Consider the following 56,276-nt stretch of genomic DNA (forward strand, 5'->3'; position numbering starts at 1 on the left):
TTGACGAGTTGGTTTAGGCCAATCAGAGTCGGACGCCCAGTCACCTGTGCGGCGTTCTTGCCCAGGAGTCGGCTGACCTGCTCCAGGAGCGTGGACTTCCCTGACCCATGCGAGCCCGTGACCAGCATGTGCGGTCGACGGCGCAGCGCGGTTGCGAGCAGGCTGCTGCCAATCCAGCCGAGGACCATCTCGGCTCCGGCCGGAACACTCCAGTTGTACGACCGGAACACTGTCAGCAGGCGATCTACATCGTCTTGCGTTGCTAGCGCCGTGTCAGGACCATATCCGAGTGAGGCAGCGTCGGGATACACGTAGTCCCCACGGATTCCGTGTTGGAGCACCGTACCGTCATGGCGCCAAAGGGCATCCCCGTTGACGATCAGGCCACCGTCCTCATCGAGCCAGGTCCCTGCCCCACGCTCGGCACTAGGTCGGAATTTCCCGGCGGCCTGGCAGGAGGCGAGGATGTAGGTCCCGACCATGGCTGTTGAGCTACCGCGGCGCCCACCCTGTTTGTCCTTCGATTCAAGGAAAGCGCTGCAGGCGTCGAACCATTCGGTGCCCAACTGCATACGCAGATTCACCTCGGAAAGGTCCCGGGGGCGCAGGTGGACGACGCATTTCTGCAAGTCGGAAAACACCACAGCCGCGTTTCTGTGGAAGCCCAGAGCCGTGAAGCCGTCACTGGGTTCGTCCAACGGGACATCGTCTACGTCGTAATCGTGAAAGTGGTCGTCGACCAGTTTGAGATTTGTTTTCATGAAAAAGCTCCTACCTCCCGCCGCGTCTACGCGCCAGGATGAAATTTGAAAAATGGGTGAGCACGCCCCGCCATACTTGGTGGGGGCGCAAATGAATGAGGCGAAGAAGCCCATAGCCAAGCGTCGTGACCATGAGCAAAGTGATCGGCCGAGCTTGACGAGCAAGGCGCGGCCGAAAGACATCGGCGATATGCCGATGTGTTTAAAGCGGAAGAGAATTGAAATTGTTAAGGAGCATTGCTGTCGCAGCGCGATGGCGCGACCAAGATCAAATCCGGCGTTGCGCCAGATCGAAGCAATGCTCCTTGACGGACCCTAGAGGGAGAGGGTCTGAGGTCAGCGAAAAGGTACTGACCCAGGATGTTTCGCAGTCAAAAACTGCGAAATGAGCCGCGATTATAAGCAATAACTATTGAAACGTCAAGCATCCTCGCGTGCGCGAATGAGCCGGACTTTGCCGCGCCCCTGCTGCCAAGGCTTCGCAGGAACCTGCGGAAACCTCACCCCCATGAAGTAGTCGACAAGAATCTCAAACGGCACATCCGAGCCGTAGCCGTCAGTGACCGTGCCATCGCCTGATGTGTGGCCCAGAAACCGCTGCAGGTACTTTGTCGGCATCCTCGCCTGCTCCAGCAGGTCTTTCATCGTATGCCTGAACGAATACATCACCTTGCGTTCGTCCTTGACCCCCAGGGCCCGCAGGTACCGCCCAAAGAACTTCGAGAAGGCGCCAGACAGCTTCCCGTGCCAGTCCTTCTGCAGGGTGGGGAACAACACCGTATGCCCCTGCCCTCGAAGCCAGTCGACATATCGCAGCAAACCAAGGTCGATCAGCTGTTGCGCGACCGGAACTCGCCGGATTGAGTGACCATTTTTCAACGTGCGCCTGTGGCCTTTGGGGACTTCCTCGAACAGGTCCAAATCCTCACCGGATGGGCGATCAATGAGGTCGAGGTACCAGCCATGCTCAGGGTCCTGTTTGATGTCCTGGATCGACAAGCCTGCGACTTCCTCGGGGCGCGCGCCCGTGTAAAACATCAGGATCGGAATCCAATAGCTGGCCTCCCCAGACTGTCCGCTGGACCGTCGATGGTCGGTGAACACTTCCGAGCCAAAGATGGTTCTCAGGTCGTCCTGGTCAAACGGCAGGCGGCGCTTCTTGCGCTTCTGTACTGAGCTCTCTTTGAAGCCCAAGGTATCTTGGGCCGGGTTCTCCGCCAGCATGTGGCGCCCCACCGCAATCTTGTAGATGGCCTTGATTTTGGAGAGCCGCTCGTTGATCGTGTCGACGGCCAGACCACGCCCCCGCATGTCCTGTGCAAATGCCGTCATGTCCTCCGCGGTCACCTCTGCGGGGGACTTGCATTCCTGGCAGGCCACACGCTGGCCCTTGAACCGTTGCAGATCACGCCAAGGAGTCTGTGACGCAATCGCCGTCGAGCGAGGCCGATCCGGGACGAAATCACGCCAAGCCGCAAAGACCTCGTCCCATCCAGGGAGGGCCTTGCCCTCGCCGGCAGGTTTTCGTGGCTCCTGCGGCCCATTTCGGGCCTCCGCCGGCCCTTGAGCCTTGAGCTGAGCACCTGGCAGCTGACCAATGACGACGGAGGGAACCACCGAAGGCACCATCTGGTTACCCAGTTCAGACGTCGGACGGAGCGCGCTATACGCCTCAAGACAGGACAAAACTTGGTCGACCCCAAGCCGCTTGATGTGCTCATCCAGCCTGGACAGGAATTCACCACTCCATGAGCCGCGGTCGCCGCCCAGCGTAGACGCGCCCCCTGTGGGGGCCTGATTGGCAATGGCGTGAAACACCGCAACCGCGTCACCACCCGCTCTCTCGTTGGAGACCTCGGAGGCCCCCAACTGACGGGCGTACAGGTCTGCCTGCCGATCTGCGATTTGTTGACGGACTCGCTCGAACTCGGTATCAAGCTTCGCTCGATGCGACCGAGCCAGAATCTTTGCCGCTTTCAGGTCTGTAGTGCCCAGACTCAGCGTGACATGAGTGCAGTGAGTTGGGTACGCTGGACGAACGGATTTTGGGATGCGAACACGAAGGTACTTCGTGCCGTGCTTGCCGCGTTCGTAGATGGATTCGGTGATGGACTTCATGGTGGTTGTTACACAGCTCTGTGTGACAGGCTGTGTGACAACTTCTCAGTCCCCGAAAGCAAAAAGTGCTTGATTCCTAAGGAAATCAAGCACTTGGCGATGGAAAATTATTTGATGGGGTGGCTGATGGGACTCGAACCCACGACAACAGGAATCACAATCCTGGACTCTACCAACTGAGCTACAGCCACCGCAAGAGCGAGATTATAGCCCGATCGAATCGGGCCCCAAAGGCTCAGCGTGCGGCGGTCTTCACGGCTGCAGGCTCGGGCACCAGGATGCGCGCCTTGAAACGCTCCTTGAGCGATTCGACATAGGCTTCGTTCTCGGCCGAAGCCCACCACTGGCTGTATTGCTGAACTTCCTGGGCCAGTTGCTGCGGATTGCGGGCGTCGCGCGGCAGGATCTTTTCCACCTTCACGACGGCATAGCCCTCTTCGCCCAGGCTGACGCCAGCCCAGGCCGGCAAGGCCTTGGGATCGGTGCTCAGCGCAGCGGTCAGCACAGGCTGCACCAGGCCTTGCGGGTTCTCGCGCGAAACCACCACCGGAGCGGCCAGACCGGTATCGGCGCCACCGCCGCCCTTCCAGGCCTGCAAGCGCTTCTCGCCCTCTTCCCGAGCCAGTTGGGTGGCGCGCTGGGCCACCAGGCGTTCGCGCACCTGTTCGCGCACCTCGGCCAGCGGCAGCGTGCGAGCGGGCATGTGCTGCACCACGCGGGCCGCAGCCAGTTGACCCGAACCCGTTTCAATGGCTTCGGTGTTGCGTTTCTTGTCGATGGCATCGGCCGAAAACAGCGCGCCGAGCAGGCGGTCACTGGCCAGCGGGCCTGTGGCGCCCGGCAGCGGCTGGCGCTGCACGCCCTTGGCGGATCGAATCTCGAGCTTGAGCCGTTCAGCGGCAGGTTTGAGGCTGTCCGCCTGCTCGTACACGAGGTTGCTGAAAGTTTCCGCGGCTTCGGAGAACTGCTTCTGAGCCTGTTGCTGTTTCAGCTGCGTTTCGATTTCAGCGCGCATCGACTCGAAGCTGCGCTGAGGCGGCGCCTTGATGTCGGTGAGCTGGATGATGTGGAAACCCACTTCGGTCTCCACCAGGTCAGAGATGGCGCCTTTTGATAGCTGAAACACCGCATCGGCGAAGGGCTTGATCATGTCCGCGCGGCCAAAGAACCCGAGGTCGCCACCGTTGGCGGACGAGTTGGTGTCTTGCGAGTCGGCCTTGGCCACTTCGGCAAAGGTGGCTGGCGCCTTGCGCACTTTCTCCAGCAGGGCCGTGGCCCGTTGACGCACGGCCTCTTTCTGCTCAGCGGTGGCGCCAGCAGGAACGGTGAGCAGAATCTGGCTTGCACGGCGCTCTTCGGTGCCCGAGAGGCGCCCGGCGTTCTGGTCGTAGTAGGCCCGCAGGTCCGCTTCGTTGAGGGACGCGGATTTCTGCAGGGCGGCGGCGTCGAGCACGAGGTATTCGATGTCGGCCTGTTCCGGTGCCTGGAACATGGCGGGGTTTGCGCTGTAGAAGGCTTCGATCTCGGCATCGGTGGGTTTCACCTGCGAGGCGAAATCGCGAGCGGCAAAACGGGCCACGCGGACCTCACGGCGCTCAAAGAAGGCATCGAGCGACACGCGGGCCTGCGCAAGCGGTGTAAAGCCCGAGGCCAGAATGCCCATCGACACCTGGCGCTGCGAAAGATCGGCGCGCACGCTGGCCTCGAAGGCTTCGGGTGTGAGGCCTTGGCGAGAGAGCAGTTGGCGGTAGGCTTCCACGTCGAGCGTGCCATCGGGACGGCGCAACGTGGCTATGGTTTCGTTTTGCTGGAGCTCGCGTGCCAGCCGCTCGTTGCTGGTGTAGAGGTTGAGCTTGCTGGCTGCAGCGCCCAGCAGGCGCTCGCGAACGAGGCGCTCAAGCGTGGCGTAGCGGGCACCTTCGCTGTCGAGCAGGGCCGCGTCGATCGTGGGCATGGCCTGCCGCAGGCGTTGCGACTCCTGCTGATGCGCCATGTCCCACTCGGCCTTGGTGATGTCCTTGCCGTCCACCGTGGCCACGGCGGTGCCACCTTCGTTGAAGCGGGTGTATCCCTCGATGCCGAACAACACGAAGGAGGGAATGATCAGGATCAACAGGAAGCCCATGAGGTACTTCTTGTGATTGCGGATGGAATCAAACATGCCTTGAACCCTGCTACTTCAATAACCAGCCTCGATCAACGGAGCCGGCGGAGACAACAAAAAAGGCGAACCCGGGTTCGCCTTTTCGATGGTGGTGGGTGCTGACGGGGTCGAACCGCCGACCTACGCCTTGTAAGGGCGCCGCTCTACCGACTGAGCTAAGCACCCCACCGGAGAACCGGTGACGGTTTTCAGTTCAGCGCATCCTTGAGTGCCTTGCCCGGGCGGAACTTGGGCACCTTGGCGGCCTTGATTTTAATCTCGGCGCCGGTGCGGGGGTTGCGGCCTTTGCGCGCGGGACGTTTGGTCACGGCAAAAGAACCAAACCCGACGAGCGACACCGTGCCGCCCTTCTTCAACGTGGTGCGGATGGCGGTGATGGTGGAGTCCAGCGCACGCGTTGCAGCAGCCTTGGAAATGTCGGCGTGCTTGGCGATGTGTTCGACGAGTTCTGTTTTGTTCACAAATAGCCCCTCTTGAAATGGAAAGAATGTTTCGTGATGACGGTTTTTTCCGGAGACGGCGGTCGGGCCGCGGGGAAAAAAACCTGGTCGCTTTGAACCGCAGGACGTTGCCAGAACCATGGCAAACGCTGGGTGATTAGACCCACTGGGCACGACCCCTGTCAATACGTTGAGGGGTCGATTCCAGCCTAGGCGGCGCAAGAGGCGAGATTCTAGACGCTTTCAACTCTCCCCCATTCTCAGGCTACAAAATGTCGCAATCGCGACGCCAGATGGCGGGCCACCGGTCACGAAGCGATGGCCCGCGCAATCGCTCGGCCGACATCGGTGGTCCCTGCTGTGCCGCCCAGGTCGGCGGTGCGTGGCGCCCCGCTGCCGGGCTGCAGCACCGACTCGATGGCGCGCATGACGGCGTCGTGCGCGTCGCGATGCCCGAGGAAGTCGAGCATCATCGCACCGCACCAGATCTGCCCGATGGGGTTGGCAATGCCCCGGCCCGCAATATCCGGCGCCGATCCGTGCACCGGCTCGAACAGCGAGGGATGCTGGCGGCTGGGGTTGAGGTTGGCGCTGGGGGCGATGCCGATGGTGCCGGTGCAGGCCGGCCCGAGGTCGCTCAGGATGTCGCCAAACAGGTTGCTGCCCACGACCACGTCGAAGAAATCGGGCCGCTGCACGAAGTGGGCGGTGAGGATGTCGATGTGGAACTTGTCGACCTTCACGTCGGGGTAGTCCTTGGCCATCTCGGCCACGCGCTCGTCCCAGTAGGGCATGGTGATGGCGATGCCATTGGATTTGGTCGCGCTGGTCAGGTGTTTCTTCGGGCGCGAACGCGCCATCTCGAAGGCGTACCGCAACACGCGGTCAACCCCCACGCGCGACATCACGGTTTCCTGGATGACGATCTCGCGCTCGGTACCGGCGTACATGCGCCCACCCACGCTGGAGTACTCGCCCTCGGTGTTTTCGCGCACGATCACCATGTCGATCTCGCCGGGCTCACGCGCACTGCCGTCGCGCCGCACCACTGGCGCCGTCACGCCCGGCATCAGCTTGGCGGGGCGGATGTTGACGTACTGGTCGAACTCGCGTCTGAACAGCAGCAACGAGCCCCAGAGCGAGATGTGGTCAGGCACCTTGTCGGGCCAACCCACGGCACCAAAATAGATCGCGTCGTGTCCGCCGATCTGGTCTTTCCAGTCGTCGGGCAGCATCTTGCCGTGGCGCTCGAAATAGTCGCAACTGGAAAAATCGAAGTGATCGAATTGCAGGCCGATGCCGAACCGGGAGGCAACGGCTTCCAGCACGCGAATGCCTTCGGGCATCACTTCGGTTCCGATGCCGTCTCCTGCGATGACGGCGATGCGGTGTTGGCTCATGGGGGCTCCTTGGTGTCGGTCAATGAGGGGATCAGCGCGCCGGGCGCACCACCAGCGCCACGCCAAAAGCGGTGAGCGCCGTACCCAGGAGCGTGGCGGCCGTGATGGGCTCGGCAAACAGCATCCATGCGATCAGTGCGGTGCAGGGCGGCACCAGGTACATGAGGCTGGTGACCGAGGCCGCTGCCCCGCGCTGGATCAGCATGTACAGCAAGGAACTGCCCCCGAGCGTGAGGCCCAGCACAGACCAGGCCATGGCGCCGATGAGCTCACCGTTCCAGTCCATGGTCTCGGCTTCCAGCAGCGTCAGGGGCAGCGTGACCAGCAGCGCCGCGAGCAGTTGCACCGCGTTGGCGGTGCGCACGTCGCAGGCCGCCACGAATCGTTTCTGGTACAGGGTGCCGACGGTGATGGCGAACAGGGCCATCACGGCAAACGACAGGTTGAGCCAGTTGGCCTGATCGCCCGGGCCACCCGCGCCGAACTTTCGTGAGACCACCAGCACCAGCCCTGCGAAACCAAGCACCAGACCGAGCCACTGGCGCTTGCTCACCTTCGATCCGGTGCCCGACAGCCAGATCGCGGTAAGCACCGGCTGAAGGCCGACGATGAGCGCCGACAGCCCGGAACCCATGCCCGCCTTCACGGCCGCCCACACGCCGCCCAGGTAGCCGGCGTGCATGAGCACCCCCGTGACGGCCAGGTGGAACCACTGGGCGCGGGTGTTCGGCCATTTGACTCCAGCGAGAAATATCCAGGGCAGGAAACACAGGATGGAGAGCGCGTAGCGGACCGCGAGGAATTTCATGGGCGGTGCATGGGGCATGCCGTAGCGCGCCACAATGAAGCCGGTGCTCCAGATCAGCACGAACACCCAGGGCATCGTACGCAGCCAGGCGTTGTCTTGCGCGGGTGCGTTCATGGCCGTGTTCTCAACGGGACTTGGCGCGGATTTCCGGGATGGCTTTCTGCAGGTAGTACACCATCGACCAGACCGTCAACACGGCCGAGATCCAGATCAGCCAGGTGCCCCAGAGCTGGGTGTCGATCAAGCCGAACAGCGTGCCGTGGTACAGCAGGAAGGGGATCGCCACCATCTGCACCGTGGTCTTGACCTTGCCGATCATGTGCACGGCCACGCTCTTGGTGGCGCCGATGATGGCCATCCACTCGCGCAGCGAAGAAATGGCGATCTCGCGGCCGATGATGATGAGCGCAACGAACACGTCGGCCCGGTCCAGGTGCACCAGCACCAGCAGGCTGGCGCACACCAGGAATTTGTCGGCAACGGGATCAAGAAAGGCGCCAAAGGCCGAGGTCTGGTTGAGCTTGCGGGCCAAATACCCGTCGGCCCAGTCGGTCAGGGCGAACACGATGAACATCGCCGTGGCCACCAGGTTCTGACGTGCGGGACTCATGTCTTCCAGGTAGAACACCCCCACGATCAACGGGATGGCCACGATGCGGGCCCAGGTGAGCAGGGTGGGGAGATTGAAAAACATAGTGGTGTCGATTATGAACTTGGCTCCGCCCCCAGGCCCTAGTGCAGGGCACGGTAGATGGTGTCGGCCAGTTCACTGGATATGCCTTCCACTGTGCAGAGGTCTTCCACGCTCGCCCCCGCCACGCCGCGCACGCCGCCAAAGCGCTGCAGCAGCCGGGCTCGCTTCTTCGGTCCCACGCCAGGGATGTCCTCGAGTCGGCTGCCCCCGGTGCGCACCTTGGCGCGCTGGGCTCGCATGCCCGTGATGGCGAAGCGGTGAGCTTCGTCGCGGATCTGCGCCACCAGCATCAGGGCGGCGGAGTCGTGACCCAGGTAGACCTTCTCGCGGCCGTCGGCAAACACGAGCTCTTCCAGCCCCACTTTGCGGCCTTCACCCTTTTCCACGCCGACGATGAGGGAGAGGTCCAGTCCGAGCTGTTCGAACACCTCGCGCGCCATGCTCACCTGGCCCTTGCCGCCGTCGATGAGCACAAGGTCGGGCATGCGGGGGCCGGCGATGGATTCGGCGGTAGGTTCCATGGCCAGGGCTTCGACAGGCTCAGCCGGAACGGCGGCGCTGGGCTCTTCATCCACAGGAAGCACGGGGAGGGGCGCGTCTTCGGCGCGCATTGCTTCGGCAATGCGGCCGTACCGCCGCAAAAGCACCTGCCGCATGGCGGCGTAGTCATCCCCGGGTGTGATGCCTTCGATCTTGTACCGGCGGTACTGGCTGTTCTGCATCTTGTGGCCTTCGAACACCACACAGGATGCCTGCGTGGATTCCCCGGCCGTGTGCGAGATGTCGAAGCACTCGATGCGCAGGGTGTCGAGCTGGTCGTCCGGCAGGTGCAGCGCATCGGCCAGCGCTCGGGTGCGGGCCTGCTGGCTGCCTTCCTCCGCGAGCAGGCGGGCGAGTGCGATATCGGCGTTCTTCTGCGCCATCTCCAGCCAGATGCGGCGGTGTTCGCGCGGCTGGTGCACGGCATGGACCCGTGCACCGGTCTGCTCGGTGAGCGCATCCAGCAGGGACTTGCCCACGGGATGGCTGGTGACCAGCGTGTGCGGCATGGCCACGCCCAGGTAATGCTGGGCAATGAAGGCTTCGAGCACTTGTACCGTCACGCGCTCGACGGGATCATCCTGCGCGGGTGCGTCGTCGGAGATGGCGTGGTCGATGGCCGTGGCATCTTCCACGTGGGCGGGGAAATACGGCCGGTCGCCCAGGTGGCGGCCGCCACGGATCATGGCCAGGTTCACGCAGGCGCGCCCCCCCTGCACTTTCACGGCCAGCACGTCCACGTCCTTGTCGGAGACGTTGTCCACCGCCTGCTGGTGCAGCACGCGTGAGAGTGCACTGATCTGGTTGCGCAGTTCGGCCGCCTGTTCGAACTCGAGCTTGTCCGCGTGCGCCAGCATGCGCTGCTCCAATGTGTCGAGCACGGCCTGCGTCTCGCCGCGCAGGAAACGCTCGGCGTCCCGCACGTCCTGCGCATAGATTTCGCTGTCGATCAGGTCCACGCAAGGACCGCTGCAGCGCTTGATCTGATAGAGCAGGCAGGGTCGCGTGCGGTTGGCGAACACGGTGTCTTCGCAGGTGCGCAGGCGAAACACCTTCTGCAGCAACGTGATGGACTCCTTCACGGCCCATGCGCTGGGGTAGGGACCGTAGTAGCTGTGGCGCCGGTCCACCACCCCCCGGTAGTACGCCATGCGAGGAAACGCCTGCGCGGGCGACGGCGCTCTGGCCAGGGGTTTGTCGCGCGTGCCGGTGATCTTGAGGTAGGGATAGCTCTTGTCGTCCCGAAACAGGATGTTGAACCGCGGATTGAGCGTCTTGATGAGGTTGTTCTCGAGCAGCAGCGCCTCGGCTTCGGAGCGCACCACCGTGGTCTCCATGCGCACGATCTTGCCCACCATGTGACCAATGCGCGTGCCGTCATGGTTCTTCTGGAAGTAGCTCGCCACGCGCTTCTTCAGGTTGCGCGCCTTGCCCACGTAAAGCAACTGGCCCTGGGCGTCGAAATAGCGGTACACGCCGGGAAGCGCCGGCAACGCGGACACCTCGCTGAGCAGTTGATCGGAATGCGCGTCGGACATGGGCGCGTATTGTGCGCGGCCTTGAAAGCCTTGCCCTGACAATGGCAACCATGCGCTGGGACATTTTCTGCAAGGTGATCGACAACTTCGGTGACGTGGGCGTCTGCTGGCGGCTCGCAGCCCAACTGGCGCATCGGGGCGAGCAGGTGCGCCTCTGGCTCGACGATCCGCAGGCGCTGGGCTGGATGGCGCCGGGCGCGCTGCAAGGTGAAATACCGGGTATCGAGGTGCTGCGCTGGACCTCACCGCTGCCATCGGGCTTGCTGGAGCGCCTTGCGCCGGCGGAGGTCTGGGTCGAGGCATTCGGCTGCGACCCACCGCGCGAATGCGTCGAAGCGCTCGGCCACCAGACGGCGCGTGGCAGGCGTGCGCCCGTGTGGATCAACCTCGAATACCTGAGCGCGGAGCCCTATGTGGAGCGCTCTCACCGCCTGCCCTCCCCGATCATGAGCGGCCCGGCCAAGGGACTAGCGAAATGGTTCTTCTACCCCGGCTTCAGCGAACGCACGGGCGGCCTGCTGCGCGAGGACGATCTGCTGGTGAACCAGACCGCCTTCGATGCCTCGGCATGGCTGGGGCGCCGGTCCATCGCGCCCCAAGCAGACCGGCTGCGGGTGAGCCTGTTCTGCTACGAGCCTGCCGCGCTGCAATCCGTGCTGCAACAGGCCGGCCAGGCCGCCGCACCGAGCGACTGGCTGGTGACGCCCGGGCGGGCCTGGCAGGCGGTGCGAGCGCTGCCCGGCTCCATTGGTCCGGCCTGCCACCTGCACGCCGTGCCCCATCTGACGCAACACGAATTCGACCACCTGCTCTGGGCCTGCGACCTGAATTTCGTGCGGGGCGAGGACTCGCTGGTGCGCGCGCTGTGGGCGGGTCGGCCGTTGGTGTGGCAGATCTATCCCCAGCACGACAACGCCCACCACGCCAAGCTGGCGGCGTTCCTCGACTGGCTGCAGGCCCCCGATTCGCTGCGCGACTTCCACCACGCCTGGAACGGCATCGGCGCCACTGCCGCCGTGTGGCCCGACCGCCCGACCCTGGCGCTCTGGCAGGACTGTGTGGGCCGGGCGCGCCAGCGGCTGCTGGCCCAGGCAGACCTGGCCAGCCAGCTCATCCGCTTCGTGCTGGAAAAGCGATAAAATTCGAGGCTTTGTGGAAAACCGGTCGGGTGCGCAGCCCACGCCGGAACACGCGGCCCAACCGTTGGAACCCCTATGAAAATCGCTCAAGAACTCCGCGCCGGCAACGTCATCATGCACGGCAAGGACCCGATGATCGTCCTCAAGACCGAATACAGCCGTGGCGGCCGTGGTGCCGCCACCGTGCGCCTCAAGCTCAAGGCCCTGCTCAACAACATGGCCACTGAAGTCGTCTGCAAGGCCGACGACAAGATGGACCAGATCATCCTGGACAAGAAGGAGTGCACCTACTCCTATTTCGCCGACCCCATGTACGTGTGCATGGACGCCGACTACAACCAGTACGAGGTGGAAGCCGAGAACATGGGCGATGCGCTGAACTACCTCGAAGACGGCATGACCGTGGAAGTGGTGTTCTACGACGGCAAGGCCATCTCGGTCGAACTGCCCACCAGCGTGGAACGCGAAATCACCTGGACCGAGCCGGCCGTCAAGGGCGATACCTCGGGCAAGGTGCTCAAGCCCGCCAAGATCGCCACCGGATTCGAAGTGTCCGTGCCGCTGTTCGTGGCACAGGGCGACCGCATCGAAATCGACACGCGCACGGGCGAGTACCGCAAGCGCGTTTGAAGGCGCGCAGACCGCGTCATTGACTTGAAGAGGCTCCAGCAGGAGCCTCTTTCGTTTGATCACCCCCCATCCCACGCCACACCTGCCCATGGACCTGGTTTCCCGCATTGCGGACGTCATCATCCCGGTCTTCCTGGTCGTGGCCATCGGCTACGGCTATGGGCGCCGGGCCCAACCCGATCTATCGACCTTCAACCGCATCGCGCTCGATGTGCTCGCGCCCATGCTGATGTATTCGGTGATGGCGTCCAAAGCCTTCGTCATCACCGATCACCTTCCCCTGTTGCTGGGTGGCGCGGTGGTGATTCTGGGTGGCGGGCTGCTGGCCTGGCCGCTGGCGCGCGCCTTCGGCGTGCAGCCACGCACGCTGGTGCCGGTGGTGATGTTCAACAACTGCGGCAACATCGGCCTGCCCCTGGCCCTGCTGGCCTTTGGTGCCGATCAATTCGGGGCAGCGGTGGCCCTGTTTGCCGTGAGCAACCTGCTGCATTTTTCGGTGGGCGCACGCATCACCAGCCGGCTTGCCCGCACCCGCGATCTCATGGCCAGTCCGCTCATGGTCGCCACGCTGCTGGGGCTGGCCAGCGCCTTGACCGGTGTGCGGCCACCCGATGTGGTGCTCTCGGGGCTCAAGTTGCTGGGCGATGCCATCATCCCCATGATGCTGTTCGCACTCGGCGTTCGACTGACCTCACTCACCCGCCAGGGCCTGGCCATGGGCATGCTCGGTGCGCTGGCTCGTCCCATCCTTGGCCTGGCCATCGGGCTGCCACTGGCCTGGGCATTGGAGCTCGAAGGGGTGGCTCGAGCGCAACTGCTGCTGTTCGCTGCGTTGCCGCCCGCCGTGATGCAGTTCATGCTGGCCGAGCGCTACCACCAGGAACCCGAGAAGGTCGGTGCCATGATCATGCTGGGCAACGCCCTGGCGGTGGTCTTCGTCCCGGTCGCATTGGCACTGGGTCTATAGGGCCTGCCATAGGGCCTGTTCACACACACAAGGAACTTCACATGGAAGCCACTCAAGACCTCAACGAACGGCGCCTGGCCGATGCCTGGGCGGAGCTGCAGGCCCATTCCAACGAAGGCAATGCGCTGCAGGCCGACGCCTACCGACTGGCGTTTGCCGATCCCGAATTCCTGCTGCGCCGCGAAACGCGCGGTATCCGCTTCCAACTCGAGATGCTCAAACCCGATCTGGCGCAGCGCGATCTGGGCATTGAAAACACGGTGGTGGTCTTTGGCAGCGCCCGGTTCCAGGAGGCCGGCGACGCGCGCGAGTTGCTTGCCAAGGCAGAGGCCACCGGGAACGAACATGCCATCCGCGTGGCGCAGGCCATGGTGCGCAACGCCCACTACTACGACCAGGCGCGCGAGTTCGCACGCACCGTCGCCCGCTACAGCAAGCAGTGCCCTCAGGCCGATCAGCTCTTCATCTGCACCGGGGGTGGCCCCGGCATCATGGAAGCCGCCAGCCGGGGTGCGCACGACGAGGGGGCACTCAACGTCGGCCTGAACATCGCGCTGCCTCACGAGCAGTCGGCCAATCCCTACGTCTCACCCGAGCTCAGTTTCAAGTTCCACTATTTCGCGCTGCGCAAGATGCACTTCATGATGCGCGCCAAGGCCCTGGTCGCGTTCCCCGGTGGCTTTGGCACGCTCGACGAGCTGTTCGAGGTGATCACGCTCGTGCAATGCAGGAAGTCCAAGCCAGTGCCGATCGTGCTGTTCGGCAGCGACTACTGGAAGCGCCTGATCAATCTGGATGTGCTGGTGGAAGAAGGCACGATCTCGCCCGAGGATCTGGATCTGTTCAAGTACGTGGACGACCCGAAGAGTGCGTGGGACCACATCGTGCATTTTTACGATTTGAAGGCCTGATCGCGCCAGCCCTTCGACAAGCTCAGGGCGAACGGTCGTTGGGGCGTACACGGGCTGCAACCGCCGTTCGGGCTGAACCTGTCGAAGCCCCAACCGCCGTTCGGGCTGAGTTAACCCGCCGTTCGGGCTGAGCCTGTCGAAGCCCCAACCGCCGTTCGGGCTGAGCCTGTCGAAGCCCTGCTAAGGCTGTGTCCAGCCGCCACCCAAGGCTTTGTACAAGGCCACCTGACTCTGCTGTTGCGCCAGTCGGGTCTGCGCCAGCGCCTGCTGGGTGGCGAACAGCGAGCGTTGCGCGTCGAGCACATCCAGGTAGTTCGCCACGCCGTTGCGGTAGCGCAGCTCAGCCAGGCGGAAACGATCGGCCTCGGCGGTCGCCTGCACCTGTTGAGCGGCCAATTGATCCCCGAGTGTGGCGTTGCCCGCCAGCGCATCGGCCACTTCGCGGAACGCCGTCTGGATCGCCTTCTCGTACTGAGCCACCGCGATCTCACGCCCTGCCCTGGCTGAATCGAGGTTGGCGCGGTTGCGCCCGGCGTCGAAGATCGGCAACAGCGCCTGCGGCGCCAGCGTGAAGCCCCAGGAGCCATCCTTGAACAGACCCGAGAGGTCGGTACTGGCCGTGCCCGCGCTGGCGGTGAGCGAAATGCGTGGGAAAAAGGCGGCGCGCGCCGCACCGATGTTGGCGTTGGCCGCGATCAACTGCTGCTCGGCCTGGCGAATGTCTGCGCGGCGCGTCAGCAGGTCTGAAGGCAAGCCCGCCGGCACGTCGCGCAACATCGACGCACCCATGGCGGGCGAGGCCGGCACCGCAACACTGCCCTCACCTGCTGCGGCTGCAGGAGCGGCATTGGGCAGAAGGTTGGCCGGCGGCGTCTGCCCCACCAGCAGGGTCAGGGCGTTCACGTCGAGCGCACGCAGGCGCCGCTGCTGGGCCAGTGCCACCCGGGCGGATGCGCTCAGCGACTCGGCCTGGCGCAGATCCAGCGCCGAGGACGCGCCGTTGTCGAAACGCAGCTTGCTCAGGCGCAGCGAGTCCTCGCGCGTAGCCAGCGTGCGCTGCGTCAGAGCCAGCAGTTCTTCGTTGGCCTGCAGGCTCAGCCAGGTGTTGGCCACCGCGGCGACCAGGCTGGTCTGGGCGGCGCGCTGTGCCTCTTCACTGGCCAGGTACTGCGCGAGCGCTGCTTCCTTCAGGCTGGCAATGCGGCCGAAGAAATCAATCTCCCAACTGCTGAGCGCCAGACCCACGCTGTAGACGCTGCTGATGCCACCGCCGCCATCGGCGGCGGGCTGACGGTTGCCGCTGGCGGCCAGGTTGATCGTGGGGAACTGGTCGGCGCTGCGAATCTGGTATTGCGCGCGCACTTGCTCGATGTTGAGCGTGGCCACGCGCAGGTCGCGGTTGTTGGACAGAGACATTGCAATGAGCTCGCGCAGCCGCGCATCACCCACGAAATCGCTCCAGGCGATGTCGGCTGCCGGCGTGGCGCTGGCTGGCGCCGCGGGCGTGGCCACCGGCCACTCGGGCGCCACCGGCATCGCGGGGCGCTCGTAGGTCGGCATCATCGAGCAACCCGCCAGCACAGCGGCGGCCACCAGCGTGATCGCGGTGCGCGTCGGGGAGAGGTGCGTCTGAAACATTGGCTTAGGCTCCATGTCCATGGTGTCGGGCCTGCTCGGCATCGTGCAGCTGCTGGCGCTTGCTGCCCTTGAAGAGGGTTCGGACCACAACGAAGAAGATGGGAACAAACACCACCGCCAGCACGGTGCCGGTGATCATGCCGCCGATCACGCCGGTGCCGATGGCGCGCTGGCTGGCCGAGCCCGCGCCCGAGGCAATTGCCAGCGGCAGCACGCCCAGCGTGAACGCCATCGAGGTCATGACGATGGGGCGGAACCGGATATGTGCCGCGCCCAGCGCGGCTTCGATCACGCTCTTGCCCTGGGCCTGCAGGTCCTTGGCGAACTCGATGATCAGAATGGCGTTCTTCGCGGTGAGCCCGATGATGGTGATCAACCCCACCTGGAAGTACACGTCGTTGGAGTAACTTCGCAACAGCGTCGCCAGCAGCACACCGAGCACACCCAGCGGCACCACCAGAATCACCGAAAGCGGAATGGTCCAGCTTTCGTACAAGGCGGCCAGGCACAGGAACACCGCCAGGATGGCAAACCCATAGAGCACCAGAGCCTGAGCGCCGGCCAGCTTTTCCTCACGCGTCTGGCCCGTCCATTCGTAGCCGAAGCCTTGCGGCAGCTGGCTGGCGAGCCTCTCCATCTCGGCAATGGCCGCACCGGTGCTGAAGCCCGGTGCCGCACTGCCACTGATGCGCATCGACGGGTAGCCGTTGTAGCGCACGGTCTGCATGGGGCCGGTGATCCAGCGCGTGCTGGCGAAGGCTGACATCGGCACCGCCTGTCCCTTGTTGTTCACCACGTTCAGGCGCAGCAGGTCGTCGGGCTGCATGCGGGCGGGTGCATCGGCCTGAACCACCACGCGCTGCAGGCGTCCGGCGTTGGGGAAGTCGTTCACGTAGCTCGAACCGAGCGCGGTGCCGATGGCGGCGTTGATCGCGTCAAAGCCCACACCCAGCGCATTGGCCTTGTCACGGTCGAGGTCGATCTGCAGCTGGGGCGCGTCTTCCAGGCCGTCGGGACGCACCTGGGTGATGACCTTGCTCTGAGACGCCAGGCCCAACAGCTGGTTTCGCGCGGCCAGCAGCGCAGCGCGGCCCTGGCCTGAGCGGTCCTGCAGGCGGAAACTGAAGCCGGACGACGCGCCGAGCTCAGGAATTGGCGGCGGGCTCAGCGGAAAGATGAACGCATCCCGAATGCTGGAGAGTGCGCCGAAAGCGCGGCCGGCGACAGCCTCGGCCGAACTGCCGGGACCCGTGCGCTCGGCCCAGTCCTTGAGCGTGATGAAGGCCAGCGCGGCGTTCTGCCCCTGCCCCGAGAAGCTGAAGCCGAGCACGCTGACCATGCCCTGCACCTCCGGCTGTTTCAGGATGAAGCCTTCCACCTGCTTCATCACGTCCAGCGTGCGCTCCTGCGTGGCGCCAGGTGGCAGCTGCACATTGACCAGCATCGTGCCCTGGTCTTCGTTGGGGAGGAAAGACGTGGGCAGGCGCATGTAGACCACGGCCGCCACCGCGACAATCGCAAGGTAGATGATGAGCGTGCGGCCGGCGCGCGGCAGCAGAGCAGAGACACCCCCTTCGTAACGTTTGGCGGTCCGCTTGAAGCCTCGGTTGAACCAGCCGAAGAAGCCCCTCTTCTCGTGGTGATGACCGGCCTCCACGGGCTTGAGCAGCGTGGCGCACAGGGCCGGCGTGAGCGACAAGGCCATGAAAGCCGAAAACGCAATGGACACGCCCATGACGGCGGCGAACTGACGGTAGATGTTGCCCACCGAACCGCTGAAAAAGGCCAGTGGCACGAACACGGAAATCAGCACCACCGTCACGCCAACGATGGCGCCGGAAATCTGCCCCATGGCCTTGCGCGTCGCCTCCAGCGGCGGCAGGCCTTCCTCACTCATGATGCGCTCGACGTTCTCCACCACCACGATGGCGTCGTCCACCACGATGCCGATCACCAGCACCATGCCGAACATGGTCAGCACGTTGATGGAAAACCCCATGGCCAACAGCGTGGCGAAGGTGCCGAGCAAGGCCACCGGAACAACGATGGTGGGAATGATGGTGTAGCGGAAGTTCTGCAGGAACAGGAACATCACCAGGAACACCAGCAGCATGGCCTCGCCCAGCGTCACGGCCACCTGCTGGATGGAGATCTTCACGAAGCGCGAGCTGTCGTAGGGGATGGACCAGGACATGCCGGCAGGAAAGAACGCTTCGAGCTGCGTCATCTTGGCGCGCACGGCCTCGGCCGTGGCCAGTGCATTGCCGCTCGGAGAGAGTTGCACGCCAACGCCGACCGCAGGCTGGCCATTCAGGCGCGCCGACGTCGCGTAGGCCTGGGCGCCCAGCTCGATGCGGGCCACGTCCTTCAGGCGCACGGTGGCGCCGTCCGGGGTTGCGCGCAGGACGATGTTGCCGAACTGCTCCACGTTGGCGAGCTGGCCATTGACCACCACGGTGGCCGAAATGCTCTGACCACCCACATTGGGCAAGGCGCCAATCTCACCGGCCGAGACCTGCGCGTTCTGCGCCCGGATGGCGTTCGTGACGTCGGTGGCACTCAGGCTGAAGCCCAGCAGCTTGGCCGGGTCGATCCAGATGCGCATGGCGCGCTCGGTACCGAACAACTGGGCCTGGCCCACGCCAGGCACGCGTTGCAGTTCGGGCACCACGCTGCGCGAGGCGTAGTCGCCCAGCGCGACAGGATTCCAGGCAGGGTCGTCGCTCGACAACATGGTGAACAGCAGAAAGTTGCTGCGGGACTTGTCGACGCGCACGCCCTGCTGCGTCACCGCCGAGGGCAGGCGCGGTGACGCGCGCGAGAGCCGGTTCTGCACATCCACCTGTGCCAGGTCGGCGTTGGTACCGGTCTCGAAGCTCAGCGTGATGCTGCCCGTGCCGTTGGCCTGCGCCACCGACTCCATGTAGATCAGGCCCGGCGAACCGTTCATTTCCTGCTCGATCACCGAGAGCACGCTGTCTTCGAGCGTGGCGGCGGAAGCGCCTGGGTAGGTGGCGTTGATGACGATGGCCGGCGGGGCCACCGGTGGGTACTGCGCGATCGGCAACTGGGTGATGGACACGCCGCCCATCACCATGATGAAGAGCGCAATCACCCAGGCAAAGATCGGCCGGTCGATGAAGAATTTCGCCATGACGGAGCGCTCCTCAGCTTGATGCGGCGGGCGCCGGGGCGGGGGAGGCACCGCCCGGTGCCTGCCAAGGCACGGCCTTGACTGGCGTGCCCGGCGGCATCATCTGCAGCTTCTGGAATCCGTCGACCATCACCTGCTCGCCGGCCTTGAGGCCATCGACGATGACCCACTTGCCGTTCTGCTCGCCTCCCACCTTCACCTTGCGGGATGTCACCTTGCCATCGGCACCCACCACCGACACGGTGTCGCCCTGCGCCGAGCGTGTCACGGCCTGCTGCGGCAGCGTGATGGCGTTGCCGGCCGTGGCCTGCTCCAGGCGCACCCGAACATACAGGCCCGGTAACAGCGTTCCTCTGGGGTTGGGCACCTCGGCTCGCAAGGTGATCTGACCGGTGGTGCTGTCGACCGTGAGATCGGAGAACAGCAGGCGGCCGGGCCGCTCGAACACGCTGCCGTCTTCCAGCACCACCTGCACGCTGGCGGCGTCGGCACCTGCGCCCTTGAGCTGTCCACTCTCCATGGCCTTGCGCAGCTTGTACACCTCGGCGGCGGATTGCGTGAAGTTCACGTACATGGGGTTGATCTGCTGGATCACCGCCAGCTGGGTGGCCTCGCCCTGCCCGACCAGTGCACCTTCGGTCACGAGTGCGCGGCCGATGCGGCCCGAAATGGGCGCGGTCACGCGGGCATAGCCGAGGTTGATGTTGGCGGTCTGCACCGCCGCGCGGCCGGCGGCCACATCGGCCTCGGCCTGCTTCTGTGCCGCCACAGCGGTGGCGTATTCCTGCTGGCTCACGGCGTTTTCCTTCACCAGCGGCGCGTAACGCTCGGCCAGTGCAGTGGCCTGGGTGAGGTTGGCCTGAGAGCGTGCCAGGCTGGCCTGGGCACTTTGCAGCGCGGCCGTGTAGGGGGCGGCGTCGATGCGGAACAGCGCCTGTCCCGCCTTGACTTCGCTGCCCTCACGGAAGAGGCGCTCCTGCAGAATGCCCGCCGCACGTGCTCGCACCTGGGCCACCCGCGAGGCTTCCAGCCGGCCGGGCAATTCGGTGACCAGTCCCACGTCGCCAGGCGCCACGGTGACCACGCCCACCTCGGGCGCCGGCATGCCGCCTCCCGCCGCAGGCGCAGGCGGCGCTTCGGACTTGCCGCAGGCACTCAGCCACACGGCCAGGGACACCACGGCCAGGCCATGGAAAACACGAGCAAAGGACATCGCGGGAAAGCGAGGGCGCACGGCGGGCTCGGACTTGATATGGCTCAAGGCGGACATGGGAATCCTTGGGTGAAGATGGGGTTGCGCAGTGGGGTCGAACGAGACGGATGGCTCAACTGCCGCAAAAGCGGTGCAGTATACATACATACAAGAATGTATGTATAGTCCGGTGCTTGGGCCCAGACTTGCCAGGGTCTTGATGGAGCTTGCCGACAGGAGACACGCATTATGGTTCGACGAACCAAAACCGAGGCGCTGGAAACGCGCAACAGCCTGCTGGACGCGGCCGAGCACCTCTTTCAGGCGCGTGGCGTCTCACGCACCTCGCTCAACGACATCGCCACCGAAGCCGGCACCACGCGCGGCGCCATCTACTGGCACTTCAAGGACAAGGCAGATCTGTTCAACGCCATGATGGAACGCGTGACCATGCCGCTGGAGTGTTCGCTCGCCAACACGGTGCAAGCCATGGCCGACCCCCTGCTCGCCTTGCGCGAATCCATGCTGGGCGCCTTGCGCCAGACCGCCAACGACGAGCAGACCCGGCGCGTGTTCGAGGTCGCAACGCACAAGGTGGAGTACGTCAGCGAAATGCAGGCCGTGCGCGATCGCCACCTTCGCGTTCGCAACGAGTGCATGGCAATGACCGAAGCGGCGCTGGGCCATGCCGTGCGCCGGGACCACATCGAGCTCGGCATGCCCTTGTCGACGGCCGCGCTGGGCCTGCACGTGATGCTGGACGGATTGATCCAGAACTGGCTGCTTGATCCGCAGGCGTTCGACCTGGTGCGCTGCGGTCGCCACACCATGGACGCCTACTTCGTCGGGCTGGGCTTCAGTCCTGTCGACGCTCGGGCACCACGTCGGGCGGGACCTGCGCGCGTGAAGGCAGGGCCAGGTGCAGCGCTGCCTGCGCCATGAGATTGGCCGATACCGGCGCCGTGACGAACAGGAAAAGCGTGATCAGCAGTTCGGCCACCCCAGGGCGTCCCTGGCTGCCCGCTACCAGCATCGAGGCCACCAGAATGCTGCCCACGCCCAGCGTGGATGCCTTGGTGGGCGCGTGCAGGCGCATGTAGAAGTCGGACAGGCGGATCAGGCCCACCGCGCCCACCAGCAGGAAAAATGCCGCGATCACGATGAGTGCGGCAGCCAGCCATTCGATCAGGGGATTCATCTCGGCTCCTTACTCCACCACGTCGCCGCGGCTCAGGTAGCGCGCGAGCGCCACGGTTGATGCAAACCCGAGCATGGCCACCAGCAGCGCGGCCTCGAAAAGCAAGCCGGTGTTCCAGCGCAGGCCGAACAACACGATGAGTGCCACCGCGTTGAGGTACAGCGTGTCCAGCGCGAGCAGGCGGTCGGTGACCTCAGGCCCCGCCAGCAGGCGCCAGCCACAGAACACCATGGCCAGGGTGACCGCTGCCAGCCCGATGTTCAACGCCATGTCGAGCACATTCATGGTCGGCTCCTTTCGGTGGGTGTCTGACCAAAGACGCGCATCAGGGGCGCCTCGTAGCGCTGCTTCATCTCTTCAATCATGGCTGGCGCATCGTCGCAGTTGAGTGCGTGAACCAGTATCAGGTGCCGGCGCTCGTCGACCACGCAGGACACGGTGCCCGGCGTGGTGGTGATGATGGTGGCGAACAGCGCATTGACCCGCGCATGGTCGCTGGCCAGTGGCACCGGCAGCCAGGCCGGTTGCAGGCGATTCATGGGCCCGAGCACAAGCCGCGCGACGGTGATGTTGGCCATCACGATGTCCCACAACACGACGCAGGTCAGCCGGAACGCAGCAAGCCAGTCGATGCGATCGGCCGGTGCCAGGACGGGGTGGAGCAGGCGCGGCACGATCAGAGCGATCAGCGCAGCAGAGAGCAGATGCACCGTCGCCAGACTGTGCGAGAGCGCGAGCCAGCTGGCGGCCAGCAGCAGCGAGAGCACGGGATGCGACAGCCAGCCGGCCTTTGGCCTTGCAGGCGTGGCGCTTTGAGGGGTCGGGGTCATCGGGGCGTCTCCTGTGTCGGGGCGGGTTCTGCCCGGCTGCCGTCAAAAGGCCGAGTGGTGGAGCGCCCTGCGGCATCGCTCCCCAGCACCGCCCGAACGTAGGCAGAGGTGTCGGCCAACTGGTTCGCGGCATCGTCGGTGTAACGCTTCACCGGCGCAGCCAGCACGGCCATGGCCAGGGTGATCACCATGAGCGCCCAGGTCGCGGTCAGCAGCTTGGGACTGGAACCCGAGCCTTGCGCGTCGGCGTGCTCTTCGGGCTGCACGTGCCAGAACACCACCACGCCGGCGCGCGCCAGGCCGACGATGGTGAAGAATCCGACCAGCAGGACCACGCTCCAGACCCAGGCCTGTGCCGGAAGGCCAGACGAACTCTTCAGCACCATCAACTTGCCCAGGAAACCTGGCAAGGGCGGCAGGCCCGCCGCCGAGGCTGCGCCAAAGATCATCATCACGCCCAGCAGCAGGGGCTCACGTACCGCCACGGCGGGTCGCAGTCGATCCTGGGCTTCGCCGCGCTGGGCGGCCATGAGCTCGACCAGCAGGAACAGACCTGCAATCACCACCGTGCTGTGCAACGTGTAGTACAGCGCCGCCGACAGCGTGGCTGGCGTGAAAAGGCCCACGCCAGCGAGGATGGTGCCAACGGAGGAAACCGTGAGGTAAGCCACCATGCGCCCCAGCGAATGAGCGGCCAGAGCGCCGAGCACGCCCAGCACACTGGTGGTCAATGCCAGCGGCAGCAGCCAGTCTTGTGCGGCCAGTGCAGCCTCGCCAGCTCCAGCGCCAAAAATTCCCCAGTGGACACGGATGATGCTGTACACACCCACTTTGGTCATGATGGCAAAGAGCGCCGCGACAGGCGCGCTTGCAGCCGCATAGGTGGCCGGCAGCCAGAAATAGAGCGGCACCATGGCGGCCTTCAGGCCGAACACCACCAACAGCACCAGCGCCGATGCCCGCGCGAGGAAAGCAGCATCCCCCTGCAACAGCGCCACGCGCTGTCCCAGGTCGGCCATGTTGAGCGTGCCCGTCACGGCGTAGAGCATCGCCACACCAATCAGGAACAGGCCGGAGGCCGCGAGGTTCAGCACCACGTAGTGGACACCCATGCGGAACCGCTCGCGCCCCTGTCCATGCACCAGCAGCACGTAAGAGGCGATGAGCAGAACCTCGAAGAACACGAACAGGTTGAACAGATCTCCTGTGAGGAAGGCCCCGCAAAGGCCCATGAGCTGGAACTGGAACAGCGCATGGAAATGGCGCCCGCGACAATCCCAGCCACCTGTGGCGTACCACAGTGCGGGCACCGCGACCAAGTAGGTCAGCAGCACCATCAGGGCAGACAGGCGATCAACCACCAGCACGATGCCGAACGGTGCCGGCCACTCCCCGAGCTGGTAGACCATCAATTCACCACTCGAGGCTTGCCAGACCAGGCCCGCCGCCATCACCGCACCGAGCAGCACAGAGGCCATGGCGAGCCAGCGGCGTCGGCGAACAGCCGCGCTCACATGTCCACTCGCCTGAGCAGAAGCGCCCGCCGGTTCACCGAGGAGCAACATGGCTATGGCGGTGAAGGTGGGCAACAGGACCGACAGCACGGGCGCGTGCTGCAGCCAGAAAGCCAGGACCATGTGGATCATCAGGCGCGACCTCCGTCACCGCGCGGCGCGGGCGTTGCGTCCTGTGCCTGGTAGCCGGGCGCGTGTCCGGGCTCGTGTCCATCCACATGATCGCTGCCACTCTCATGTCGGCTGCGCAGCGCCAGCTCGATCACAAATCCCGTGGTGGCGAAACCAATCACGATGGCGGTGAGCACCAGTGCCTGCGGCAGGGGATCGGCCACAGGCCCATCGCCCAGCAGGATGGGCTGGGCATTGGCCCACAACCTGCCCATGACGAAGATGAATACGTTGACCGCATAGCCGAACAAGGACAGGCCCAGAACGACCGTGAAGGTGCGACCACGCAACATCAGGTAGATGGCGCAGGCGGTCACAAGGCCGATGCCGCTGGCCAGCAGGAACTCCATGCTCAATGCCATGTTCATGATGCGACCTCAGCTTGTTTGACAGGTATGGCGACCTCCCGTGTGACCGAACCCAGCACCGAGATGGTGAGCAGCGTGGCACCGACCACGGTGAAGTAGACACCGAGGTCGAAGAGGGCCGCAGAGGCCAGGGGCAGGTCGCCGAGCAGCGGCACATGGGGATGGCCGTGTGCGCTGGTGAGAAATGGCCGACCCCAGAGGAATGCGCCCACGCCGGTCAGGCCGGCAATGCCCAGGCCCAGGCCGATCCAGCGCACGAACCTGCGGCCGTTCTGCGCGCGCAGCACCGACTCGGCTCGCGCCTGTCCCAGCGACATGAACTGCAATACCAGCGCCACCGCCGTGACGAGCCCTGCGATGAAGCCGCCCCCGGGCAGGTTGTGCCCACGCATGAAGATGTAGATGGAGAACACCAGCGCCAGTGGCAAGACCAGCGCGGCCGCCACGCGAAGCAACAGAGGTTGTGCGGCGAAGGTCCAGGCTCGCCCCTGCGGATCCGTCGGCGAACGGCGCGTGCGCATGCCTTCCATGAGGGCGAGCACGCCCACCGCCGCAATGCCCAGCACGGTGATCTCACCAAAGGTGTCGTAGCCCCGGAAGTCCACCAGGATCACATTGACCACATTGGTGCCCCCGCCCACCGGCAAGGACTTTTCCAGGAAGTACCAGGAAATCGACTCATGGTCTCGCGTCAGCAGGATCCAGGCGACCCAGGCGATGGCCGCACCACCCGCCAGCGCCAGCCCCGCATGGCTTGCGCGGCGCCAGGCGGGCGACTCCTTCGGCGACTGCTGTGGCAGCAGCGCCAGGCCCATCAGCAACAGCACGGTGGATACCACCTCCACCGAAAGTTGTGTCAGAGCGAGATCGGGCGCCGAAAGGCTCACAAAGCTCAAGGCCGTGACCAGCCCCACGACCCCGACGAGCACCACCGACTGGAACCGATGGCGGTGCGTGAGCGCCAGGGCAATGCAGGTGGTGAGCAACAGCAGCCAGACGGCCACGGCCAATGGCGAAGCGGGCAGCAGTTCGCGCGTCCCGGTGTCAATGCCCCGACCGACAAGCACCACCACGCCCAGGACCAGCGCGGTGCCCATCAGCCATCCCAGATAGTGCTGCAGCGAACCTGTCTCCAGTCGCACCGTCAGGCGGCCCGAGAGCGCAAACAGGCCGTCAATGCCGCCATCGAACAGGCGCCGCCCGGTGATCGGCCCGAACCAGCGTTCGGAACTGATTCGATGCAGCCACCGGCCGCGCGCGAGCCAGAAATAGAGCGCTGCACCCGCGATCAGCGCAATCACGCTCATGAGCAGCGGCAGGTTGAAGCCATGCCAGATGGCCAGGTGGTATTCGGGCAGCGCCTTGCCCGCCAGTGCGGTGGCAGCCACATGCACAAGCGGCCCGAAGGTCAGCGCGGGCAGCAGGCCGACCACGATGCACATCACCGCGAGCAGGATCGAGGGCAGCTTCATGCCCAGCGGAGGTTCGTGCGGGTGCGCATTGGGCACGTCGCCCAGCGGACCATTGAAGTACGTGTCGTGAACGAAGCGCACCGAGTAGGCCACGCTGCAGATGCTGCCCAGGGTCACCGCCACGGGCACCAGCCAGCCCCACAGGCCCGCCGTGCCCACCACCGCTTCCGTCAGGAACATTTCCTTCGACAGGAATCCATTGGTCAGGGGCACGCCGGCCATCGACGCGGCAGCCACCATGGACAGGGTGGCCATCCAGGGCATGAAGCGGTAGAGCCCGCCGAGCTGGCGCAGGTCGCGGGAGTGGGTCTCGTGGTCGACGATGCCCGCGATCATGAACAGCGAGGCCTTGAAGGTCGCGTGGTTGAGCACGTGAAAGACGGCGGCCACCGCCGCCAGCGGCGAGCCCAGACCCACCAGGAAGGTGACGAGGCCGAGGTGGCTGATCGTCGAGTAAGCCAGCAACGCCTTGAGGTCGTGCTTGAAGATGGCCACGAAGGCCGCGAACAGCATCGTCACCAGGCCGGTGGTGCTGACGATCACCTCGAACCAGCCCGATCCAGCCAGGACGGGGTAGAGCCGCATGAGCAGGAACACGCCGGCCTTGACCATGGTGGCCGAGTGGAGGTAGGCCGAGACTGGCGTGGGCGCGGCCATCGCGTCGGGCAGCCAGAAGTGAAACGGGAATTGCGCGCTCTTGGTGAAACAACCCAGAAGAATGAGCAAGAGCGCAGGGACGAACATGGGGTCAGCCTGGATCTGGGCAACCTGCCCCACCATGGCGCTGATCTCGTAGGTCCCTGCCATCTGCCCCAGCAGCACGAAACCACCCAGCATGGCCAGACCACCGCCGCCAGTGACCGCGAGCGCCTGACGGGCACCGCCACGCGCATCGGCGCGATGGCTCCAGTAGCCCACCAGCAGAAAGGACGACAGGCTCGTGAGCTCCCAGAACACGACCAGCAGCAGCACGTTGTCAGACAGCACGATGCCGAGCATGGCCGCCATGAACAGCATCATCTCGCTATAGAACTTCGCCACGGAGTCCTTGGCGTTCAGGTAGAAGTGCGCGTAGATGACAATGAGCAAGCCGATGAAAAGGATCAGCCCGGCGAACATCATCGAAAGACCATCGAGCCTGAAGACGAGATCCAGGCCAATCTCTGGCACCCAGCTCCAGTGATTCGTCACCACCTCGCCCGCCATCACCAAGGGCGCGAGTGACACCAGCAACGAAAGACTGGCCAGGGTCACCAGGCCTGCGGCGATCGCGGTGAGCGTTCGTGACCTCGTGCCCAGCCACATGGTGGATACGGTTCCCAGCAAGAGCGGTAGCAGGACGATGATCAGCAGCACGGGTCGTCTTTCAGGTTAGCCGTCGATTCTAAAAGCCACAAACCGTCACGCCGCTGACGGCGCTCGCTCACGGTTGCAAGCGCTCGGGTGCGGTGGACGCAGGCGCCCGCAAGGTCCAGGCCAGTGGCGAGCCCAGACCAACGACGGAGCCCACGATCCAGAACACCGCCCCGACGCCGACCAGCGCACCCGCCGAACCAAAGAGCAGAGGCATCACCACGCTGGAGCCGTTGATGGCCATGGCGCGCAGGCCCAGTGCTTCCCCGTGGCGGTGGTGCGGCGTCATCTGGTGCAGGGTGCTCATGATCATGGGTTGCACCGAGCCAAGCGCCAGCCCCAGCAAAACCGACAAGGCGCCCATGGCCCAGGCCGACTGCACCAGCGGATAGGCGGCGAACAGAGCGGCGGTGGCGAGCATGGCCGAGCCGATCACGACAGATTCGCGAAGCCGCGCGGCCAGCCAGGGCATGAGAAGGCGGATCGCGGTGGCGGCCAGCGCGAAAGCGCCAAGAATGGTGCCGATGACGGTGGCACTGAGGCCTCGCTCATGGCCCAGCACCGGAACCAGGAAGGTGTGCACATCCCAACACGAGGACAACATCCAGTTGATCGCCATCAAGGTCCTGAAGCCTTTGTCTCTCAACAGGTTCCACGATGAGCCACTGGCCTGCCGCAGATCGGGCGACACTGGCTCGTGCTCGACCGTGTGCCGCACCCAGAACCAGGCCATGGATGGCAGCAGCGCCAGCAACAGAAAGGCGGCGCGAAACCCGAAGGTGTCGATCATCACGCCAGCGACAAAGGGACCAAGGAAATTGGAGATGGAAGGACCGATGGCCATCCAGCTGAAGACCTGACGCAGCTCGGTGGGTCCGTTCGCGAGCCGACCCACGTGGCGCTGCAAGGCGATCATCGCCAGGCCCGTCGCCGCGCCGCAGGTGAGCGCGCTCAGGCACAGCACGGGAAACACGGGAAACGCCACCGCCAGCGCCGCGCCTGACGAGGCAATGCCCACTGAAATGGCCACTGGCTTGCGCAGGCCACGTCGGTCGGCGTAACGTCCGGCCGGCAGCGCCATGAAGACCGGCGCCAGCGCGAAGAGTGCCAGCAGCACGCCCACCGCCACCGGGCTGTACCCTTCGCGCAGCGCCAGGAGCGGCGCGGCAAGGCGAAAGCCGGTCATGCACGCGTGCAGGCTGATCTGGGCGGCGATCAGGCGCGCGAGGTCGATGCGCAGATTCGGGTTCAAGCGTCCGCGTTGTCGGTGGGGTCCAGCGGCAAGAGCGCGCTGGCCTGGTCTTGCGGAAGGGCCTCCACACTGCGCAAGGCGCGGCTCATCACATTGGTCCGCGTCTGTGCCTGGTCCAGCGTATTCAGGACGGTCTGCGTCTGGCTCTTCACGCGGGAAAGCACATCACCGAACTTGCCGAACTCGGTCTTGACCGCTCCCAGCACCTGCCAGACTTCGCTTGAGCGCTTCTCCAGCGCGAGCGTGCGAAAGCCCATCTGCAGCGAGTTCAGCATGGCCATGAGTGTGGTCGGCCCGGCCAGCGTGACGCGGTGTTCGCGTTGCAGCACTTCCATCAGGCCAGGACGGCGCAACACCTCGGCATACAAGCCTTCGGTCGGCAGGAAAAGAATGGCGAAATCGGTGGTGTGCGGCGGCTCCAGGTATTTGTCTGCCATGGACTTCGCCTCGAGGCGGATGCGCTGTTCCAGCCCACGTGCGGCCAACTCGGCGCCCTCGACGTCGGCGCGCTGTTGCGCATCGAGCAGGCGTTCGTAGTCCTCATTGGGAAACTTGGCGTCGATCGGCAACCAGCAGGGTGCGCCATCGTCGCCCCTTCCAGGCAGCTTGATGGCAAAGTCCACCGCGTTGCGGCTGCCGGGGCGTGTGGTCACCTGGGAGGCGTACTGGTCGGGCGCGAACACCTGTTCGAGCAAGGCGCCGAGCTGGGCTTCGCCGAACATGCCGCGCGTCTTCACGTTGGTCAGCAAGTGCTTGAGGTCGCCCACGCCTTGCGCCAGCGTCTGCATTTCTCCCAGCCCCTTGTGGACCTGCTCCAGGCGATCAGCCACCTGCTTGAAACTCTCGCCCAGGCGCGCCTGCAGCGTGCTCTGCAGCTTCTCGTCAACCGTGGCGCGCATCTCGTCGAGCTTGGCCGAGTTGCTCTGCTGGAGTTGCTGCAACTGCGCATCGAGCGTGGTGCGGATCTCGGCCAGGCGGCGGGCGTTGCCTTCGCTCATGTCCTGCAACTGCCGCGTGAGCGTGTCCCCCAGCGTCCCGCGCAACAGCACCAACTGCTGGGCAAAGGCGTCGAGCTGGGCGTTCTGCGTGCGCGTGGTTTCTGCGGACTGGCCAGTCAGGGTTTCCTGAAAGGTGGCCAACGTCTGCTGGATCTCCTGGCGGCCGCCGCGAGAGGACTCGCTGATCTCGCGACGCAGTTCGCTCTCCACCCGTTCCACGCGCTGGCCCTGCTGCTGCAGTTGCGCCAGCAGCTGCTGCTGGTGCGCCACCGCTTCGACATCCGTCGGCGGGCGGCGCAGCAACAGCCAGCCCACCAGCAGCAGGTTCACCAACAGCAGGATCAGCAGCGCCCAGGGAAGGAGGTCGGCCATCATCCAGCGTGCTTCAGGCCACGGTGTTGATGGGCGTGACGGCGCGCCCGGTGGTGAGGAAGGCAATCACGTTGTCCGCCGCCAGGTTGGCCATGGCCTTGCGGGTGGCGATGGTGGCGCTGGCGATGTGCGGCGTGAGCACGACGTTGGGCACCGTGAGCAGGTCCGGATGCACTTTGGGCTCGCCCTCGTACACATCCAGCCCCGCGGCGGCGATGCGCTTCTCGCGCAATGCCACCGCCAGCGCCGCGTCGTCCACGATGCCGCCACGCGCGATGTTGACCAGCGTCGCCGTGGGCTTCATCTGCGCGATTTCGGCCGCGCCAATGGCGTGGTGCGATTCGGCGCTGTATGGCAGCACAAGGATGAGGTGGTCCGCCGAGCTGAGCAGTTCGGCCTTGTCCACGTAACGGGCCTTGCATTCGGCCTCGGTCGCGGCATCGAGCCGGGAACGGTTGTGGTAGATCACCTTCATGCCAAAACCATGAGCGCCGCGCCGTGCGATCGCCTGACCGATGCGACCCATGCCCAGAATGCCCAGGGTGCTGCCGTGGACCTCGGCACCGGCGAACAGGTCCAGGCGCCACTGGTTCCATTGACCGGCCCGCAGAAAATGCTCGCTCTCGCTGATGCGTCGCGCCGTCGCCATCAGCAGTGCAAACCCGAAATCTGCGGTGGTCTCGGTCAACACGTCGGGCGTGTTGGTGGCCAGCACGCCGGCCGCGGTCATGGCGGGCACGTCGAAATTGTTGTATCCCACCGCGATGTTGGCAACGATCTTCAGTTGGGGGCAAGCCGCCAGCAGCGCTGCGTCCACACGCTCGCTGCCAGTCGTGAGCACACCCTTCTTGCCCTGCAGTCGCGCAGCCAGTTCCGCGGGAGACCACACGGCATCTTCGTCGTTGGTCTGCACGTCAAAGTGTTCCCGCAAGCGCTCCACGACTTCCGGGAACACTGAGCGCGAGACCAGCACCGACGCCCGGCTTGAAACGCTCGACATGGCGCTCAGACCGCCAGCAGGTCGACTTCGAACAGCAGTGTCGCGTTGGGTGGGATCACGCCGCCCGCACCGCGCGCGCCATAGCCCAGCGCAGCGGGAATCACGAGCCGGCGCGTGCCGCCCACGGCCATGCCCTGCACGCCTTCGTCCCAACCCTTGATGACGTGGCCCGCACCGAGCGGGAATTCGAAAGGCTGTCCACGGTCCTTGCTGGAATCAAACTTGGCGCCTTGCACGCCGTCGTTGTAGAGCCAGCCGGTGTAGTGAACCTGCACAGGGCGACCGGCCTGGGCGGTCTCGCCGTTGCCGACCACGGTGTCTTCGTATTGCAGGCCGCTGGGGGTGGTGATCATGGGAATCTCCTGGTTGTCGTGAATGTGAAGCGCTCGATTATTCCAGCCAAGTCGTGAAAGAAGCGGCCGGCTCGCGCGGTGTGTAGAAGCCGTTGACCACATGGTCGGGGTCGGCATAGCCCAGCGACATGCCGCAGACCAGCATCTCGTTTTCGCCCGCGCCGACGTGCGGAAGAATGATGCGGGCAAAGCCGTTCCAGGCCGCTTGCGGGCACGTGTGCAAACCGTGGCCGCGCGCGGCCACCATGAGGTTCTGCATGAACATGCCGTAGTCCACCAGCGAACCCCGCCCCATCACGCGGTCCAGCGTGAACATGAGGCCCACAGGCGCATCGAAGAAACGAAAATTGCGCTGGTGCTGCGCGTGCATCTTGTCCTTGTCGCCCTTGGTGATGCCCAGCAGACCGTAGAGTCCCCAGCCGTTCTCGCGACGCCGGTCGATGAAGGGGCTGACCCACTTCTCGGGGTAGTAGTCGTAGGCTTCCTTGTACTGCTCGGCCAGAGACGGATCGGCACGCAGCGCGTCGTGCGCGGCGCAGACCTTCCCCACCAGCGCGTCGCGGCTGGCGCCCTGCAGTACGTAAACCTTCCAGGGCTGCGTGTTGGTGCCAGAGGGCGCACGACTGGCCAGGGTCAGCAGGTGTTCGATCGTCGCGCGCGGCACAGGTTTGGGCAAAAAAGCCCGCACGGACATGCGGCTGGTGATCGCTGCATCGACGCTGGCGCCGTCGATGGCCGCTGCGGCAGCCTGGGGGTTGAGGGTCATCGAAGGGTCTCCAGGGTGCGTTTGAGGGATTCAGGAAGCGGCACAGGACGCCGGGTATCGCGGTCCACATAGACATGCACGAAGTGCCCGCACGCGGCGGCCAGGTCCGCGCCATCGGCGAACAGGCCCACCTCGTAGCGGACGCTGGAGCTGCCCAGGTGCGCCACGCGCAGACCCGCCCACACGGCTTGCGGAAACGCCAGCGGCGCGAAGTAGTTGCACTGCGTCTCGATCACGAGGCCAATCACCGGGCCAGCGTGGATGTCCAGCGCGCCCTGCTCAATCAAATAGGCGTTGACGGCCGTGTCGAACCAGCTGTAGTACACCACGTTGTTCACGTGGCCGTAGACATCGTTGTCGCTCCAGCGCGTGCCGATCGGTCGGAACGCACGATAGGCGCTGCGCGGCAGGGCTTGCGGACGCTCGGAAGGTGAACGGGTAACGGTATTCATGCCGCGGCATTGTGCCAGCGGCCGACATACGCCAGCGCCGTGCGGTAGGTGTTGATCTGCACCTGCACCGTGGCTTCGAGGTCGATGCCATAGCCGCCGCCCATGGCAAAGGCCAGTGGCACCCGCCGCCGCCAGGCCCAATCCATCACCCTGCGGTCGCGCGCTTCAAGCCCATCAAAGCTCAGCTTGAGACGGCCGAGGCGGTCGCCTTCGTGCGGGTCAGCACCCGCCAGGTAGAGCACCAGGCCAGGCTCGAACCGTCGATCGAGCTCACCCAGCGCGAGCTCCAGCGCTTCAAGGTATTCGGAGTCGGCGCAGCCGTCTGGCAATTCCACGTCCAGATCGCTCGGCTCCTTGCGAAACGGAAAATTCTTAGCGCCGTGCAGGGAGAGCGTGAACACCGTCGGGTCACCGGCGAAGATGCGCGCCGTGCCATTGCCCTGATGCACGTCGAGGTCGATGATGGCCACCTGCAATGGTCCGAGCGCGCGATGCCTGCGGGCGTGTTCGGCCTGCATCAGCCGCGCCGCCACGGCCAGGTCGTTGAACACACAGAATCCGCTGCCTTTGTCCGGGTAGGCATGGTGCGTGCCCCCAGCCAGATTGGCCGCCAGGCCCGCGCCGCCCATGGCACTGCGACAGGCCTGCAGGGTGGCGCCCACCGATCGCCTGGCTCGCTCGGCCATGGCTGGGCTCCAGGGAAAACCAATCTCTCGTTGCGCTGCGGCGGACAAGGTGCCAGAACCAACGGCCTCGATGTAGGCCGGCGTGTGCACCAGGGCCAGTTCGCCATCGCTGGCCGGCAGTGCCTGGTCCAGTTGCACCTCCGGCAGTTCGGCGGAAAGTCTTTCGCGCAGGCGGGCGTACTTGGCCATCGGAAAGCGATGGCCGCTTGGCAAGGGAAGGACGAAGTGGTCGGCGTAGAAAGCTTGCACAAGATGGAGCCGAAGCGGGCCGACGATGAAGGTCGCTGATTGTGTCCGCCAGACGAATCCGCAGCGCTGCCAGCGGTTTCTAGAACCGGCCCTCTAGAATGTTGCAATGCAGCAAAAAAGGCTTGCGCGATCGTTTCGCCTCTCTATAATCGAGCCCATGTTGCAGTGCAGCAAAGCGAACGAGAACAACAGCGTCAAAGACAGCGCGGTGTTCCGAGCAGCCCTCAACTAAGCCCTCTATTTTTTGACAACTCCAGGAGTATGAATATGTTGACCGCTGAACAAATCGTTGCCGCCCAGAAAGCCAACATCGAAACCATTTTCGGCCTGACCCAGAAAGCCTTCGAAGGCATGGAAAAGCTGGTCGAGCTGAATGTGCAAGCCACCAAGGCCGCCCTGTCCGAATCCGCCAACAGCGCCCAGGCCCTGCTGAGCGTGAAGGACGCTCAGGAACTGCTGACGCTGCAAGCCAACCTGATGCAGCCGCTGGCCGAGAAGACCGTGGCCTACAGCCGTCATCTGTACGACATCGCTTCGGGCACCGGCGCTGAGTTCGCCAAGGCCGCCGAAGCACAAGGCAGCGACACCCAGAAGAAGTTCCTGGCTGTCGTGGACAACGCCGCCAAGAACGCTCCCGCCGGTTCCGAAACCGCCGTGGCCGTGATGAAGAGCGCCGTGTCTGCCGCCAACAACGCCATGGAATCGGTGCAGAAGGCCGTCAAGCAAGCCACCGAAATGGCCGAGGCCAACTTCAATACCGTGACCGCTTCCGCCGTGAACGCCACGAAGTCGGCCGCCAAGAAGCGCTGAACATCGCTGCGAGGGCGCCGTTGATCGGCTCACCGGTCACGCGCCCCGGCACCCCCTCTAGGATCAAACTGGTTTTTCTGGTTGTCTCCTCGGGTCCTTTTCGAAATTCGATTTCATCGGACCCCTTAAGCCCTCACTGCGAAGTGAGGGCTTTTTTTCTGGCCAGCTGGGTGCGCAGCATCGGCAGCGCCGCCTGCATCGCCGCTCGCCCTGCCTCGATGGAGCGCTTGCGAGAAGCGAAGTCCGCGCTGCCCACGCCCGCCAGCGCAGGGCGCACCACCACATCAGCGCCGGCCAGTTCATGGCGATTGATGCTCTGCCCCATGATCGCAAAGGTCTGCAGCAACACTTGCAGGCTGCCAGCGGCGGAGTTGCCTTCGGGCGAACTGGAAATGTCCACCGCCAGCACCACCTCGGCACCCATGTCGCGCGCCTGGCGCACCGGGACCGGGGCCACCAGGCCCCCGTCGAGGTACTCGCGGCCGGCAATGGCCACCGGGGCGAACACGCCGGGCACCGCGCTGGAAGCGCGCACTGCCTGCGCGGCGTCGCCCCGCCGGAACAGCACACCCTGCCCGTTCGACAGGTCGGTCGCCAACACACCCAGCGGCAGGCTCATGTTCTCCAGCAGCTTGCCGTCCACCTCTTTGCGCACGTAGCGCGTCAGCGCTTCACCGCGCAGGAGGCCGCGACCCATGATGGGCAAGGCCCAATCGGTCAAGGCCGCTTCTTCCATGCTCAGCGCCGCCGCTTCCAGTTGCGCCGCACTCTTGCCGCTGGCGTAAAGCGCAGCCACCAGACTGCCCGCCGAAGTGCCCACCACCAGATCGGGACGGATGCCGTGCTGCTCCAGCACCTGGATCACGCCCACGTGCGCAAAACCGCGCGCCGCGCCGCCGCCCAGCGCCAGGCCCAGTCGCGGCGCTCGGGTGGCGACCTCGGGGGGCGTCGGCACGGTTGTGACAACGGGCTCCTCAGGCAGGCGCGGCGGTGACGTGGAACAACCTGCCAGCACCATCACCACCACCAGCAGGCCACTGGAGATCAGGGTCTTATTAAGAACCATTCGCGTTTCTGTTAGCATCTTGGACCGGATTATCCCCTTCTGTGTTGACGCAATCCCGGGCTTTCGAATCCCGACGCAGCTCCCACCTTCCATCAAAAAACAGGACCGTCATGACCACGTTCTTCCCTAAGCTTTCGATTCTGGCCATTGCCACCGCCGCCACGCTGGGCGTTCAAGCGCAAGCGCAGGACAAGGTGCTCAACCTTTATTCGGCGCGCCACTACCAGACCGACGAGGTGATGTACGACACGTTCACCAGAACCACGGGCATCAAGATCAACCGCGTGGACGCGGACGACGCGGGCATCGTGGCGCGGTTGCGCGCCGAAGGTGCCGCCTCTCCTGCCGATGTGATCATGCTGGTCGACGCCGCACGCCTGGCCACCGCCGACGCCCAGGGCCTGTTCCAGCCCATCAAGTCGGCCAAGCTCGATGCCGCCATCCCCGCCAACCTGCGCGCCACCGCCACCGCCGACGGCGTGACCTGGACGGGCTTTTCGACCCGCGCCCGCGTGATCGTGTACGACCCGGCCCGCGTGAAGGCCGAGGACGTGTCCACCTACGAGCAGTTGGCCGACCCCAAGCTCAAGGGCATGGTCTGCACGCGTTCGGGCTCGCACCCATACAACCTTTCGCTGTTCTCCACCGTGGTCGAGCGCCTGGGTGACCAAAAAGGGGAAGCCTGGCTCAAGGGCGTGGTGAGCAACATGGCGCGCGCACCCAAGGGCGGCGACACCGACCAGATCAAGGGCGTGGCCTCTGGCGAATGCGGCGTCGCGCTCACCAACACCTACTATGTGGCCCGCCTGATCAAGTCCACCAAGCCGGAAGACAAGGCGGTGATGGACAAGGTGCGTGTGTCGTTTCCCAACCAGGGCACCAGCGGCACCCACGTGAACATTGCTGGCGCCGGTGTGGCCAAACATGCCAAGAACCGCGACAACGCCATCCTGTTCATGGAGTTCCTCGCCAGCCCCTACGCGCAGGACTACTTTGCCAACGGCAACAACGAGTTCCCCACCGTCAAGGGCCTGAAGATCGACAACCCCGCCATCAAGGCCATGGGCGGCGACAACTTCAAGGCCGAGACCGTGCCCCTGGGCGTGGTGGCCAAGAACATGACAAAGGTTCAGCAGATGCTGGATCGCGCCGGGTACAAGTAAGTACACCCCTGCCGCGCTTCGCGCGACCCCCTCAAGGGGGCGATGCCTGTGGCCTGGCAAAGCCAGTTCCACGGCATCTCTGGATGACCAAGGCCCGCTGTTGCGGGCCTTGGTTTTTGCGTCTCAATAGACTTGCGGTACGTGGATTTCGCCGGGCACCTGGTGGCGGCGGTAGCCTTCGTGGCGCACACGTTCAGGCAAGGTGATGGTCGCTTTTTCCACTTCGCCGTAAGGCATCTGCTGAAGCAGGTGGTGGATGCAATTCAGCCTGGCCTTTTTCTTGTCGTCGGCCTGCACCACCCACCAGGGTGATTCGGGGATGTGGGTGCGCTCCAGCATCACTTCCTTGGCCTGGGTATAGAGCTCCCAGCGGCGCCGGCTTTCCAGGTCCATGGGGCTGAGCTTCCATTGTTTGAGCGGGTCGTGGATACGGCCCAGGAAACGCAGGTGTTGCTCTTCGTCCGAGATGGAGAACCAGTACTTGACGAGCTGGATGCCTGAGCGCACCAGCATGCGTTCGAACTCGGGCACGGAGCGGAAAAACTCCTCGTATTGCTCATCGGTGCAGAAGCCCATGACGCGTTCAACGCCGGCGCGGTTGTACCAGCTGCGATCGAACAGCACCATTTCGCCGGCCGCTGGCAAGTGCGCGGCGTAACGCTGGAAATACCACTGCGTGCGCTCGCGGTCGTTGGGTGCCGGCAGCGCGGCCACGCGGCACACGCGTGGGTTCAGGCGCTGGGTGATGCGCTTGATGGCGCCGCCTTTGCCTGCCGCGTCCCGCCCCTCGAACAGAATCACCACTTTGTGCCCGGTCGCCACCACCCAGTCCTGCAGCTTCACCAGCTCAGCCTGCAGGCGGAACAGCTCACGGAAATAGACGCGGCGCGCCTCCTTCTGCTGCGCGGCGTCGGTCGCATCGGTCTCACGGTCCTCCAGTTCCATCTCGAGCTCTTCGTCGAAACCGTCCATCAGGTCGGCGTGGATGCGGCGCATCTGGTCGTCTGCGTTGTCGAGCATGGCAAGTCCAGATTGAAGACAAAGCGATCAGGCTAGGGGGCTCTTGTGACAGCCATGTGACGCGCGCGTGTCGCATAATTCGCGCTGAATTGACGTTTACGTCAACGTCATATCTATCCCCCTCTCAATGGAGTACCTCATGGACATTCAAGGCAAGGTTTTCATCGTCACCGGCGGCGCATCGGGTCTGGGCGAAGGCACGGCACGCATGCTCGCGGCCAAGGGCGGCATCGTCGTGGTGGCCGACATGCAGGTCGAGAAAGGCGAAGCCGTGGCCAGGGACATCGGCGGCGCTTTCGTGAAGTGCGACGTGAGCAGCGAGGCCAATGGCCAGGCCGTGGTGGCCAAGGCGGTTTCCATGGGCAAGCTCATGGGCCTGGTGAACTGCGCGGGCATTGCGCCGGCCGAGAAGACCGTGGGCAAGAACGGCGCTCACAACCTGGGCGTGTACACCAAGACCATCATGGTCAACCTGGTGGGCAGCTTCAACATGATCCGCCTGGCCGCCGAAGCCATGAGCAAGAACGAGCCCGAGGCCACGGGCGAGCGCGGCGTGATGATCTCCACCGCCAGCGTGGCGGCCTATGACGGCCAGATCGGCCAGGCCGCTTACGCCGCTTCCAAGGGCGGCATCGTCGGCATGACGCTGCCGATTGCGCGCGACCTGTCGCGCAACGGCATCCGCAACATGACGATTGCGCCGGGCATCTTCGGTACGCCCATGCTGTTCGGCATGCCCAAGGAGGTGCAGGACGCACTGGCGGCTGGCGTGCCCTTCCCCAGCCGCCTGGGCACGCCGCAGGACTACGCCAGACTGGCCCAGCACATTTTCGAGAATGACATGCTGAATGGCGAGGTGATCCGCCTCGATGGCGCGATTCGCCTGGCTCCGAAGTAAGCATGCCAACGACATGAAGCGACTGGCTGCGATCGCTTGGCTGGTGTTGCTGGGCGCCTGTGCGCCGACGCTTCCGCCGCCTGCGCAGCCAGAAGCTTCGTCTGGCCTCACCGCCAAACCCGGCTGGACCTTCCAGCGCCAGGCCGTGGCTGCGGCCAACCCGCTGGCCACCGAGGCAGGCGCCCGCATCTTGCGTGAAGGAGGCAGCGCGGTGGATGCCGCCATCGCGGTGCAGATGGTGTTGACGCTCGTCGAGCCACAATCCAGCGGCATCGGCGGCGGTGCCTTTCTGTTGCACTTCGACGGCCGGCGCGTTCAGGCTTTCGATGGCCGAGAGACGGCGCCGGCTGGCGCTTCCGAATCGATGTTCCTGGATGCGCAAGGCCAGCCGCTGCCGTTCAATACGGCGGTCACCAGCGGACGGTCGGTGGGCGTGCCAGGAACGGTCCTGATGCTGGCGCTGGCGCATCGCCAGCATGGGCGCCTGCCCTGGGTGCGGCTGTTCCAGCCCGCCATTGAACTCGCAGAACAGGGCTTTCCGGTGAGCGCTCGTCTGCACGCCTTGCTCACGGCCGACCCAGCGCTGCGCGAAGACGCCGCAGCGCGCGCCCTCTTCTACCGCGCCGATGGTTCAGCGCATCCAGCGGGCCACTTGCTGCGCAACCCGGAGCTCGCGCAGGTGCTGCGCAACGTCGCAACGATCGGCCCCATCGCCCTGCATGAAGGCCCGGTGGCGCAAGCCATCGTGGCCGCCGTGCAGCGCCCGCCACTGCCCGGCGCCCTGAGTGCCGAAGACCTGAAACGCTACCAGCCCAGGGAGCGCGAAGCCCTGTGCCACGACCATCAGGCGGGCGGCCGCGCGCTGCGCATTTGCGGCTTCCCGCCGCCGAGTTCGGGTGGCCTCGCAGTCGGTCAGATCCTTGGCCTGCTGGCCCGCTCACCGCAGGCCACAGCACCGCTGCAGGCCGGTCTGCCATCGGCAAACTGGCTGCACGCCTACACAGAAGCCTCCCGGCTGGCATTCGCCGATCGGGCCCGTTATGTGGCAGACCCCGATTTCATCATCGCACCGGGTGGCCGCTGGGACAGCCTGCTTGAACCGCGCTATCTGGACGAGCGCGCGCGGCTCATGGGTCCGGGCCGTGCCGAGCAGATGCCGGCCGGCGAGCCGGCTGGTCAGCGGGTGTCATACGCCCCCATGCCCGCGCAACCCGAATACGGCACCAGCCACATCAGCATCGTCGATGCCCAGGGGCGTGCGGTGGCCATGACCACCACCATCGAAGCGGGCTTTGGCGCTCGCCGCATGGTGACCACGGATCCCTCGCGGCCCGGCGGCTTCCTGCTCAACAACCAGCTCACCGACTTCAGCTTCACGCCACGCGGCGCCGGCGGCCTGCCCGTGGCCAACCGGGTCGAACCCGGCAAGCGGCCCCGCTCCTCCATGGCACCCACGCTGGTGTTCGACCGCGCCAGCGGCGAGCTGCTCATGAGCACCGGCAGCCCGGGTGGTGCGCTCATCATCCACTACACGGCCAAGGCCTTGCACGGCGTATTGCAGTGGGGCCTGCACCCGCAGGCTGCGCTGGATCTGCCGAACTTCGGCAGCCTGGGTGGACCGCTGCTGCTGGAGCAAATGAGGTTTCCCGCCACCACCGCACAAGCCCTGCAGGCGCTGGGGCACCAGGTGCTTCAGATCGAGATGACCAGCGGCGCGCAGGCACTAGTGCGCCGGCAAGGACGGTGGCTGGGGGGCGCCGATCCGCGACGCGAAGGCATCGTCGCCGGAGACTAGGCTGGTTCAGAATACCCGGGTGGCGATCCCCCAGACTTTCATACAGGAACTGCTCAACCGTGTCGACGTGGTCGACGTGGTGGGTCGCTACGTGCAGCTCAAGAAGGGCGGCGCCAACCTCATGGGGCTGTGCCCGTTCCATGGCGAGAAGTCACCGTCTTTCAGCGTCAGCCCGACCAAGCAGTTCTATCACTGCTTCGGTTGCGGCGCCAATGGCAATGCCATCGGTTTCCTGATGGAACACGCGGGCATGAGTTTCATCGAGGCTGTGAAAGACCTGGCCCAGCAGGCTGGCCTGCAGGTGCCAGAGGACGAAGCCTCGCCGCAAGATCGCGAGCGCGCCGCCCAACAGCGCCAAAAGCAGGCCACGCTGACCGACGTGCTGGAAAAGGCCGCCCAAGCCTACGCCAGGCAGCTCAAGGTGTCGCCCCGCGCGGTGGACTACCTCAAGGGCCGGGGCCTGTCGGGACAAGTCGCCAAGGCGTTCGGCCTGGGTTACGCGCCAGAAGGCTGGCGCTCGCTGGCCAGCGTGTTCCCCGACTACCAGGACGCGCTGCTGGTGGAATCGGGCATGGTGATCGAGCACGAGGACGAGAAAGGCGCCGACGGGCAGACGAAGCGGTACGACCGTTTTCGCGACCGCATCATGTTCCCGATCCGAAACGTCAAAGGCGAGTGCATCGGTTTTGGTGGGCGCGTGCTCGACAAGGGCGAACCCAAATACCTCAACTCTCCTGAAACCCCGGTGTTCAGCAAGGGCCGCGAACTCTATGGCCTGTTCGAAGGCCGCACCGCCATTCGCGTGGCGGGTTACGCGCTCGTGACCGAGGGCTACATGGACGTGGTGGCGCTGGCCCAGCTCGGCTTTGCCAACGCGGTGGCCACGCTGGGCACCGCCTGCACGCCGGACCACGTGCAGAAGCTGTTCCGCTTCACCGATTCGGTGGTCTTCAGCTTCGATGGCGATGGCGCGGGACGCCGTGCCGCGCGCAAGGCGCTCGACGCTGCCCTGCCGCTGGCCACCGACACGCGCAGTGTGAAGTTTCTTTTCCTGCCCGCCGAGCACGACCCGGACAGCTTCATTCGCGCCAATGGCGAATCCGCCTTTGCGCAGTGCGTGAAGGAAGCCGTGCCGCTGTCGCGTTTCCTGATCGAGGCCGCCAGTGCCGACTGCGACCTGTCCACCGCCGAAGGCCGCGCCCGAATGGCCAGCCAGGCGCGCCCCCTCTGGAGCGCACTTCCCGACGGCGCACTCAAACGCCAGCTGATCGGCGAGCTGGCCGACGGCATTGCGCTGGACAGTCAGGATCTGATGCAGCTCTGGCAGCAGGGTGGCCCGTCCCGGGGACAGGCGCGCAGCCCGCAGCGTGAGGCGCCCACCGGGAATTCAGGTCGCGTCAGCGACACCCTGTCACCTCGGCGCAAGCTGTCGCCCCCCTCCACAGCTCGGCGGGCCCCCGGGCACCGGCGGGGGGTAACCAGCCGGGGAGACCGTGCGGTGGGCCTGCTGCTGGCCAACCCGCTGGCATGGGACAGCCTGTCGGCAGATGATCACACCCTGCTGGCACACCTTGAGGCTCCCCACGGTCCCGTGATCACCTGGCTCGAAGGGCAACTTCATGAACACGGTCCGCAGCCCTGGGCCGCGTTGCGCGAAGCCTTGCGAGGCCATGAGCACGAGGTGTTTGCCTGCGCGCAGGCCGAGCAGGTGGTCATGCCCACCGAGCCCGAGGCAGACACCCAGGAACTGCAGGAACTGCAGGAGGTCATGACGCGGCTGCGCATCGAGCACCTCAAGGCCATGGAAAGCGAGGCCATTGCCCTTTCCGCGCAGGACCCAGGGCAGCTCGACCGGTACCGCGAGATCCAGGCGCTTCGCAAGGCGCTCGAGCACAAAATCAGCAACCCGGCGGTATAATCCAGGGTTTTGCACCGCAAGCGCGACAGCAGCACCTCCGGCATCGGCCCGGCCCCAGGCAACGGGGCTACATGGACACCCTCCTGGCCACCTCAGTGACCCAACCGGTCCTGACGGAACCCCGCAAGGACTGCACACCAAATGTTCGCCCTCACAGCTTGCAGGCCCGCTCCTTCCGGCAAGGGGCAGGTGATGTGCCCGACAAAACCACCGGGGTGACCGCGCAGCGCGGCCTTCAGCGTTTTTGTGTGATCTGCCGGTTCCAGTTCGACATTTTTTTGAGGTCCTCATGCCCGCGAAGAAATCCAGTACGCCCGTCGTGTCCAGCACCAAAACCGCCAAGAAGGCCAGCCCGCGCGCGGCCGCTCCGGCTTCGCCCCCCAAGAAAGCCCCTGCTGTGACCCAGAAGACCCCCGCCAAGGCCGCTGCCAAGACTGCGCCCGCCAAGAAATCTGCCGCCAAGGCCGACCCGATCGACGAAACCACTGCGAAGAAAAAGGCCGGCCGCCCCGCCAAGGCCGAGGTCGCCGAAAAACCGGCGGCCAAGCGCGGCCGCAAGCCCAAGGCCGACGCCAAGGGCAAAGGCAAGGCCGATGCCGATCTGGACGATGCCGACCTGAGCGACATCGAAGACGATCTGACCGGCGAGGTCGAAGCCGAGGTGGTCGACACCTCCGTGCAGGCGACCGAGAAGGTCAAGCCCCTGCGCATGAAGATCAGCAAGGCGAAAGAGCGCGCGCTGATGAAGGAATTCGGCCTGGATGAAACCATCCTGTCCGAAGAAGAAGCGCGCAACCGCCGCGAACGCCTCAAGACCCTGATCAAGCTGGGCAAGACGCGCGGCTACCTCACGCACGGCGAGATCAACGACCACCTGCCCGACAAGCTGGTGGAAGCCGAGACGCTGGAAGTGGTGGTTTCGTTGCTCAACGACATGGGTGTGGCCGTCTATGAACAGACACCTGACGCCGAAACCCTGCTGCTGAACAACACCGGCCCCACCGCCGCCACCGAGGAGGAGGCCGAAGAAGAAGCCGAAGCCGCCCTCTCCACTGTGGACAGCGAGTTCGGCCGCACCACCGACCCGGTGCGGATGTACATGCGCGAGATGGGCACGGTGGAACTGCTCACCCGCGAAGGCGAGATCGAGATCGCCAAACGAATCGAGGGCGGCCTGAACGACATGATGGCCGCCATCAGCGAAAGTCCTGCCACCATCGCCGAGATCCTCGTCATGGCCGAGGACATTCGCGAAGGCAAGGTCGTCATCTCCACCGTGGTCGATGGGTTCGCGGACGCCGACGAGGCTGACGACTACGTGGCTGAGGAAGACTTCGACGACTACGACGAAGCCGACGACGACGACGGCAAGGGTGGTTCCAAGGCACTGACTCGAAAGCTGGAAGAACTCAAGCGCGAGGCACTCACGCGCTTTGACACCATGCGCACGCTGTTCGAAAAGCTGCACAAGACCTACGACAAGGAAGGTTACGGCACCCCCGCCTACCTCAAGACGCAAAACGCCATCACCGAGACGCTGATGTCGATTCGCTTCACCGCCAAGGCGATCGAGAAACTGTGCAGCACCATGCGCAATCAGGTGGATGAAGTGCGCAAGAAGGAACGCGAGCTGCGCCGCATCATTGTGGACAAGTGCGGCATGCCGCAGGAGAAGTTCATCGCCGAATTCCCCGCCAACCTGCTCAACCTGAAGTGGGTGGAGAAGCAGGCCGCCGCCGGCAAACCCTGGAGCGTGGTGATGGAACGCAACATCCCGCCCATTCAGGAACTGCAGCAGGGCCTGATGAACATTCAGAGCAGCGTGGTCGTGCCGCTGGCGCACCTGAAGGACATCAACAAGCGGATGAACCAGGGCGAGTCGACCTCGCGCGATGCCAAGAAGGAAATGATCGAGGCCAACCTGCGCCTGGTGATCTCGATTGCGAAGAAGTACACCAACCGCGGCCTGCAGTTCCTCGATCTGATCCAGGAAGGCAACATCGGCCTGATGAAGGCAGTGGACAAATTCGAGTATCGCCGGGGTTACAAATTCTCGACCTACGCGACCTGGTGGATCCGACAGGCCATCACCCGCTCCATCGCCGATCAGGCGCGCACCATCCGCATCCCGGTGCACATGATCGAGACGATCAACAAGATGAACCGCATCAGCCGCCAGCACTTGCAGGAGTTCGGCTTTGAGCCCGATGCGTCCATCCTGGCCGAGAAGATGGAGATGCCTGAGGACAAGATCCGCAAGATCATGAAGATCGCGAAAGAGCCGATCTCGATGGAAACGCCCATCGGCGACGACGACGATTCGCACCTCGGTGATTTCATCGAGGACCAGGCCAACACCGCACCCATCGAGGCTGCGATGCAGGCGGGCCTGCGTGAGGTGGTCAAGGAGATCCTCGACAGCCTCACGCCGCGTGAAGCCAAGGTGCTGCGCATGCGTTTCGGCATCGAGATGTCCACCGACCACACGCTGGAAGAAGTGGGCAAGCAGTTCGACGTGACGCGTGAGCGCATTCGTCAGATCGAGAGCAAGGCCGTGCGCAAGCTCAAGCATCCGAGCCGTTCGGACAAGCTGCGCAGCTTCATCGACACGCTGTAAGCGGCTTGCAGCGGGTTCAACGCACCCCGAGCATCCAGCCTTCAAGCTCAGCCACGTCGCGCTCCATGGGCGTGAGTGGCGGCGCAAAGCAGGCTTGCAGCGCGCCGCGGGCGGCCATGTCGGCCATCCAGCGCGCGGTGGCGTAGGCGTCGTGCTCGTCCGGTTCTCGCTGCTCGCGTGGATAGCGGCGGCGAAAGATGGAAGGGTGGACCTCGACCATCACCGACTTGCCTTCAGGCACCTGCCAGCCGTCGAATGGCCAGAAATGCAGCCGGTCGCCGACCTCGTCGCGCAGCCATTTCAGCCAGGGTATGCCTGCATGCGCGGCCTTGGCAGCCACGCCCTGCGCATCGAACAGGCACACGCTGCGGGCCGCTGAGGTCCAGCGCTCCGTCAGCCGAAGAGCCTCGCCCGACGCGTCTGGTGGCGCCGCCACCCAGGCGCTGTTTCGCTGACGCATCAGGCGGCGCCTCACGGCGTCCACGACCGTGCCATCCTCGTGCGTGGGCCAATGCGTCACGAAGTCGTTGAGGAAGGCAGGCCAGGCGTCCAGACGGTGGCGCCCGAAATGGGCCACCGGAAGCGAGAAACCGTGGTCGATGCCCGCGAGAAAGCGAGTGCCTCCAAGGACTTCGTCCCGCAACCTTTCGGCCACTTCTCGACGACTCCAGTTGACGTCGGTCTCGGCAGCCTGGCTCCCGCAGTTCCATCGTTCGAAACTTCGTTCGCCTGGCCTCGCTGCAAAAACCTGGAGGCCCTTCAAACGCGTCAGTGCCGTCTGTGCTCCCGAATAGCCAATGCCGATGTAACACTCGAACATAGGCCAGCCTTTACTCGACCGAGCCCACGCCGAGGAGCGATTGCAGTCGCTGCCCTGCGGCCTGCCGCTCGCCCGGTTCGCCCACGCGGAGGGCATCGAACAGCGCCAGCATTTCGTGCAACCGCACGTCTTGCATGGCCGCAAACGGAACACCCGGATGCAGTGGCTCGATACCCTGGCCTTGCCACGGACCCTGCGGATGAGGCCAGACCCAGGCACCCTCACCCTTCGGCAGCCAGCGGGCCGCTTCGGGGCAACTGCGCCCGGTGGGCACACCTGGCGAGTTGGGCAGTCGCTGGGCGGGAAAGGCAAACCGCGCGCCATGCACCGCAAACTCGGTGAGGTTGGCGCGGTGCACGCGCGCAGGGTTGTCGTCCATCAGCGGCGATGCTTCGTTGGCCACGTTGCGGGCCACCCTTTCGCGGCTCGGCCTGCGCGGCCGTGCGCGCACCCGGTACAACGCCGCAGGCTCCTCCAGCACGCCACCCGTTGAGGCCGGCGCCGGCCAGACCGGGTTGTTTTCCAGCAGGCCAGCCTGGAGGCCACGTTTCACGGCAGCGTGCGCTTCCGAGGCGCTCAGCCCGAGTTCGTGAGCCATGCGGGCATAGGTCCATCGCTCGCCTCCCCACGCCACGAGCTTGAACGCCACCACGAAGTCTTGCGGTTTGAGTTGCATTTGAATTCTGTATTCTTGAATTGCGAATACAGAATTTAACCAGAAAACGCCCGCGTTGCAACCCCCCTGGTCGCCCAGCGGGCGAACATTCAACGCTCGGGCAACGTCACCGTCACGGCCAATCCTGGCTGCGCATTGCGCACCGCGAATGTGCCGCCGTGAGCCTGGGCCACCAGGCGGCACAGATACAGGCCCAGCCCCACGCCACCCGTGCTGCGGGTGCGGGCGGTGTCGGGGCGAAAGAAGGGTTGGGCCAGGTGTTGCAACTGCTCTTCAGGCACACCGGGGCCATGGTCGCGCACCTCGATCTGAACGCCATGGCCTTGCGTGGGTTCGGGGCGAATGTGCAGTTCCACCGGCTGGGTTGCACCGGCGTTGTGGCGCACGGCGTTGTCCAGCAGGTTGCGCAAGAGCAGCCGAACACGAATGCGGTCCAGCGGCAGCGTGGGCAGGCCCGGCGAGGCGAGCAGTTGAATGGTGCGAGCGGCCGATTGGGTCAGAGCCAGTTCTTCGATCACCTCCCTGGCGAGCGCGACCGCATCGGTGGGCTCGCGGTGCAGCGCCTTGTGGCGTCCGGCCAGGCGCTCGCTCTCCAGCAGATCGCTGATGAGTCGGGCCATTTCGGCCAGATCGCGAAGCAAGGCCTCGCGTTGCGCAGCGGTTTCCTCGGTCTCGGGGAGCAGTTCGGTGTTGAGGCGCGCGCGAGTGAGCGGGCTGCGCAGTTCATGGCTGATCGCCAGCAACAGCGCTCTCTGGGCTTCAAGCATCTGCTGGATGTCCTGGCCCATGGTGTTGATGGTGGTGGCGAGCTGCCCGAGCTCGTCGGGCCGCTGAGGTCGGCGCACCGGTATCGGCTCGCCGAATTCGCCCGCACCGAAACGCTGCGCACCTTGGCGGATGTCGTCCAGCGGCCGCAACAGGCGGCGTACGTACAGGTAGGCCAGCAACGTGAGCAGCAGCAACACACTCAAGGTGAAGCCGATCAGCTTGGGGCGGCGCTCGAACACGGCGTCGTTCAGACCAAACTCGATGCGGTGGCCATCGGCAGTGGTTCGAAGCAGCAGTCGATCCCAGTCTTGGTCATCGCCCCAACCGGGGCCGTCGCCATCGGCGCTGCTTGGTCGGTCCCGTTTCCAGTGCGGCCTGATCTGCTCGGGATGCGAACGCCAATTGACCCGCGGCCCCTGGATGACCAGGGTGAGAGGCAGGCGCTGCGTGAGCGCCTGGGCACGCTCCACGCTGGGAGCGCCATCGACGCTGACTTCAGCAGCAAGGCGGTCCACGTAGTCCATGAGCAAGGGGCGCGCTGCCTCGCGCCAGCCGACCGAAAACGCTTTCTGCGCACCACTGATGAAGGTGAACGCCATGCCCAGGGCCAGCAGCAGGAATACCAGCACCAGGCGCAGCCTGAGCGAACGGCGCAATGCGGTGAAGGCGCTGCGGTACCAGGGGGCAGCGGGGGTGAGCTTCATGCCTGTCGGCGCAAGGCCAGCGAATAGCCGGCATTGCGCAGGGTCTTGATGCAGTCCAGCGGTTCGAGTTTTTTGCGCAGGCGGCTCACCACAATGTCGACGGCACGGGTGTACAGGTCGGCGTCATGTCCACGCAACTGGTTGAGGATGTCATCGCGGCTGATCACGCGGCCACTCTCGCGAGCGAGCAGGTGGAGCAGCTCGAACTCGGTGCCGGTAAGCTCCACCGCCTCGCCCTGGCGCATCACGCTGCGGCGCGCGGGGTCGATGCTGAGTCCCTCGAAGGTCAACACACCGGGCGAAGGCGCCACTGCCGCCGGGCCGTTCTGCCCATGGCGCCGGCGCAGCACGGTCTGGATGCGCGCCACCAGCTCGCGCGGCTCGAAGGGCTTGGGCAGGTAGTCGTCGGCGCCAAGTTCGAGACCGACCACACGGTCCATCACATCGCCGCGCGCAGTGAGCATGACGATGGGGATGTCGCTTTCCTTGCGGATGGTGCGGCAGAGTTCGAAGCCATCCATTTCGGGCAGCATCACGTCCAGGATGGCGACCTCGAAAGAACCGGCGCGCAAGCGCGCCAGCCCTTCGCTGGGGCGCAGCGCGTGGGTCAGCGCCAGCTCGAAGCGCTGGAAATAGGTCGCCAGGGGGGCTCCGAGCTGTTCGTCGTCGTCAATCAGCAAGACACGGTGCATGCGGCATTCTCACTCATATCACTGCCTGCGGAGCTGCCGCGCTGAGAGCCCGGTGGCGAAGGATGAGGCGGCGAAGGCGCTGCTGGGCCCGCGTGTCAAGGCCATCGAAGCGGTCGGCGGCCGCAAGGATGGCTGGCAGCGAGTGAATCGCCTCGGCGGGTCGTCTTCGCGAAAAGCGGGCCCACAGGCCCAGCGCGTGTTCGCGATCGAAGCGCGGTCCCCAGACCAGCGCCAGCAACTCGTCGTGCGGGTCGTCCACCTCGGCCAGCAGCGCAAAACCATGTTCGCGCAGAGGCTGACCGATGGACTGCAATGCCGGTGACATCGCCGCGCCTCGCGTTCAGCCGCGACCGAACCAGCCCTTGCGCTGCGCCATGCGCTCGCGCACTTCGGCCTGCTGTGTCGGATTGAGGCTGTCGTAGAAGTCGGCCAGAGCGTTGATCACCTCTGGGCTGCTGACCTGAAGCACGCGGGTCTTCTCGTCCAGCAGGTTCAGCGCACGGGCACGGTCGAACTTCTCGGCCGCCACCAGCGAACGCAACTCGGCGCGCGGGTCGGTGGTCTGCCCGATGAAGGCCGTGCGCTGGGCCTGAAGCTTGTCGGCCAGCACATTGAGCTTTTGTTGCTGCGCGGCGTCAAGGTCAAGCTTGCTGGTGATGCGTTCGATCACCTTGCCACGCACCTCGGCCATCTTCTCGGCGCTCATGGGACCGCGTTCGTGATGACCGCGCGTGCCGCAGGCGGCCAGGCCGCCCACAGCGATGGAGATGCCGGTGAAGGCCATGAGGGTGCGTTTGATCCAGGGTTTCATGACGGGGTCCTTTGCGAAGGGCTGTTGAACATGTCCGTCATGGTGCCGACCGGATGGCTACTTCGGGTCTCGGCGTGGTTTCGGTTTTTTTCGTTTTGTATCAGCCCCCGCTGCGCGCACCCGCACCAGGTAGTCGATCACGTGCGCCCCCAGGCGCTCGGCCACCATGCGCGCAATGTGCGGCAATGCGCGCCCGGCGCTCACTGCCACCGCCACCGTCTGCGGTTGTGCGCTCTTGTCCTTGAGCGGCACAAAGCACAACTGGCCGGCCAATATTTCCGGCCCGGCGTCCAGCTCGGAGGTGAGCGCGACGTGGCTGCCGCTGCGCACCAGGCTCTTGACCAGTTGCAGCGAGTTCGTCACCAGCGGCGGGCGAGCCTCCTGCAGCAGCCAGTTGTGGCGCTTCTCCAGGTAGCGGCGAATGGCAAGCACCTTGCTTTGCGCTGCCAGCGGCCAGCCTGCCACGTCCTTGAAGGTCACCTGCGCCTGCGATGCCAGCGGATGCCCGGGGGCCACCACGCAGCCCAGCGGCAGATCGGCAGTGGCCACGATGTGCAGCTCGCGAGCGGGCCTGAGGTTGAAGGCCACCGCCAGGTCCACCTCGCCTGCGCGCAGGCGCTGCACAGCCTCGTCGGTGCTCACGATGTCCACCTCCAGCACGATGCCGGGATGCTCCTTCGCCACCGCTAGCACGAATTCGGGCAGCAAGCCGTTCACATGGCTGTCCATGGCCGCCAGCCGCAGGTGCCCCTGGCTCACGCCCTGCAGGTGCTTGATGTCGGAGAGCGTGCGGTTGAGATCGGCTTTCCAGCGCTGCGAGAGCGCCAGCAGCAATTCACCCGCAGCCGTCAGGCGCATGCCGCGCGGCTGACGCTCGAACAGGGGCAGTCCCAGGTCTTCTTCGAGCAGCAGGATGTGACGGTCAATCGCCGAGGCCGAGATCGACACTTCGCGCGCTGCGGCCTGCACCGAACCCAGCTGGGCCACGGCGGCCACATAGCGCAGCGCCTTGGGATGAAGCAGTTGACTGAGGTTGCTCATGCATGCTGAAAATCAGAACGGAACATGACCAATTATGCGATGGACAGCAATGCAACGGCGTCGCAAACTGCGCTCAACATGAACTCGCCAGCCTCAACGTCGATCACATGGGAAGCCTTTCAGGCCCTGGACGAAACCGCGTTCCGCGCCCTGCTCGGCCCGGTGGTGGAGCACTCGCCCTGGGTGGCCCAGCGGGCCTGGTCGGCACACCCGTTTGCCGACCACGAACAGCTGTACCGCGCGATGGCGGGCGTGATCCTGGCCGCAAGCGAGGGGGAACAGCGGGCCCTGTTGTGCAGCCACCCCGAACTCGCCGGCCGGGAAGCCCGGGCAGGCACCATGACCGCGGATTCGCAGAGCGAACAGGGCCGCCTGGGCCTGCTCGCCCTGGATGCCCCGACGGTTCAGCGGATCGAAACGCTCAACTCGCAGTACCGCGAGCGCTTCGGCTTTCCTTTTATCGCAGCGCTGCGCCTGCACGCGACGCTGGCCTCGGTGTTGCAGGACTTCGACGAACGACTGCGACACGACGGCGCAGCCGAACGCAGCGAGGCACTGCGGCAGGTCTGCGAGGTCATGCGCGGACGGCTGAACCAGGCCGTGTCACCCCCATTGCCATCCGTTTCTCCCGCCGCCCCACCCGCCGTCTCCACCCTTTCAGGAAGCTCCTCATGAAAACCCCACGCCGTCTCTTTCTGGCCACCGGCGCGCTGCTGTGCCTGGCGCTGTCGCAAGCCCACGCGCAGGCCTGGCCCCAGAAGCCGATCAAGATCATCGTCACCTTTGCGCCGGGCGGTTCTTCGGACATCGTGGCGCGCCTGCTGCAGCCCGGTCTGCAGGAAAAGCTGGGCCAGGTCGTGATCGTGGAAAACAAGCCCGGCGCGGGCAGCACGATTGGCGCCAACGAGGTCGCGCGCGCCGCTGCGGACGGTTACACCCTGCTGTTGTCGAACACCGCGCCCATCAGCATTTCACCCTTCATGATGGACAAGGCGCCGTACGACCCGGTGAAAAGTTTCACCCACGTGGCCTACATTGGCTCGGTGCCCAATGTGTTCGTGGTGCACCCCTCCGTGCCCGCCAAGACCATGCCCGAGCTGGTGAAATGGATCAACGCGCAGGCCAGGCCGGTGAACTACGGCTCGGGCGGCGTCGGCTCCATCGGTCACATCGTGGGTGAGATGTTCAAGCAGCAGTACAAGCTGAACATGGAGCATGTGCCGTACAAGGGCTCCTCGCCCATGCACAACGATCTGCTGGGTGGCACCCTGCAGTTCGCCGTGGACACGCTCACCCAGAACGTGCCCTACATGAAGGACGGCAAGCTCACCGGCATCGCCGTCACTTCCCGAACGCGCGCTGCCATGTCGCCCACCGTACCCAGCGTGGTGGAAGCGGGGTATCCCAAACTGGTGGCCGACAATTTCCTGGGTGTTTCCGCGCCGGCGGGTACACCGAAAGACGTGGTGGACAAGATCAACAAAGCGGTGAATGACGTGGTGGCGCAACCCGATGTGGCCAAACGCCTGGCCGACCTGGGCGTGGCGCCGGATTCCATGAGCGCAACGGAATTCACGAAGTTCGTCACCGACCAGGTCAATGAGTGGGCACCCGCCGTCAAGGCGTCGGGCGCACGCCTGAATTGAGCGACATGAGCGGCGGCATATCCATCCATTGCGTGGACGTGGCCAGCGGCCGGCTGGCGCAGGGGCTCGGCGTGGAAGTGCAGCGCCTGGGCTCCGATGGACGACCTCAGGGCGAACTGCTGGCCGATGGGCGGGTGGGGAGCAACGGCTTGCTGCAGCACCCGGCCCTCATGAGCGAGGCCATCACCGCCGGCGGCTACGAGGTGCGCTTTGCCGTGGGCGACTTCTACCGGCGCCTGGGCCTGGCCGCCACCGGACCGGTGTTCCTGGAAGTGGTGCCCTACCGTTTCCACATTGCCGACCCGGTGCAGCACTACCACTTGCCGTTCAAGTTCACGGCCTGGGGCTTCTCGCTGTTTCGCGGAGGCGCCTGACGATCAGTACACCTCGGTGTCGACTTCGCGGTTCGCCTGGTCGTTGTAGCGGTTGCCGCTCACCGTTTGCTGGTTGATGAGTGCCCCGAGCTTCACCATCGTCGCGGTGTCCAGCTTCACGTCGGCCGCCCCGAGGTTGTCGCGCAGATGGTCCTCTCGCGCCGTGCCTGGAATGGGCAGGATGTCGTTGCCTTTGTGCAGCAGCCAGGCAATGGCGAGCTGGGCCGGCGTGCAACCCACTTCGCGCGCCACGGCCTCGTAGGGCCCAAGCAGCTTGAGGTTGGACGCGTAGTGCTCGGGAGAGAAGCGCGGCATGGTGCGGCGGATGTCCTTGGGGTCGAGTGCGGCCAGATCCAGCGGGCCGCACAGGAAACCGCGCGCCACCGGGCTGAACGCCACGAAACTCACACCGAGTTCGCGGCACGCCTGGAGCACGGCGATCTCGGGGTTGCGCGTCCAAAGCGAATACTCGGTCTGCACCGCGGCGACGGGATGCACCGCGTGCGCCTTGCGCAAGGTGACCGCCGACACCTCGGAAAGGCCAATGGCCTGGATCTTGCCCGCGCGGACCAGGTCGCTCAGGGCGCCCACGCTGTCCTCGATCGGCACCTGCTTGTCCCAGCGGTGCAGGTAGTAGAGGTCGATCACGTCGGTCTTCAGCCGCTTGAGCGCGGCCTCGCACGTGGCGCGGATCGTCTCGGGCCGCCCGTCGATCACACGCACCAGTTTGCCGTCGCCGGCCACATCCACGCCCTGCATGCCGCACTTGCTGGCCAGCGTGAACTGGCTGCGGTGTTTCGAGAGGGCTTTGCCCACCGCGGTCTCACTGGCGCCAAAGCCATAGAGCGCGGCGGTGTCGAAGTGGGTCACTCCCTGGTCCAGAGCCGAGAGCAGCAACCGCTCGGCCTGATCGGCCGGAATCGGTGCGCCATAGGCGTGGCAGATGTTCATGCAGCCCAGGCCGATGGCCGAGACTTTGAAGGGGCCGAGTTGGCGCTGCTGCATGGCGTTCAACCGTTCGCGTTCAGTTGCTGCTCCAGCTTGTGCAGGACCTCGTAACAGGCGAACACCTTGGCGACGCTGGAATTGGGCTCGCGGCCCTCTTTGATGGCGGCAAAGAACTCGCGGTCCTGAAGCTCGATGCCGTTCATGCTCACCGCCACCTTGGACACGTCGATCTTTTCCTCCTTGCCGTTGAACAGGTCGTCGTAGCGCGCAATGTAGGTCGCGGTATCGCCGATGTAGCGGAAGAAGGTGCCGAGCGGGCCGTCGTTGTTGAAGCTCAGGCTGAGGGTACAGATCGCGCCATTGGCGGCCTTGAGCTGGATGCTCATGTCCATGGCGATGCCCAGCGTCGGATGGATCGGCCCCTGAACGGCATTGGCCTGCACGATCGGGCTGCCGCACTGGTAAGCGAACAGGTCCACGGTGTGTGCTGCGTGGTGCCACAGCAGGTGGTCGGTCCAGCTGCGGGCCTGGCCCAGCGCGTTGGTGTTGGTGCGACGGAAGAAATACGTCTGCACGTCCATCTGCTGGATGTTGAACTGGCCTGTTTCGATCTGCTGACGGACGAACTGGTGGCTGGGGTTGAAGCGGCGCGTGTGTCCGCACATGGCCACGAGCCCGGTCTTCTTCTGCAATGCCACCACGTCCTGCGCGCCCTTGAGGCTGTCGGCCAACGGAATCTCCACCTGCACGTGCTTGCCGGCGTTGAGGCAGGCGATCGTCTGCTCGGCATGCATCTGCGTGGGCGTGCACAGGATCACCGCGTCCAGTTCCTTGAGCGCAAGCGAGTCGGCAAGATCGGTGGTGACGTGACCGATGCCGTATTTGCTGGCCACTTCCCGGGTCTTGTCGAGTTCACGGCCGATGACCGAGATCACCTCCACGCCGTCGATGTTCTTGATGCCGTCCAGGTGCTTGACGCCGAAGGCGCCCGCGCCCGCGAGGGCGACTTTGATGGTTTTGCTCATTTCGGTTCTCCGGTGATGTCCGATCGCCCTGAGCCTGTCGAAGGGCTCGCCAGCGTGGTGATGTTCCGATCGTCCTGAGCTTGTCGAAGGACAGGCTCAGGACGATCGGGGGTTAAACGTTCTCGAGAATCAAGTGGCCCACGGCCGTGTTGCTCGCTGGCACATGGTAGAAGCGATGCGCCACCCTGGGTGGCTTGCCACCCGCCACATCGGCCATGGCACCGCGTGCAATGAGCCACATCACGAGTTCGATGCCTTCGCTCCCCGCCTCGCGCACGTAGTCGATGTGCGGAATCCGGGCAGCGGCGTCGGGGTCGCTGACAAGCTGATCCAGGAACGCGTTGTCGAACGCCTGATTGATGAGCCCCGCGCGTGGCCCCTGCAGCTGGTGGCTCATGCCTCCAGTGCCCCAGATCTGCACGTTGAGGTCTTCGTCGTAGGCCTCCACCGCCTTGCGGATCGCCTTGCCCAGGTTGTAGCAGCGCTGACCACTGGGCACGGGATACTGCACCACATTGACTGCGAACGGGATCACCGGACAGGGCCAGGCTTGTGGCTGACCGCACATCAGCGAGAGTGGAACCGTCAGGCCATGGTCCACATCCATCTTGTTGACGATGGTGAGGTCGAAGTCCTGCTGGATCACAGACTGCGCGATGTGCGACGCGAGATCGGGGTGCCCCATGACCTTGGGTACGGGTCGCGGTCCCCAGCCTTCGTCGGCAGGCTGGAATTCGGCGGCCGTCCCAATGGCGAAGGTGGGGATCATGTCCAGGCTGAAAGCCGTGGCGTGATCGTTGAAGACGAGGAAGATCACGTCGGGCTTGTTCGCCTTCATCCATTGCTTGGAGAAGTCGTAGCCAGCGAAGACCGGCTGCCAGTAGGGCTCCTGCGTCTTGCCCAGGTCGAGCGCAGCGCCGATGGCCGGCACGTGAGAGGTGTAGACGGATGCGGTGATGCGTGCCATGTTCAGTTCACTTTCTTTCCGGCGGAGCCCTGCGGCTGGCGGTGCGCCTGCGCATCGCCGTCCTCGCCCACCACGCGGTTGCCATTGGCCGAACGGCCACCGGCGATCATCATGTTGCGGTACTCTTCTTCGGTCATGCCGGTCATCGAACCCGCCATCTGCTGGAAGCTCTTGCCGTCGGTGGCGCCGATCTTGGCCAGGAAGTAAATGTTGCCGCCCAGGCGGATGCACCAGTTCAGGTCTCGCGCGAGCACGGCCTGCTTCTGCTCTTCTGTCATCGCCCACTGGTCAAGGTAGGCGCGTTCGTCGGCTTTGAACTTCTCGCGGTTTTCGGCCTTCATGAGGCTCATGCAGAACTGGTTGAGCCAGTAGCCCTTGCGGCTTTGTTCGGCGTCGAAGATGGTCGTGCCGGGCACGTCCAGATAAGGTTTTTCCAATGCCATCGGGTTCTCCAGTGATCCGTTCGAGCTGAGCTTGTCGAAGCCTTCGACAAGCTCAGGCGGAACGGGGGTTGTTTTCCTCGGGCCAGTACAGGCGCATCGGATTGGTCACCAGCAGCTTCTGCTGAAGCTCAGGCGTCTTCGCGATGTGCGGGATGAAATCAACCAGCAGGCCATCGTCGGGCATGTGGTCTTTCAAGTTGGGGTGTGGCCAGTCGGTGCCCCAGAGCACGCGATCTGGGAACTCCTCGACCACCTTGCGCGCGAAGGGAATCACATCGGTGTAGGCGTTCTGCTCGCCGTTCAGCGCTTTCGGACCGGTCACGCTCAGGCGCTCGGGGCAGCTCACCTTGCTCCACACGTTGGGGTGCTGGCGCATGAACTTGAGGAACAGCTCGAACTCCGGCCCGTCCACCGGCTTGTTCACATCGGGTCGGCCCATGTGGTCCACCACCACCGTGGTCGGAAGCGCTGTGAAGAAGTCCCACAGCTCGGGCAGGTCCACCGCCTCGAAGTAGATGACGACGTGCCAGCCCAGCTTGTGGATGCGCGCAGCGATCTCCATCAATTCTTCCTTGGGCGTGAAGTCCACCAGGCGCTTGACGAAGTTGAAGCGCACCCCGCGCACACCGGCAGCGTGCAGTGCCTGCAGTTCTTGGTCGGTCACACTGCGCTTGACGGTGGCCACTCCACGCGCCTTGCCGTTGGAGTGCACCAGTGCGTCGACCAGTGCGCGGTTGTCGGCGCCATGGCAGGTGGCCTGCACCACCACGTTGCGCGTGAAACCCAGGTGGTCGCGCAGCGCGAAGAGCTGATGCTTGCTGGCGTCGCAAGGCGTGTACTTGCGCTCGGGCGCATAGGGAAATTCGGAGCCTGGGCCGAACACGTGGCAATGCGCGTCCACGCTGCCGGCCGGCACCTGGAAACGGGGCTTGCTCGGGCCGGTGTA

Annotated in this window: 51 protein-coding genes, 2 tRNA genes and 1 pseudogene (1 of these 54 running past the window's edge); 14 read left to right on the forward strand and 40 right to left on the reverse strand. The window is 64.9% G+C overall.

The window, feature by feature from the left end; genetic code table 11:
• The 10 genes and pseudogenes from AB7F11_RS17475 to uvrC all read right to left on the reverse strand — a co-directional run.
• A pseudogene (locus tag AB7F11_RS17475) lies at positions 1–761 on the reverse strand (hypothetical protein); the annotation flags it as partial.
• A 420-nt stretch (positions 762–1,181) separates the two neighbouring features.
• Positions 1,182–2,879 carry a DUF6538 domain-containing protein gene (locus AB7F11_RS17480; RefSeq protein ID WP_428289651.1) on the reverse strand — a complete coding sequence of 566 codons (1,698 nt, stop codon included), beginning with the start codon at positions 2,877–2,879 and terminating at the stop codon, positions 1,182–1,184.
• A gap of 115 nt (positions 2,880–2,994) precedes the next feature.
• Positions 2,995–3,070 (reverse strand) — tRNA-His (locus AB7F11_RS17485).
• Positions 3,071–3,114: 44 nt separating this feature from the next.
• Positions 3,115–5,040, reverse strand: coding sequence for a SurA N-terminal domain-containing protein (locus AB7F11_RS17490; protein WP_428289650.1), 1,926 nt, complete (start codon positions 5,038–5,040; stop codon positions 3,115–3,117).
• A 92-nt stretch (positions 5,041–5,132) separates the two neighbouring features.
• A tRNA-Val gene (locus AB7F11_RS17495) sits at positions 5,133–5,208 on the reverse strand.
• Positions 5,209–5,231: 23 nt separating this feature from the next.
• Positions 5,232–5,504: an HU family DNA-binding protein gene (locus AB7F11_RS17500; RefSeq protein WP_066158910.1), complete on the reverse strand. Its 273-nt coding sequence runs from the start codon at positions 5,502–5,504 to the stop codon at positions 5,232–5,234.
• 287 nt (positions 5,505–5,791) lie between these two features.
• The gene (locus tag AB7F11_RS17505; protein ID WP_428289649.1) at positions 5,792–6,883 is read right to left on the reverse strand and encodes a tartrate dehydrogenase; all 1,092 of its coding nucleotides are present in this window, start codon (positions 6,881–6,883) and stop codon (positions 5,792–5,794) included.
• Positions 6,884–6,914: 31 nt separating this feature from the next.
• Complete coding sequence (locus tag AB7F11_RS17510; protein ID WP_428289648.1) at positions 6,915–7,805, reverse strand: DMT family transporter; 891 nt, start codon at positions 7,803–7,805, stop codon at positions 6,915–6,917.
• Positions 7,806–7,815: 10 nt separating this feature from the next.
• Positions 7,816–8,385, reverse strand: coding sequence for a CDP-diacylglycerol--glycerol-3-phosphate 3-phosphatidyltransferase (gene pgsA, locus AB7F11_RS17515; protein WP_428289647.1), 570 nt, complete (start codon positions 8,383–8,385; stop codon positions 7,816–7,818).
• 38 nt (positions 8,386–8,423) lie between these two features.
• Complete coding sequence (uvrC, locus tag AB7F11_RS17520) at positions 8,424–10,463, reverse strand: excinuclease ABC subunit UvrC (protein ID WP_428289646.1); 2,040 nt, start codon at positions 10,461–10,463, stop codon at positions 8,424–8,426.
• A 50-nt stretch (positions 10,464–10,513) separates the two neighbouring features.
• Between uvrC and earP the strand changes: the two genes are divergently transcribed.
• The 4 genes from earP to AB7F11_RS17540 all read left to right on the forward strand — a co-directional run bounded on the left by earP (position 10,514) and on the right by AB7F11_RS17540 (position 14,110).
• Positions 10,514–11,602 (forward strand): elongation factor P maturation arginine rhamnosyltransferase EarP, encoded by a 1,089-nt coding sequence (gene earP, locus AB7F11_RS17525; protein ID WP_428289645.1) that lies wholly within the window; start codon positions 10,514–10,516, stop codon positions 11,600–11,602.
• A gap of 75 nt (positions 11,603–11,677) precedes the next feature.
• On the forward strand, positions 11,678–12,232 hold the full coding sequence (gene efp / locus AB7F11_RS17530; RefSeq protein ID WP_428289644.1) for an elongation factor P: 555 nt from the start codon (positions 11,678–11,680) through the stop codon (positions 12,230–12,232).
• Positions 12,233–12,320: 88 nt separating this feature from the next.
• Complete coding sequence (locus tag AB7F11_RS17535) at positions 12,321–13,199, forward strand: AEC family transporter (protein ID WP_428289643.1); 879 nt, start codon at positions 12,321–12,323, stop codon at positions 13,197–13,199.
• A 41-nt stretch (positions 13,200–13,240) separates the two neighbouring features.
• A complete protein-coding gene (locus AB7F11_RS17540) occupies positions 13,241–14,110 on the forward strand; it encodes a TIGR00730 family Rossman fold protein (protein WP_428289642.1) in 870 nt (289 codons plus the stop codon).
• Positions 14,111–14,290: 180 nt separating this feature from the next.
• Here the strand turns inward: AB7F11_RS17540 and AB7F11_RS17545 are convergent, their stop codons facing one another.
• From AB7F11_RS17545 to AB7F11_RS17555, 3 genes are read right to left on the reverse strand one after another with little or no spacing between them, the layout of a single operon-like run.
• Positions 14,291–15,748, reverse strand: a complete 1,458-nt coding sequence (locus tag AB7F11_RS17545) for an efflux transporter outer membrane subunit (RefSeq protein ID WP_428289641.1) — start codon at positions 15,746–15,748, stop codon at positions 14,291–14,293.
• Between the two features lie 4 nt (positions 15,749–15,752).
• Positions 15,753–18,902: an efflux RND transporter permease subunit gene (locus AB7F11_RS17550; RefSeq protein WP_428289640.1), complete on the reverse strand. Its 3,150-nt coding sequence runs from the start codon at positions 18,900–18,902 to the stop codon at positions 15,753–15,755.
• Between the two features lie 13 nt (positions 18,903–18,915).
• Positions 18,916–20,115, reverse strand: a complete 1,200-nt coding sequence (locus AB7F11_RS17555) for an efflux RND transporter periplasmic adaptor subunit (RefSeq protein ID WP_428289664.1) — start codon at positions 20,113–20,115, stop codon at positions 18,916–18,918.
• Between the two features lie 228 nt (positions 20,116–20,343).
• Between AB7F11_RS17555 and AB7F11_RS17560 the strand changes: the two genes are divergently transcribed.
• A complete protein-coding gene (locus AB7F11_RS17560) occupies positions 20,344–21,036 on the forward strand; it encodes a TetR family transcriptional regulator (RefSeq protein WP_428289639.1) in 693 nt (230 codons plus the stop codon).
• Here AB7F11_RS17560 and AB7F11_RS17565 read toward each other — a convergent pair.
• From AB7F11_RS17565 to AB7F11_RS17625, 13 genes are all read right to left on the reverse strand, one after another.
• The gene (locus tag AB7F11_RS17565) at positions 20,951–21,292 is read right to left on the reverse strand and encodes a Na+/H+ antiporter subunit G (RefSeq protein WP_428289638.1); all 342 of its coding nucleotides are present in this window, start codon (positions 21,290–21,292) and stop codon (positions 20,951–20,953) included. The two genes, AB7F11_RS17560 and AB7F11_RS17565, sit on opposite strands and share 86 nt — an antisense overlap.
• Before the next feature lie 9 nt (positions 21,293–21,301).
• Entirely contained in the window at positions 21,302–21,577 is a 276-nt protein-coding gene (locus AB7F11_RS17570; protein WP_428289637.1) for a K+/H+ antiporter subunit F, read from the reverse strand.
• Positions 21,574–22,122 carry a Na+/H+ antiporter subunit E gene (locus tag AB7F11_RS17575; protein ID WP_428289636.1) on the reverse strand — a complete coding sequence of 183 codons (549 nt, stop codon included), beginning with the start codon at positions 22,120–22,122 and terminating at the stop codon, positions 21,574–21,576. Before AB7F11_RS17575 ends, AB7F11_RS17570 begins: the two co-directional genes overlap by 4 nt.
• Positions 22,119–23,768: a monovalent cation/H+ antiporter subunit D gene (locus tag AB7F11_RS17580; protein WP_428289635.1), complete on the reverse strand. Its 1,650-nt coding sequence runs from the start codon at positions 23,766–23,768 to the stop codon at positions 22,119–22,121. The genes AB7F11_RS17575 and AB7F11_RS17580 overlap by 4 nt, the downstream gene beginning before the upstream one ends.
• Positions 23,768–24,157, reverse strand: a complete 390-nt coding sequence (locus AB7F11_RS17585; protein WP_428289663.1) for a Na+/H+ antiporter subunit C — start codon at positions 24,155–24,157, stop codon at positions 23,768–23,770. Before AB7F11_RS17585 ends, AB7F11_RS17580 begins: the two co-directional genes overlap by 1 nt.
• 14 nt (positions 24,158–24,171) lie before the next feature.
• On the reverse strand, positions 24,172–27,003 hold the full coding sequence (locus AB7F11_RS17590; protein WP_428289634.1) for a monovalent cation/H+ antiporter subunit A: 2,832 nt from the start codon (positions 27,001–27,003) through the stop codon (positions 24,172–24,174).
• Positions 27,004–27,070: 67 nt separating this feature from the next.
• Positions 27,071–28,252, reverse strand: a complete 1,182-nt coding sequence (locus AB7F11_RS17595; RefSeq protein ID WP_428289633.1) for an MFS transporter — start codon at positions 28,250–28,252, stop codon at positions 27,071–27,073.
• Positions 28,249–29,625: a DNA recombination protein RmuC gene (locus AB7F11_RS17600; RefSeq protein ID WP_428289632.1), complete on the reverse strand. Its 1,377-nt coding sequence runs from the start codon at positions 29,623–29,625 to the stop codon at positions 28,249–28,251. Before AB7F11_RS17600 ends, AB7F11_RS17595 begins: the two co-directional genes overlap by 4 nt.
• Before the next feature lie 10 nt (positions 29,626–29,635).
• Positions 29,636–30,622, reverse strand: coding sequence for a 2-hydroxyacid dehydrogenase (locus tag AB7F11_RS17605; RefSeq protein WP_428289631.1), 987 nt, complete (start codon positions 30,620–30,622; stop codon positions 29,636–29,638).
• 5 nt (positions 30,623–30,627) lie between these two features.
• Positions 30,628–30,975 (reverse strand): FKBP-type peptidyl-prolyl cis-trans isomerase, encoded by a 348-nt coding sequence (locus AB7F11_RS17610; RefSeq protein WP_428289630.1) that lies wholly within the window; start codon positions 30,973–30,975, stop codon positions 30,628–30,630.
• Between the two features lie 37 nt (positions 30,976–31,012).
• The gene (locus AB7F11_RS17615; RefSeq protein ID WP_428289629.1) at positions 31,013–31,741 is read right to left on the reverse strand and encodes a nitroreductase; all 729 of its coding nucleotides are present in this window, start codon (positions 31,739–31,741) and stop codon (positions 31,013–31,015) included.
• Positions 31,738–32,193, reverse strand: coding sequence for an acyl-CoA thioesterase (locus AB7F11_RS17620; protein WP_428289628.1), 456 nt, complete (start codon positions 32,191–32,193; stop codon positions 31,738–31,740). Before AB7F11_RS17620 ends, AB7F11_RS17615 begins: the two co-directional genes overlap by 4 nt.
• The gene (locus tag AB7F11_RS17625; RefSeq protein WP_428289627.1) at positions 32,190–33,128 is read right to left on the reverse strand and encodes a histone deacetylase family protein; all 939 of its coding nucleotides are present in this window, start codon (positions 33,126–33,128) and stop codon (positions 32,190–32,192) included. Before AB7F11_RS17625 ends, AB7F11_RS17620 begins: the two co-directional genes overlap by 4 nt.
• Before the next feature lie 267 nt (positions 33,129–33,395).
• Between AB7F11_RS17625 and AB7F11_RS17630 the strand changes: the two genes are divergently transcribed.
• Positions 33,396–33,938, forward strand: coding sequence for a phasin family protein (locus tag AB7F11_RS17630; protein WP_428289626.1), 543 nt, complete (start codon positions 33,396–33,398; stop codon positions 33,936–33,938).
• Between the two features lie 133 nt (positions 33,939–34,071).
• On the opposite strand, the gene AB7F11_RS17635 is transcribed toward AB7F11_RS17630, so the two are convergent.
• On the reverse strand, positions 34,072–35,004 hold the full coding sequence (locus AB7F11_RS17635) for a patatin-like phospholipase family protein (RefSeq protein ID WP_428289625.1): 933 nt from the start codon (positions 35,002–35,004) through the stop codon (positions 34,072–34,074).
• Between the two features lie 110 nt (positions 35,005–35,114).
• Here AB7F11_RS17635 and AB7F11_RS17640 point away from each other — a divergent pair, with 110 nt between their 5' ends.
• A complete protein-coding gene (locus AB7F11_RS17640; RefSeq protein WP_428289624.1) occupies positions 35,115–36,167 on the forward strand; it encodes an extracellular solute-binding protein in 1,053 nt (350 codons plus the stop codon).
• Positions 36,168–36,290: 123 nt separating this feature from the next.
• Here the strand turns inward: AB7F11_RS17640 and ppk2 are convergent, their stop codons facing one another.
• Positions 36,291–37,187: a polyphosphate kinase 2 gene (gene ppk2 / locus AB7F11_RS17645; protein ID WP_428289623.1), complete on the reverse strand. Its 897-nt coding sequence runs from the start codon at positions 37,185–37,187 to the stop codon at positions 36,291–36,293.
• A 139-nt stretch (positions 37,188–37,326) separates the two neighbouring features.
• On the opposite strand from ppk2, the gene AB7F11_RS17650 reads away from it, so the two are divergent.
• The 4 genes from AB7F11_RS17650 to rpoD all read left to right on the forward strand — a co-directional run bounded on the left by AB7F11_RS17650 (position 37,327) and on the right by rpoD (position 44,415).
• Positions 37,327–38,085, forward strand: coding sequence for a 3-hydroxyacyl-CoA dehydrogenase (locus AB7F11_RS17650; RefSeq protein ID WP_428289622.1), 759 nt, complete (start codon positions 37,327–37,329; stop codon positions 38,083–38,085).
• A gap of 13 nt (positions 38,086–38,098) precedes the next feature.
• Complete coding sequence (locus AB7F11_RS17655) at positions 38,099–39,880, forward strand: gamma-glutamyltransferase family protein (protein ID WP_428289621.1); 1,782 nt, start codon at positions 38,099–38,101, stop codon at positions 39,878–39,880.
• A gap of 19 nt (positions 39,881–39,899) precedes the next feature.
• Positions 39,900–41,798, forward strand: coding sequence for a DNA primase (gene dnaG / locus AB7F11_RS17660; RefSeq protein WP_428289620.1), 1,899 nt, complete (start codon positions 39,900–39,902; stop codon positions 41,796–41,798).
• Between the two features lie 289 nt (positions 41,799–42,087).
• Positions 42,088–44,415: an RNA polymerase sigma factor RpoD gene (gene rpoD, locus AB7F11_RS17665; protein WP_428289619.1), complete on the forward strand. Its 2,328-nt coding sequence runs from the start codon at positions 42,088–42,090 to the stop codon at positions 44,413–44,415.
• Between the two features lie 16 nt (positions 44,416–44,431).
• Here the strand turns inward: rpoD and AB7F11_RS17670 are convergent, their stop codons facing one another.
• The 7 genes from AB7F11_RS17670 to AB7F11_RS17700 all read right to left on the reverse strand — a co-directional run bounded on the left by AB7F11_RS17670 (position 44,432) and on the right by AB7F11_RS17700 (position 49,927).
• A complete protein-coding gene (locus tag AB7F11_RS17670) occupies positions 44,432–45,070 on the reverse strand; it encodes a hypothetical protein (protein ID WP_428300162.1) in 639 nt (212 codons plus the stop codon).
• 175 nt (positions 45,071–45,245) lie between these two features.
• Positions 45,246–45,911: a hypothetical protein gene (locus AB7F11_RS17675; RefSeq protein ID WP_428289617.1), complete on the reverse strand. Its 666-nt coding sequence runs from the start codon at positions 45,909–45,911 to the stop codon at positions 45,246–45,248.
• A gap of 89 nt (positions 45,912–46,000) precedes the next feature.
• Positions 46,001–47,383, reverse strand: coding sequence for a HAMP domain-containing sensor histidine kinase (locus tag AB7F11_RS17680; RefSeq protein WP_428289616.1), 1,383 nt, complete (start codon positions 47,381–47,383; stop codon positions 46,001–46,003).
• On the reverse strand, positions 47,380–48,075 hold the full coding sequence (locus tag AB7F11_RS17685) for a response regulator transcription factor (protein ID WP_428289615.1): 696 nt from the start codon (positions 48,073–48,075) through the stop codon (positions 47,380–47,382). Before AB7F11_RS17685 ends, AB7F11_RS17680 begins: the two co-directional genes overlap by 4 nt.
• 13 nt (positions 48,076–48,088) lie before the next feature.
• The gene (locus tag AB7F11_RS17690; protein ID WP_428289614.1) at positions 48,089–48,400 is read right to left on the reverse strand and encodes a hypothetical protein; all 312 of its coding nucleotides are present in this window, start codon (positions 48,398–48,400) and stop codon (positions 48,089–48,091) included.
• 15 nt (positions 48,401–48,415) lie between these two features.
• Positions 48,416–48,886 (reverse strand): Spy/CpxP family protein refolding chaperone, encoded by a 471-nt coding sequence (locus tag AB7F11_RS17695; protein ID WP_428289613.1) that lies wholly within the window; start codon positions 48,884–48,886, stop codon positions 48,416–48,418.
• Between the two features lie 57 nt (positions 48,887–48,943).
• Entirely contained in the window at positions 48,944–49,927 is a 984-nt protein-coding gene (locus AB7F11_RS17700; RefSeq protein ID WP_428289612.1) for a LysR family transcriptional regulator, read from the reverse strand.
• A gap of 24 nt (positions 49,928–49,951) precedes the next feature.
• Between AB7F11_RS17700 and uraD the strand changes: the two genes are divergently transcribed.
• From uraD to AB7F11_RS17715, 3 genes are read left to right on the forward strand one after another with little or no spacing between them, the layout of a single operon-like run.
• Entirely contained in the window at positions 49,952–50,602 is a 651-nt protein-coding gene (gene uraD / locus AB7F11_RS17705; protein ID WP_428289611.1) for a 2-oxo-4-hydroxy-4-carboxy-5-ureidoimidazoline decarboxylase, read from the forward strand.
• Positions 50,599–51,573: a Bug family tripartite tricarboxylate transporter substrate binding protein gene (locus AB7F11_RS17710; RefSeq protein ID WP_428289610.1), complete on the forward strand. Its 975-nt coding sequence runs from the start codon at positions 50,599–50,601 to the stop codon at positions 51,571–51,573. Before uraD ends, AB7F11_RS17710 begins: the two co-directional genes overlap by 4 nt.
• Positions 51,574–51,578: 5 nt before the next feature.
• Entirely contained in the window at positions 51,579–51,947 is a 369-nt protein-coding gene (locus AB7F11_RS17715) for a hydroxyisourate hydrolase (RefSeq protein ID WP_428289609.1), read from the forward strand.
• Positions 51,948–51,950: 3 nt separating this feature from the next.
• Here AB7F11_RS17715 and AB7F11_RS17720 read toward each other — a convergent pair whose 3' ends face one another.
• The 5 genes from AB7F11_RS17720 to AB7F11_RS17740 form a co-directional block, all read right to left on the reverse strand.
• A complete protein-coding gene (locus AB7F11_RS17720; protein ID WP_428289608.1) occupies positions 51,951–52,952 on the reverse strand; it encodes an aldo/keto reductase in 1,002 nt (333 codons plus the stop codon).
• A gap of 5 nt (positions 52,953–52,957) precedes the next feature.
• On the reverse strand, positions 52,958–53,920 hold the full coding sequence (locus AB7F11_RS17725; RefSeq protein WP_428289607.1) for a Gfo/Idh/MocA family oxidoreductase: 963 nt from the start codon (positions 53,918–53,920) through the stop codon (positions 52,958–52,960).
• Between the two features lie 112 nt (positions 53,921–54,032).
• A complete protein-coding gene (locus AB7F11_RS17730) occupies positions 54,033–54,887 on the reverse strand; it encodes a class III extradiol dioxygenase subunit beta (protein ID WP_428289606.1) in 855 nt (284 codons plus the stop codon).
• 2 nt (positions 54,888–54,889) lie between these two features.
• Entirely contained in the window at positions 54,890–55,330 is a 441-nt protein-coding gene (gene ligA / locus AB7F11_RS17735; protein ID WP_428289605.1) for a protocatechuate 4,5-dioxygenase subunit alpha, read from the reverse strand.
• 52 nt (positions 55,331–55,382) lie between these two features.
• Positions 55,383–56,276 carry the 3' portion of an amidohydrolase family protein gene (locus AB7F11_RS17740; RefSeq protein ID WP_428289604.1) on the reverse strand. Its footprint extends 36 nt past the window's final position, so 894 of the gene's 930 nt are visible here — the last part of the coding sequence; the start codon falls outside the window, past its right edge; the stop codon is at positions 55,383–55,385.

Source organism: Hydrogenophaga sp., assembly GCF_050250835.1.
In the GTDB taxonomy this organism is placed as follows: domain Bacteria; phylum Pseudomonadota; class Gammaproteobacteria; order Burkholderiales; family Burkholderiaceae_C; genus Hydrogenophaga.

Excerpts from the sequence above, each read along its gene's own strand:
- AB7F11_RS17480 (WP_428289651.1), bottom strand. The coding sequence starts at position 2,879 with ATGAAGTCCATCACCGAATCCATCTACGAACGCGGCAAGCACGGCACG.
- AB7F11_RS17490 (WP_428289650.1), bottom strand. The coding sequence starts at position 5,040 with ATGTTTGATTCCATCCGCAATCACAAGAAGTACCTCATGGGCTTCCTG.
- AB7F11_RS17505 (WP_428289649.1), bottom strand. The coding sequence starts at position 6,883 with ATGAGCCAACACCGCATCGCCGTCATCGCAGGAGACGGCATCGGAACC.
- AB7F11_RS17510 (WP_428289648.1), bottom strand. The coding sequence starts at position 7,805 with ATGAACGCACCCGCGCAAGACAACGCCTGGCTGCGTACGATGCCCTGG.
- pgsA (WP_428289647.1), bottom strand. The coding sequence starts at position 8,385 with ATGTTTTTCAATCTCCCCACCCTGCTCACCTGGGCCCGCATCGTGGCC.
- uvrC (WP_428289646.1), bottom strand. The coding sequence starts at position 10,463 with ATGTCCGACGCGCATTCCGATCAACTGCTCAGCGAGGTGTCCGCGTTG.
- earP (WP_428289645.1), top strand. The coding sequence starts at position 10,514 with ATGCGCTGGGACATTTTCTGCAAGGTGATCGACAACTTCGGTGACGTG.
- efp (WP_428289644.1), top strand. The coding sequence starts at position 11,678 with ATGAAAATCGCTCAAGAACTCCGCGCCGGCAACGTCATCATGCACGGC.
- AB7F11_RS17535 (WP_428289643.1), top strand. The coding sequence starts at position 12,321 with ATGGACCTGGTTTCCCGCATTGCGGACGTCATCATCCCGGTCTTCCTG.
- AB7F11_RS17540 (WP_428289642.1), top strand. The coding sequence starts at position 13,241 with ATGGAAGCCACTCAAGACCTCAACGAACGGCGCCTGGCCGATGCCTGG.
- AB7F11_RS17545 (WP_428289641.1), bottom strand. The coding sequence starts at position 15,748 with ATGTTTCAGACGCACCTCTCCCCGACGCGCACCGCGATCACGCTGGTG.
- AB7F11_RS17550 (WP_428289640.1), bottom strand. The coding sequence starts at position 18,902 with ATGGCGAAATTCTTCATCGACCGGCCGATCTTTGCCTGGGTGATTGCG.
- AB7F11_RS17555 (WP_428289664.1), bottom strand. The coding sequence starts at position 20,115 with ATGTCCTTTGCTCGTGTTTTCCATGGCCTGGCCGTGGTGTCCCTGGCC.
- AB7F11_RS17560 (WP_428289639.1), top strand. The coding sequence starts at position 20,344 with ATGGTTCGACGAACCAAAACCGAGGCGCTGGAAACGCGCAACAGCCTG.
- AB7F11_RS17565 (WP_428289638.1), bottom strand. The coding sequence starts at position 21,292 with ATGAATCCCCTGATCGAATGGCTGGCTGCCGCACTCATCGTGATCGCG.
- AB7F11_RS17570 (WP_428289637.1), bottom strand. The coding sequence starts at position 21,577 with ATGAATGTGCTCGACATGGCGTTGAACATCGGGCTGGCAGCGGTCACC.
- AB7F11_RS17575 (WP_428289636.1), bottom strand. The coding sequence starts at position 22,122 with ATGACCCCGACCCCTCAAAGCGCCACGCCTGCAAGGCCAAAGGCCGGC.
- AB7F11_RS17580 (WP_428289635.1), bottom strand. The coding sequence starts at position 23,768 with ATGATCCACATGGTCCTGGCTTTCTGGCTGCAGCACGCGCCCGTGCTG.
- AB7F11_RS17585 (WP_428289663.1), bottom strand. The coding sequence starts at position 24,157 with ATGGAGTTCCTGCTGGCCAGCGGCATCGGCCTTGTGACCGCCTGCGCC.
- AB7F11_RS17600 (WP_428289632.1), bottom strand. The coding sequence starts at position 29,625 with ATGATGGCCGACCTCCTTCCCTGGGCGCTGCTGATCCTGCTGTTGGTG.
- AB7F11_RS17605 (WP_428289631.1), bottom strand. The coding sequence starts at position 30,622 with ATGTCGAGCGTTTCAAGCCGGGCGTCGGTGCTGGTCTCGCGCTCAGTG.
- AB7F11_RS17610 (WP_428289630.1), bottom strand. The coding sequence starts at position 30,975 with ATGATCACCACCCCCAGCGGCCTGCAATACGAAGACACCGTGGTCGGC.
- AB7F11_RS17615 (WP_428289629.1), bottom strand. The coding sequence starts at position 31,741 with ATGACCCTCAACCCCCAGGCTGCCGCAGCGGCCATCGACGGCGCCAGC.
- AB7F11_RS17620 (WP_428289628.1), bottom strand. The coding sequence starts at position 32,193 with ATGAATACCGTTACCCGTTCACCTTCCGAGCGTCCGCAAGCCCTGCCG.
- AB7F11_RS17630 (WP_428289626.1), top strand. The coding sequence starts at position 33,396 with ATGTTGACCGCTGAACAAATCGTTGCCGCCCAGAAAGCCAACATCGAA.
- AB7F11_RS17635 (WP_428289625.1), bottom strand. The coding sequence starts at position 35,004 with ATGGTTCTTAATAAGACCCTGATCTCCAGTGGCCTGCTGGTGGTGGTG.
- AB7F11_RS17640 (WP_428289624.1), top strand. The coding sequence starts at position 35,115 with ATGACCACGTTCTTCCCTAAGCTTTCGATTCTGGCCATTGCCACCGCC.
- ppk2 (WP_428289623.1), bottom strand. The coding sequence starts at position 37,187 with ATGCTCGACAACGCAGACGACCAGATGCGCCGCATCCACGCCGACCTG.
- AB7F11_RS17650 (WP_428289622.1), top strand. The coding sequence starts at position 37,327 with ATGGACATTCAAGGCAAGGTTTTCATCGTCACCGGCGGCGCATCGGGT.
- AB7F11_RS17655 (WP_428289621.1), top strand. The coding sequence starts at position 38,099 with ATGAAGCGACTGGCTGCGATCGCTTGGCTGGTGTTGCTGGGCGCCTGT.
- rpoD (WP_428289619.1), top strand. The coding sequence starts at position 42,088 with ATGCCCGCGAAGAAATCCAGTACGCCCGTCGTGTCCAGCACCAAAACC.
- AB7F11_RS17675 (WP_428289617.1), bottom strand. The coding sequence starts at position 45,911 with ATGCAACTCAAACCGCAAGACTTCGTGGTGGCGTTCAAGCTCGTGGCG.
- AB7F11_RS17680 (WP_428289616.1), bottom strand. The coding sequence starts at position 47,383 with ATGAAGCTCACCCCCGCTGCCCCCTGGTACCGCAGCGCCTTCACCGCA.
- AB7F11_RS17685 (WP_428289615.1), bottom strand. The coding sequence starts at position 48,075 with ATGCACCGTGTCTTGCTGATTGACGACGACGAACAGCTCGGAGCCCCC.
- AB7F11_RS17690 (WP_428289614.1), bottom strand. The coding sequence starts at position 48,400 with ATGTCACCGGCATTGCAGTCCATCGGTCAGCCTCTGCGCGAACATGGT.
- AB7F11_RS17695 (WP_428289613.1), bottom strand. The coding sequence starts at position 48,886 with ATGAAACCCTGGATCAAACGCACCCTCATGGCCTTCACCGGCATCTCC.
- AB7F11_RS17700 (WP_428289612.1), bottom strand. The coding sequence starts at position 49,927 with ATGAGCAACCTCAGTCAACTGCTTCATCCCAAGGCGCTGCGCTATGTG.
- uraD (WP_428289611.1), top strand. The coding sequence starts at position 49,952 with ATGACCAATTATGCGATGGACAGCAATGCAACGGCGTCGCAAACTGCG.
- AB7F11_RS17710 (WP_428289610.1), top strand. The coding sequence starts at position 50,599 with ATGAAAACCCCACGCCGTCTCTTTCTGGCCACCGGCGCGCTGCTGTGC.
- AB7F11_RS17715 (WP_428289609.1), top strand. The coding sequence starts at position 51,579 with ATGAGCGGCGGCATATCCATCCATTGCGTGGACGTGGCCAGCGGCCGG.
- AB7F11_RS17720 (WP_428289608.1), bottom strand. The coding sequence starts at position 52,952 with ATGCAGCAGCGCCAACTCGGCCCCTTCAAAGTCTCGGCCATCGGCCTG.
- AB7F11_RS17725 (WP_428289607.1), bottom strand. The coding sequence starts at position 53,920 with ATGAGCAAAACCATCAAAGTCGCCCTCGCGGGCGCGGGCGCCTTCGGC.
- AB7F11_RS17730 (WP_428289606.1), bottom strand. The coding sequence starts at position 54,887 with ATGGCACGCATCACCGCATCCGTCTACACCTCTCACGTGCCGGCCATC.
- ligA (WP_428289605.1), bottom strand. The coding sequence starts at position 55,330 with ATGGCATTGGAAAAACCTTATCTGGACGTGCCCGGCACGACCATCTTC.